The organism is Acinetobacter sp. WCHA55, from assembly GCF_002165305.2.
Lineage (GTDB): Bacteria > Pseudomonadota > Gammaproteobacteria > Pseudomonadales > Moraxellaceae > Acinetobacter.
The window spans coordinates 173014-227187 of sequence record NZ_CP032285.1; the positions used below are offsets into that span (position 1 = coordinate 173014).

Below are 54174 nucleotides of genomic sequence, written 5' to 3' on the forward strand. Positions count from 1 at the left end.
ATTCTTTAACGAGCTTTTTGCATGCTTTGATGGTTTGGACGTTCATGCGATTTTAGCTGCATGCCCATGTACTGACTTTGCTGTTTCTGGTGCAAGACATTTTACCGCCAAAGATGCTGATGGTCGCACGTTAAGCAGTATTGAGCTGGTGTACCAAACTTTAAGAACAATTGAATTTTTTAAACCGAATATTTGGGCAATTGAGAATCCAGTAGGGCGTATTGCGAGCTTAACCGGGTTGTCGCCGTGGCGTCTGTCGTTTGATCCGTTTCATTTTGGTGATACATACACAAAGAAAACATTATTGTGGGGCCGTTTCAATGCCGACCTACCAATTGCACCTGTTGAACCTGTTGAGGGCTCTAAAATGCACCGCCTATACGGTGGCAATAGTATTGCGACTAAGAATGCTAGAAGCGTAACGCCTGAAGGTTTTGCATACTCATTTTTCACGGCAAACAACGCACATAGCAATTCGTTAATGACGATTTGCAACAAGTATGATCGTTTAGATCCTGAGCTTTTGAGTCGCTGTTTAAATAGCGGTTTGAGTGACTACGACATCTCTAATTTGATCGATGACGATTATTACGACTGTGATGATTATTCAGCACATCAAACATTAGAAAGTGCCGTTGAAAGCATGGGGGTGGCTGTATGAATCTGAGCAAGGTTATTCATGCTTATAGGTATCTGTCTCCAGAAGATGTACCGCATGAATTAAGAGATCTAAGCCATAAAGGGGCATTTGTAAGAGGGAATTTCTATGTATAACTTGCTTCCACATGAATTAATCGTTGATAACTTTGCTGGCGGTGGCGGTACATCAACTGGTTTAGAACGTGCGTTCGGTAGACCGATTGATATTGCAATTAATCATGATCCGAAAGCCTTGGCCATGCATCGCATCAATCATCCAAAAACAAAGCACTACTGCGAGAGTGTTTGGGATGTTAACCCTGTAAAGATTACGGGCAATCAACCTGTTGGCTTGGTTTGGCTTAGTCCAGACTGTAAACATCATAGCCGTGCGAAAGGTGGCAAGCCGTTAAACAAGAAGATCCGCGGTTTAGCTTGGATTGCTTTAAGGTGGGCTGCAACAGTTCGACCACGAATCATCATGCTTGAAAACGTGGTTGAGTTTGTTGAATGGGGTGATTTGGATAAGAACGGTAAACCGATTTTAAAGCGGAAAGGGCGAACGTTTAACTGTTTCGTGAATGCGCTCAGGTACCAAGGGTACACGGTCGAATATCGTGAACTACGAGCATGCGACTATGGTGCACCGACATTGAGAAATAGATTTTTCTTAATTGCTCGGCGTGACAATTTACCGATCGTCTGGCCAGAACCCACACATGCTGAATTTGACTTTTTTGCACCTCAAAAAACGAAAAAACAACCATGGAAGACAGCTGCTCAATGTGTGGACCTTAATTATGAATGTTTAAGTTGTGTGCCCACCTGCGTAACCGCTGACGACTTGCTGAACTCCCTGAATCTGTAAAAATACGGCTTCAGTACACCAAAAGCATCCCCCACCGAAAAGTGCCTGTTGCATGGTTGATTCCTCATTCAATTAAATAACTCAATCGGGCTGATGGTTAAATTCCAGCTCATCAGTATGAAAGATAAAAAAGCCTGTCCATACAGGCTTTTTGTAGGGAAGTATTAACGCGGCTGAACAGCACTTTCCAGCTGGATCAAGAGATTTCCATGGCGATCCAGTAATTTTAAGGTTTTAGCAAATACCTGATAATGCGTCACTTTAGCTAAAGCTTCATTAAATTTCTGATCAAGCTGATCGTTGTTCATGCAAGCCATACGGGTAGTAGCCATTTGACTCAGGGTCAGCGTATCTTTTGCTGCTGTGTAGCTGCCCATAATCCGGTTACAGCTATCTGAACCTGAAACGCGCTGGGTACTGGCATCAAATTGCAGACTCGGAACATTGCGTGCGGTTGGCGCAGTCTTGATTTCAGTATTACCAATCTGGGTCGCAATCCAAGTACGATTTTGCAAAAGTTGTAAATGATTCGCGGTTTGTGTCGTGGCTGTATTGGGCACAGTTTCGCAGCCCATGACCGTTAGAACCGAGCCTAAAATCGCGATTGCAGTTAATTTTTTTAGCATGAGAGATACTCTGATCATTGACTAGCTATTTGTATATAAACAAAAAAATGATCAAGGTTCCAGTTGATTTTGTATCTTTATTGAAGTGGATTTGCTACACAGTTATCGCATGTCGGGTTTTGGTAGGCCCTGCCGGATCAGGCGTGAATAGTCCTGACTGGAGAGATTAGCGGTGCGTTCTACCCGTGGATTGACATGTGCCCGTTGATACCAAGTGTGCATATCCCAAGACTGTTCTAGTACTTTAAGATCATAGAGATAATTCGGTAAATAGCCGGAGGCCAGCAACCGGTAATCTGAGGGTAGCTGTTGTTGCGATATCGCCTGAACCATATCAAAGACTAGTGTGGTGCAATTACTGGTCAGGGTATTGTACCATTTTGGCTTTTGGGCCAGCTCATCGGCCTGACGCAGATATTCCTTGAATAGCGCTTTAGCCTGAGCTTGCGGCATTTTGACTGGGAAAAAATAGACCTGTTCACCACGGACATTGCTACGGGTATAGACAATATCCTTTTCATCCGATGCGACCAGACTCAGTTCATATTTTCGGAAAAAGCCACCAATCGCTGAAAACTCTTCATTCTTTTCCTTGCGGATTTCAATCGAGAAGGTGAGTGGCTTTTGATTGGCAAAATCGAAGCTGACCAGGGTATGGGCAATTTTAGGCCCCATCCAGTAGGAAGTAATGATGTTCACGCCAGTAATCTGATTCAGATCAAAACTGCGGCTTTCCCAGCGTTCGATATAGCGACCATCGGCCTGCCAGTCAAAGTTGCGGATATTGTGTAAGGTAACCTGATCGCCTTGCTGCTCATAATGCAGAAGCTGGGAAACCTCAGGATTCCACTCTCGATCCTGACGCGCTTCCAGACTGAAATATCCTAGCAAACAGAATAAAAAGGCCAGAAGATAAAGAACGCTATCCACTTGGCGGGAGATCAGATGCCGGGTGAAATAAATCCCGAGAACGACCAGCGCAAAGGTCAGCCAGAGTCCAATCAGTATCAAGCTGCCGATTTTGCCGATGGGAAGATGAACCCACAGCATGAGGCTGAGCCACAGGCTCGACAGAATGACGAATAAAGTAAACAGGCTGCCCAGCAGCCACAGACTCCAATGTCTGGAGATATATTCGCGTCCCTGCATCATCACTTTTTCATGAGAAATAGGTTTTATTTTCTGTAGGTTGCGAACTCAAAAGCAATGCCGGTTTTGTCATCAATATGTTGTTCTGACGCTATCTTCACAAAATCATTTGGAATTTTAGGATAAAAAATATCACCTTCAACATTTAAATCAACATGAGTAAGCTCTAGTCGATCCACAATATTGATGGTTTGCTTGAAAATCTCACCACCACCAATAATAAAAATTGTATTTGGTTTCTCTGATGCTTGAACGTCAGGAATAGATTTCTCTAAGGCTTCTTCGATTGAATGTGCAACTTTAACGCCGTCAAAATTCCAATTATGGTTTCGAGTAATTACCCAATTTACACGTTTAGGAAGCGGACGACCAATCGAATCAAAATTTTTACGACCAAGGATAATTACCCCACCTTGGGTAATTTCTTTAAAGTGTTTTAAATCAGCAGAAATATGCCAAGGCAGATCGTTATCCTTACCAATACAACGTTGGTTGTCCATAGCAACCACATGTACTACTTCAAAACTTTGGAAAGTCATAACTTAATTGTCCGGAACATATTGAATATCACATATAACAAAATCCCGCTTTATAAAAAGCAGGATTTGGTCATGGTAACTATAAAGGAAAATAAAGCTAATTTCAGCTTAATTTAAAAATCCATTAAAGCTAAAGAATTTTTAAGTAGGGTCTGTTGACATTTACTGTTCATAATTAACCCTATAAAGGTAGCCATAAAAATATACAGGCTAAAGCAACAGAACTTTGATAATTTCTTTTGAGCTTGTCATATCGAGTAGCTATTCCTCTAAATTGCTTTAATCTACAAAACATATTTTCAACTAAATGCCTGATTTTATATAAATACCAGTCCATATGGTCATTGTTCGATTGGCTATTTGTTTTCTTTGGTATATTCGCTTTAGTCCCTGTTTTCCTGATCTGTTCACGCAGTGGTTCTGAATCATAGCCTTTATCTGCACATACCACTTTTGTCTCTTTTAAATCTAATGTTGATATTAAATCAGGTGCAACTTTAACATCATGTGTGGTTCCATCGGTAATCATGAAATCAATAGGATTGCCATGTGCATCAACAATCAAATGTATTTTTGAGGAGTTTCCTCCTACACTTTTAGAAATAGATTGATTCGCTATACCGGCAGAATGTTGATGAGCACGTACATGAGAGCCATCAATAAAAATCCACTCCATATCGGGGCATGAGGCTAGTAATTTGAATAATCTAAGTAACTTACCGCTGCTTGACCAACGATTAAAACGTTTGAAAATAGAGTTGGAATGACCAAAACAAGAAGGAATATCTCGCCACGGACAGCCTGTTCTAATTCTATAGAGAATAGCTTCAATAAAATTGCGTAAATTTGAGTTGTGGTGAATGGATAAATTACGCAGAATAACTTTCAACTTTTGCCAGTGTTGATCTGTCAGCATGGTACGAGGCATAGCGAATAGTAAAATTGGGTTTGGCGATTTGATTTTACTACTTCGCTATTTTTTTAAACTAAAAGTGTCAACACACCCTAAGCATATTCAAGCGTAAAAAACCTTTAGCACCAGCTACATTAGAGCGAATTGTGAGGGGGATTTTAAAATATATCGTTCACAACCCAAAACCTTACATCGTGGACAATGTGGCGCCAATTCTTACTGAGTGTGCCAATGGTTCAAGTCGTAGATCCATGCCAATAAATGAGCCATTACGTACAATTACAGCAGAAACAAAAGGCGGTACACATGCGCTATACGTGTGTCACCTATCTAAAATGAAAAAGGGGTGCACTGGCCAAGAGCTATCAGAACCATTTCACACGTTAACGACCGTGAATCAGTTTGCGGAAGTACGTGCGCTACTTTTGAAATTTACCGGGCAATTCAACTTTAAGAATGACTTGTTTGAACGTTTCGGCTTAATCGAAATCAATAATGAACATTATTATATTGAAGACATTGGTTTTAGGATGATTCAACCATTTGAGTTGTATAAGGCTCAGGGCTTTCCAAGCAATTACATCTTTACTCATGGTGTAGATGAAAATAACCAAAAAATTAAGCTGACGAAAACTGAGCAATACAGAATGGTAGGTAACTCAGTACCTCCAGATCTATCCCATGCACTTGTCAAAGCAAACTTTAAACATGAAATGAAATATCAAATTGCATCGTAAAAAAAACCTAGCATTGATTGGTCAATGCTAGGTGGGTATAAGACTTTTCAGGGGCTCTTATATTGCAAATGCTAACTGTGCTACTGGTGGCTTTAACATGCCCATTGATGTTAATACATCAGTGTATGTACGTACAGACCAGGTATTCGTTGATATATCAAAATAGATACAACTAAAAATAGTTTTGTACTCAGCGTACAGGGTAATCAAGTCAAAGCTATCGATATTGGCATTTTCAACCCGTTCGCTATATGTTGTACTGTAAGAGACACGCGTTAGATCTTCAGGTGCAAAATAGACAATACGTGCTTTGTCGCCGTGTCGTTCGTGGTTGTATTTGATCGTATTACACTTTGATAATCTCTCAATGTAACGGTCAAAAGATGCAGAATTTTGAACCTCTTTGTAGAGTATTTCCGCTGCATGGTAAATAAAGCAGTTGCTTAACCCAATGCCGTGCGAACTAAGGACTTTTTCTCCATCTGTTTTAAACATCGTGTAGCGTAGATACATCTTGAATACTCCAGGTTTTAAGCAATGAGCTTGATGTATTCATTTTAAAGACTGTTTGGGCTTTAAAATTTTTTCAAAAAAAAACCTAGCTAGGCTAGGTCAAAAGGGTAGAAGTTAATTAAATAACCTGAAGATCCAAAGTCCTAATGCTAAAAATGCTTCTTCCAGCACTTCAATCTTGGTTGTGTATTCAAGTGAATATAGATGTCCAACTTCAGTAACACTCAGTTTCATACGATTAGATAGGTCCAAGTCACTCACATTTAATTTGATCAGTGCATTAAACAAATAAATTAACGAAAAAAAGTTTTTTGATAAAGTTTTTGTGGCTAATAGATTTAATATAATTATCTAATTGGTTAGGTTATAAAAGGTAAAAATTTTGTCTAAATCTGATAATGACAACCCGTGTAAAACCAAAGAGAAACCGTTTTGGAACCATGTCAATACAGATGACTACGAAGAAGAAAACGAATATAAACACCAAGCGCCATCGTTCTTTAAGTATTTATTCAATATGTGCAGAAGCTGGCTAATAGTCATTATCGAAGTGCATATTCTTATTGGTTTTATTCTACTGGTTTTGTACATGTGGAAAGGCGTTTTAGTTTTTAATTAATAACGCTGTTTTTGAACAAACCCAATTCATGAATCTGAAAGCAGTTTGCCGTAGATATTTAACATTCAACGCTATTAAATGCTCAATCTGTTTATGCGATGAATTCCCTCTAAACCATCTGCATATACAAGTGAGTCGGTTCCTGATCTCTGGCCATGGTCTGACCAGGCCTGGAAACCAAAATCACCGCGTCAAAATTTAGTACGCGCAACAGCCTTATATCACTTGAGTTTTTCTAAGATCTAAGTCAATTTTGAACTTCCAATACGACCAGTAGGCAAGTGGCATGCCTACTGGTTTTTATTTTTTGATTGATCATCAGACATGCAAGAAATAGAATTGGTATATATATTCTTTCACCGGTCTTGAGATGTCAGAAAAATCAGAAATACCGCTTAAAGCTGGTGATTTAGTTGAAATTGAAGCTCTTGCTCCTGGTGCACCTAAACGCATTCCAGTGGCGTTAGAGCTGCTGTCGGCTGGATTTGCATCACCAGCACAAGATTTTATTGAAAAGTCGGTCGATCTCAACGAAATGCTGATCACCAATGAGTACTCTACGTTTATTGGTAAAGTAGGCTCTCGTTCCATGCTAAATGCCGGTATAGATATTAACGATAAGCTCATAATCGATAGAAGCTTAGACGCCAAGCATCTAGATATTATTGTTGCTCAGCTAGAAACAGACTTTACCGTTAAGCGGTTGATGATCACCAAGCAAATGTCAGCTGGTGAAATTAATGAAATTTTTGGTCCAGATGCAAAATCTATCCCTCCAGTTTGGCTTAAAGCAGAAAACCAAGAGCACTCACATATTTTTCTAAAACCTGAACAGGAATTGATTGTGTGGGGCGTAGTGACTTACATCATTAAAGACGCACGAAAATGACAAACCGGGTATTTATTCATGTTGATATAAATTCGGCATATTGTTCGATGGAAGCATTTTGGAACCCTAAGTTAAAGGGTAAACCATGCGTTGTCTTAAGCTCTAATGATGGAACAATCATCGCGAGAAGCGCTGAAGCTAAACTCTTAAAAATCCCGATGGGTGCGCCACTCTTTAAGGTCCAAGACATCATCAATAAACATAACGTTCATGTGCTATCGAGCAATTTTGCGCTATATGGCGAAATGTCACGCCGTTTTCATGGAATATTATCTGGTTTTGTAGATCCAAGCTGTTACAGCATTTACAGCATTGATGAAGGCTTTATAGAATTTACTCAATTTACTAAAAACTTTGATGCTACTGAAATGGCACGGGAGATTCGGCATCAAGTATATAAGTTTATTGGCTTAACAACGTGCGTGGGTGTTGGTAGAACACTGACTGAAAGTAAAATGGCCAACAACCTTGCCAAAAAGAATCCAGAATTAAATGGAATCTGTAATTTAGTGACAATGAGCCTGGTAGATGTCGAAAGCTACTATCAAAGCATGCCAGTTGATGAAATATGGGGTGTAGGGCGAAAGTACGCTAAAAAGCTTAATGACATGGGGATTTTAAGTGTGCTGGATCTTGCAACATCCAACCCGAATCGAATGCGTGAACTCTTCAATGTGAATATGCAAAGTACGATTTTAGAATTGCTTGGCCAGCCATGCTTTGAATTTGAAAGTTCACCTAAGGCGAAACAACAGATTGTCTCGAGCAAATCTTTCGGCCAGAAAATTACTGAGCTCTCAATTCTTCAAGAAGCCATCAGCAAATATACCCATAATGCATTCAATCGGCTTGTTGCTGAACACCAGCTATGCGGATCTCTGATTGTTTTCTTGCAATCCAACCCATTTGACCAGTCAAAACCGTATTACAGCAAGTCGTTAACATACACGTTTACCCAACCTACAAACAATTTGATGCAACTGGTTAAAGCTGCCACATCACTGATTGATAAATTGTACAAAGAGGGGATAGAGTTTAAGAAATGTGGCGTGATGTTGTGTGAATTGATAAAAGAAGAACATCGCACGATCGGCCTACTAACTGACGTAGAGCAGCTTGAAAAAGAGCAAGCGTTAATGACGGCGTTTCAAAACATTCAAAGTAAGTTTGGCAAGGCTAAAATTGCTGCTGGATCATGTAATCTGAAAAATAGAGATTGGGAACCTAAGTCAGAACGTCAAAGCCGTAACTATTTTAGTGAGGCTGGTATGATTGTCTTCAATTGATTCATTTGAGGGAATTTGTTGGCAATGACGGGGATGGTCAGACTCGAACTGGCATTCAAGGAATCAAACCTTTGCCTTAAAGAGATTGATCAAATCTCAAAATCAATTGGCTACACCCTCGGAAATATAAGAAATTAAGATTGCTGATAGCTTCTTGGTGATTCAGCTGGTGTACCATCATCATATCGCCAAAATAAGAAGCTTCCACTCCATTCGACTTCACCTGAAGCATAGTCACGGATCTTATCGCTCCAGCGGATAGGTTTAATTTCATGGTCTAAGAATTCATCCCACACAATAAACGCCGTGCCATCTTTGTTTGGGATTTGGTTCTCTATGAAGAACCAGGGTGACTTCACATCAACAGAACAGCGTTTTGTCATTTTGTCTCTCTCACTCTTTTGAGTCGTATGCATATTCATATAAGCCTCAAATCAATTGAAAAGATCCTGGAAACTGTTTTGAACGTCAGATCGTGCGATCGGCGCTGTTTCTTGTTGCTGTGACTGACCATTAAAGTCTCAAAAATGACATTAATGTTCTAAACTTTAACAATATAGTTGTAAACTCAAAGAGGAAGTTTGAATGAATATTACGAAAAAATCAGATTCAATACTTGTGGTATTTTTTAAGTTGTTTCTTTGTAGCAGTGCATTTGTTGCATGTATTTTATTTGGATTTTGGTTGAGTCCAATGCAAGTACCATCCCCAATAGTCATTTTTATATCACTTGCAATCACCGTTTTATTTACTTATTGGATATTTGGAATAGGTAAACTCAAACATAAGTAAATTTACAACTATTATGTCATAAATGGATTGGTTATCTAAACTCAAAGTTCATTGAGTTTAGAACTATAATGTAAATTTACTGAATCATACCTAATGTAAGTTATTGATTTTATGATTCATCAGTTTAAGTCTTTAATGTGCAAAGACATCAGGCAACGACGGGCTGCTGCCGGCCATCAGCGGACGCAGGGAGGACTTTCCGCAACCGGCCGTTCGATGCGGCACCGATGGCCTTCGCGCAGGGGTAGTGAATCCGCCAGGATTGACTTGCGCTGCCCTACCTCTCACTAGTGAGGGGCGGCAGCGCATCAAGCGGTGAGCGCACTCCGGCACCGCCAACTTTCAGCACATGCGTGTAAATCATCGTCGTAGAGACGTCGGAATGGCCGAGCAGATCCTGCACGGTTCGAATGTCGTAACCGCTGCGGAGCAAGGCCGTCGCGAACGAGTGGCGGAGGGTGTGCGGTGTGGCGGGCTTCGTGATGCCTGCTTGTTCTACGGCACGTTTGAAGGCGCGCTGAAAGGTCTGGTCATACATGTGATGGCGACGCACGACACCGCTCCGTGGATCGGTCGAATGCGTGTGCTGCGCAAAAACCCAGAACCACGGCCAGGAATGCCCGGCGCGCGGATACTTCCGCTCAAGGGCGTCGGGAAGCGCAACGCCGCTGCGGCCCTCGGCCTGGTCCTTCAGCCACCATGCCCGTGCACGCGACAGCTGCTCGCGCAGGCTGGGTGCCAAGCTCTCGGGTAACATCAAGGCCCGATCCTTGGAGCCCTTGCCCTCCCGCACGATGATCGTGCCGTGATCGAAATCCAGATCCTTGACCCGCAGTTGCAAACCCTCACTGATCCGCATGCCCGTTCCATACAGAAGCTGGGCGAACAAACGATGCTCGCCTTCCAGAAAACCGAGGATGCGAACCACTTCATCCGGGGTCAGCACCACCGGCAAGCGCCGCGACGGCCGAGGTCTTCCGATCTCCTGAAGCCAGGGCAGATCCGTGCACAGCACCTTGCCGTAGAAGAACAGCAAGGCCGCCAATGCCTGACGATGCGTGGAGACCGAAACCTTGCGCTCGTTCGCCAGCCAGGACAGAAATGCCTCGACTTCGCTGCTGCCCAAGGTTGCCGGGTGACGCACACCGTGGAAACGGATGAAGGCACGAACCCAGTTGACATAAGCCTGTTCGGTTCGTAAACTGTAATGCAAGTAGCGTATGCGCTCACGCAACTGGTCCAGAACCTTGACCGAACGCAGCGGTGGTAACGGCGCAGTGGCGGTTTTCATGGCTTGTTATGACTGTTTTTTTGTACAGTCTATGCCTCGGGCATCCAAGCAGCAAGCGCGTTACGCCGTGGGTCGATGTTTGATGTTATGGAGCAGCAACGATGTTACGCAGCAGGGCAGTCGCCCTAAAACAAAGTTATGCAGCCAAATCCCAACAATTAAGGGTCTTAAAATGGTAAAAGATTGGATTCCCATCTCTCATGATAATTACAAGCAGGTGCAAGGACCGTTCTATCATGGAACCAAAGCCAATTTGGCGATTGGTGACTTGCTAACCACAGGGTTCATCTCTCATTTCGAGGACGGTCGTATTCTTAAGCACATCTACTTTTCAGCCTTGATGGAGCCAGCAGTTTGGGGAGCTGAACTTGCTATGTCACTGTCTGGCCTCGAGGGTCGCGGCTACATATACATAGTTGAGCCAACAGGACCGTTCGAAGACGATCCGAATCTTACGAACAAAAGATTTCCCGGTAATCCAACACAGTCCTATAGAACCTGCGAACCCTTGAGAATTGTTGGCGTTGTTGAAGACTGGGAGGGGCATCCTGTTGAATTAATAAGGGGAATGTTGGATTCGTTGGAGGACTTAAAGCGCCGTGGTTTACACGTCATTGAAGACTAGTCCTTTGCATAACAAAGCCATCAAACCGGACGCCAGAGATTCCGCGCCTGTTGCGCATGGCTTCGCCATTTTATGCGCAATAGGCGCGCCACCCTGTCGCCGTTTATGGCGGCGTTAGGCATCACAAAGTACAGCATCGTGACCAACAGCAACGATTCCGTCACACTGCGCCTCATGACTGAGCATGACCTTGCGATGCTCTATGAGTGGCTAAATCGATCTCATATCGTCGAGTGGTGGGGCGGAGAAGAAGCACGCCCGACACTTGCTGACGTACAGGAACAGTACTTGCCAAGCGTTTTAGCGCAAGAGTCCGTCACTCCATACATTGCAATGCTGAATGGAGAGCCGATTGGGTATGCCCAGTCGTACGTTGCTCTTGGAAGCGGGGACGGATGGTGGGAAGAAGAAACCGATCCAGGAGTACGCGGAATAGACCAGTCACTGGCGAATGCATCACAACTGGGCAAAGGCTTGGGAACCAAGCTGGTTCGAGCTCTGGTTGAGTTGCTGTTCAATGATCCCGAGGTCACCAAGATCCAAACGGACCCGTCGCCGAGCAACTTGCGAGCGATCCGATGCTACGAGAAAGCGGGGTTTGAGAGGCAAGGTACCGTAACCACCCCAGATGGTCCAGCCGTGTACATGGTTCAAACACGCCAGGCATTCGAGCGAACACGCAGTGATGCCTAACCCTTCCATCGAGGGGGACGTCCAAGGGCTGGCGCCCTTGGCCGCCCCTCATGTCAAACGTTAGATGCACTAAGCACATAATTGCTCACAGCCAAACTATCAGGTCAAGTCTGCTTTTATTATTTTTAAGCGTGCATAATAAGCCCTACACAAATTGGGAGATATATCATGAAAGGCTGGCTTTTTCTTGTTATCGCAATAGTTGGCGAAGTAATCGCAACATCCGCATTAAAATCTAGCGAGGGCTTTACTAAGCTTGCCCCTTCCGCCGTTGTCATAATCGGTTATGGCATCGCATTTTATTTTCTTTCTCTGGTTCTGAAATCCATCCCTGTCGGTGTTGCTTATGCAGTCTGGTCGGGACTCGGCGTCGTCATAATTACAGCCATTGCCTGGTTGCTTCATGGGCAAAAGCTTGATGCGTGGGGCTTTGTAGGTATGGGGCTCATAATTGCTGCCTTTTTGCTCGCCCGATCCCCATCGTGGAAGTCGCTGCGGAGGCCGACGCCATGGTGACGGTGTTCGGCATTCTGAATCTCACCGAGGACTCCTTCTTCGATGAGAGCCGGCGGCTAGACCCCGCCGGCGCTGTCACCGCGGCGATCGAAATGCTGCGAGTCGGATCAGACGTCGTGGATGTCGGACCGGCCGCCAGCCATCCGGACGCGAGGCCTGTATCGCCGGCCGATGAGATCAGACGTATTGCGCCGCTCTTAGACGCCCTGTCCGATCAGATGCACCGTGTTTCAATCGACAGCTTCCAACCGGAAACCCAGCGCTATGCGCTCAAGCGCGGCGTGGGCTACCTGAACGATATCCAAGGATTTCCTGACCCTGCGCTCTATCCCGATATTGCTGAGGCGGACTGCAGGCTGGTGGTTATGCACTCAGCGCAGCGGGATGGCATCGCCACCCGCACCGGTCACCTTCGACCCGAAGACGCGCTCGACGAGATTGTGCGGTTCTTCGAGGCGCGGGTTTCCGCCTTGCGACGGAGCGGGGTCGCTGCCGACCGGCTCATCCTCGATCCGGGGATGGGATTTTTCTTGAGCCCCGCACCGGAAACATCGCTGCACGTGCTGTCGAACCTTCAAAAGCTGAAGTCGGCGTTGGGGCTTCCGCTATTGGTCTCGGTGTCGCGGAAATCCTTCTTGGGCGCCACCGTTGGCCTTCCTGTAAAGGATCTGGGTCCAGCGAGCCTTGCGGCGGAACTTCACGCGATCGGCAATGGCGCTGACTACGTCCGCACCCACGCGCCTGGAGATCTGCGAAGCGCAATCACCTTCTCGGAAACCCTCGCGAAATTTCGCAGTCGCGACGCCAGAGACCGAGGGTTAAATCATGCCTAGCATTCACCTTCCGGCCGCCCGCTAAATATCTCCTTTTGGGTTGTTAATAAAACATCCAATAAGTTGACTGTGCGTGAAAAAGAAAGTTTTGTGTGATGGCGTTGAAGATCGCACCGTTAAGCTCTTATGTGGGATGGTGCAGAGCTCGACGACTACCGATAAAACGCAACCGCCGCAAACAGACAAGAAAAAGCCCCAACTGATAACAGTTGGGGCTTCAGTATTGTGATTGGTGGAGCAATAGCACCCTGAACCCAAAACCTTCTCGCTCAACCGGTAGTGGCTGATAACAACTCGTGAGGGCTATTGCGGGTTAAGCATTTAGCGATGTCTAGGGCCAGACTGGACGTCTGAACGCAAGCCGCTGATACTGTACATAACCACAGTATCAGCGGAGGATACCCATGTCGCTGGCAAGGAACGCCACGGCGAGTCAATCGCCCACTCAAACAAACGGTTACGAACGCCACCAACCCGACCAGACGCTGCTCTACCAGCTGGTTGAGCAGCACTACCCAGCCTTCAAAGCCTCACTCGAAGCCCAAGGTCAACACCTGCCTCGCTACATCCAACAAGAATTCAACGACCTCCTCCAATGTGGCCGTCTGGAGTATGGTTTCATGCGGGTTCGCTGCGAGGATTGTCATCACGAGCGTCTGGTCGCCTTCAGCTGTAAACGACGCGGCTTTTGCCCTAGCTGCGGTGCCCGCCGGATGGCCGAGAGTACGGCGCTGCTGATAGACGAAGTCTTCCCCAAGGAGCCCATTCGCCAGTGGGTGCTCAGCTTTCCTTTCCAGCTACGCTTTTTGCTGGCTCGCCATCCCCAGCTGATGGGCCAGGTCTTGAGTATCGTCTATCGTACACTCTCAACTCATCTGATCAAAAAAGCCGGTTACACCAAAGCCTCTGCACAAACTGGCTCAGTGACTCTTATCCAACGCTTTGGCTCCGCGCTAAATCTCAATGTCCACTACCACATGCTGTTTCTCGATGGTGTCTATGCCGAAGATGACTATGGCAAGCAACGCTTCCATCGTGTCAAGGCACCCACTTACGATGAGCTGAATACGCTCGCTCACACCCTCAGCCATCGCATCGCTCGCTGCATGGAAAAGCGTGGGATTTTGGAGCGTGATGCCGAGAATACGTGGTTGACACTGGAAGAGGGCGAAGACGATACGCTGACTCAATTACATGGTGCTTCGGTTACGTATCGCATTGCCGTCGGCCCCCAGCAAGGGCGCAAAGTCTTCACCCTGCAAACCTTGCCAGGGCGTGAGGATAAAGCCGACTCAAGCAGTCGAGTAGCCAACCATGCTGGTTTCTCGCTACACGCCGGTGTGATGGCCGAAGCGCATCAGCGGGATAAGCTTGAGCGCTTGTGTCGCTACATTAGTCGGCCAGCGGTTTCAGAAAAACGTCTGGCATTAACCGCCAATGGGCAGGTGCGTTACGAGCTCAAAACTCCGTACCGCAATGGCACCACCCATGTGATCTTCGAGCCGCTGGACTTCATCGCCAAACTCGCTGCGTTGGTACCTAAGCCGCGAGTCAACCTCACACGCTTCCACGGCGTCTTTGCACCGAACAGCAAACACCGAGTTCAAGTAACACCCGCCAAGCGGGGCAAGAAGCCCGACAAATCGGAAGGTCTCGATACTAACTGGCGTGACAAGAGTCCTGCAGAGCGCCACCGCGCCATGACCTGGATGCAACGCCTCAAGCGAGTCTTCAATATTGATATTGAAGTCTGCGAACACTGCGGCGGTCACGTCAAAGTGATTGCCAGCATCGAAGATCCGAAGGTCATTGAGCAGATTCTCAAGCATCTGAAACAGAAAACAGCCAAGGCGAATGCCGCCAAGCAGCGTGAGCTGCCACCAGAACGAGCGCCGCCACTGACTCCCAGCCTGTTCGATCCATCACAGAGTCGTCTCTTTGACTGACGACCCCAAATCCAACACTGCTCAACACTGCCAACTTTTAAACGGGGCGGTGGGGCAGTTTGTATCTCTCGAGCTATCAGGCTAGAGATTTTACCGCCAAATCGAACCTTATTAGAGCGGTTTAGGCTGGACCGGCAGTTAAAATTGGGGCTTGAGCGGTAAACGAGTGAGGGAATTTCAGGTAAGATACTTCGGATGAGGAGCAAAAAGGTGGTTTATACTTCCTATACCCTTTATACTTCCTATACCCTAAAAAGGCAGCTTTGGCTGCCTTTTGTATAATTCATATCGACTTATCAAAAGGACAATCCGATGAATGTCATTATAAAAGCTGTAGTTACTGCCTCGACGCTACTGATGGTATCTTTTAGTTCATTCGAAACCTCAGCGCAATCCCCACTGTTAAAAGAGCAAATTGAATCCATAGTCATTGGAAAAAAAGCCACTGTAGGCGTTGCAGTGTGGGGGCCTGACGATCTGGAACCTTTACTGATTAATCCTTTTGAAAAATTCCCAATGCAAAGTGTATTTAAATTGCATTTAGCTATGTTGGTACTGCATCAGGTTGATCAGGGAAAGTTGGATTTAAATCAGACCGTTATCGTAAACAGGGCTAAGGTTTTACAGAATACCTGGGCTCCGATAATGAAAGCGTATCAGGGAGACGAGTTTAGTGTTCCAGTGCAGCAACTGCTGCAATACTCGGTCTCGCACAGCGATAACGTGGCCTGTGATTTGTTATTTGAACTGGTTGGTGGACCAGCTGCTTTGCATGACTATATCCAGTCTATGGGTATAAAGGAGACCGCTGTGGTCGCAAATGAAGCGCAGATGCACGCCGATGATCAGGTGCAGTATCAAAACTGGACCTCGATGAAAGGTGCTGCAGAGATCCTGAAAAAGTTTGAGCAAAAAACACAGCTGTCTGAAACCTCGCAGGCTTTGTTATGGAAGTGGATGGTCGAAACCACCACAGGACCAGAGCGGTTAAAAGGTTTGTTACCAGCTGGTACTGTGGTCGCACATAAAACTGGTACTTCGGGTATCAAAGCCGGAAAAACTGCGGCCACTAATGATTTAGGTATCATTCTGTTGCCTGATGGACGGCCCTTGCTGGTTGCTGTTTTTGTGAAAGACTCAGCCGAGTCAAGCCGAACCAATGAAGCTATCATTGCGCAGGTTGCTCAGACTGCGTATCAATTTGAATTGAAAAAGCTTTCTGCCCTAAGCCCAAATTAACAGACTATCAGCACTATCTAAGCCGCTGACTCTGGTTGTACACTAAAGCTATGGTTTGAAATTGGAGTAGGTTATGCAGTTATTAGGTTCAGTGGCTTCCCCTTTTGTTCGTCGTTTACGTTTAGTACTGGCAGGGCAACCTTATCAGTTTGTAGCGCTTAATATTTTTGAGTCTGAAGGCCGTTCAGTGTTGGTACAACATAATCCGGCACGCAAAGTGCCTGTGTTAGTGGATGGAGAGCAGGTTATTTTTGATTCAGGCGTAATTTATCGTTATTTGGCTTCGAAACTGAAATTCAAACCATTGAGCTGGGATCAGGAAAACGGTCTGACGACCATCAATGCCTGCACAGACTCCTTGGTTGAATTACTGCTTTGTAAGCGCTCAGGTTTTGACGTGACTGAAGATAAATTGTTTTTTAATCTTCAGCATGAGCGAATTCAGGCGACGCTAGAGGCACTTGAGCAACAAATCAGGGCAGGGCATTTCGGTGACTGGGACTATCCTGGTATCAGTCTGTTCACTTTAATCGACTGGATATTGTTCCGCGATTTAGTCGACTTAAAACCCTTCCCTGTATTATTACAGTTCAGAAATGCGCATTTAAACCGGCCGATGGTCGCTGAAACCGACCCGCGTTTAAGCTAAAAACAACAGGTCAGAGCCAAGACTCTGACCTTTATTATTTATTCCACACCAATAAAGCCGCCGGTTTGATGCGCCCATAATTGAGCGTAAATACCGCCTTTGGCGATCAGTTCCTGATGACTGCCTTGTTCCACAATACGACCTTGATCCAGAACGATCAGCCTGTCCATAGCTGCTATGGTAGATAAACGGTGTGCAATGGCTATAACCGTTTTGCCTATCATCAACTGAGTCAGACTATGCTGAATAGCTGATTCTACTTCGGAGTCCAGCGCTGAGGTGGCTTCATCCAAAATCAGAATAGGGGCGTTTTTCAGTAAAACCCGAGCTATTGCAATACGTTGACGTTGACCACCAGAAAGCTTGACTCCACGTTCGCCCACCTGAGCGTCGTAGCCACTGTTGCCTTTAGGATCGGTAAGCTCCTGAATAAAAGCATCGGCTTCGGCTAAACGGGCTGCTTCAATCATTTCCGCTTCGGTAGCGCCAGGACGACCATATAAAATATTTTCCCTTACAGTACGGTGTAGCAGGGAGGTATCCTGGGTCACCATAGCTATATGAGCGCGAAGACTTTCCTGTGATACAGTTTTGATGTCCTGACCGTCTATCAAAATCTGGCCTGAATTGACATCATAAAAGCGCAGCAGTAAGTTCACCAGCGTGGATTTACCAGCACCAGAACGGCCGACTAAACCTACGTTTTCACGGGGTTTAATCGACAAGTCCAGACCATCAATCACAGGACCATGTTCACCTGCTGCTTTGCCGTAGTTAAAGTTCAGTTGCTTAAACTCAATCTGACCTTGTGGCACTTCAAGCGGCTTCGCATCAGCTTTGTCGATGATTTGCTGAGGCTGAGACAAAGTCGCAATACCATCTGCCACAGTACCTATGTTTTCAAACAGTGCACTGACTTCCCACATGATCCACTGCGACATACCATTTAAACGCAGCGCCAGACTGACTGCGATGGCAATAGAGCCCACAGTGACGGCATTGACAGACCAAAGCCATATCGCCAGCGTGGCAATAGAGAACACCAACAGATAGTTCAGACCCTGCACACAAATATTGAGCCAGGTAGCCAGTCGCATTTGTCTGTACACAGGCACCAGAAACAGCTGCATGCTATCGCGGGCGTATTCTGACTCACGAGCCGTGTGTGAAAACAGTTTAATAGTGCTGATATTGGTGTAGCTGTCGACAATACGGCCTGTCATTTCTGAACGGGCATCGGCTTGTTCTGTTGCAACTTGTTTCAGTCTCGGCACAAAATAAAACTGCAAGCCGGTGTATATGACTAACCAGGCAATCATCGGCAGTACCAAGCGCCAATCTGCATCGGCGATCAGATACAACATAGAGCCAAAATACACCACCACATACACCATCACATCCAGCAGCTTGGTGGCCGTTTCGCGCACTGCCAAAGCCGTTTGCATCACTTTAGTGGCGATGCGACCAGCGAATTCATTCTGGTAGAAACCCAAACTTTGTTTCAGTAAATAACGATGCGCCAGCCAGCGGATCGACATAGGGTAGTTACCCAATATAGTTTGGTGGATCAGGGCTGAGTGAAAAAATACCAAACCAGGCAACACCAGCAACATCACTATGGCCATAGTGATCAAGGTATCCTGCTCTTCCTGCCAGAAAGTAGCCGGATTCTTGGTTACCAACCAATCGACTAATTGCCCCATATAGCCAAATAAGGACACTTCTAATGCGGCCAGTAAGGCTGTCGCAATAGACATCAGGATCAGAGGCAACACCATGCCTTGACTGTAATGCAAACAAAATGCAAACAGGCCTTGAGGTGGCTGAGTTGGCTCTTTATCAGGGAAAGGGTTGGTTAAGCGTTCAAAAAAGCCCAGCATAAAATTCCTCTGCAGCAACGAAAAAGGCAGTTATGGTACGTCAAAGTTTAAAAAACAGATGTAACTATTTGATGAAAGCCCGGTTTAGAACGGCCATCTTATTTTATAACCGATAGCTTGTGACTCGCTTTTTTGCTGAACAGAACAGCAGATTGTTGAAAATAAATACAAAAAATCTGAAAAATCCAAAAGATGCTATATCACATGAACTCAGCAGCTTAGATTTATTGAAGGACCGTTAATAGGTAATAACTGGAAAATCTATAACTTAGCTTCTGTTTTGTCAGCTTGCAAAGGACTTTTTGCTTTCTACACTGAAAATACAGAGTACCCGAATCAGGGTGTTGTCTCGTCTTACAGGAGTGTTGAAATGGATGCCAAAGAATTATTGGTCTACATGAAGCAGGCAGAACTGCAAGCTGAGTTAGTCGTTGAGGCTGGTCAGCAACTGGACAGAGCCATCAAACAATTACATGACTGGTCTGAAGACTGGGATTGTCAGCGCCGGGCTTGTGAAGATATGTACGATGCCGTGCATTTAATTCTGATCCATAGCTATCAATTATCCCGGATTTTCTGGCCCGCCAAGTGTTGCGGAGAACTGGGGCTGGATTTGTGTCATAGAGCCATGGCGCTGCGAAGTGAAATCAACCTGCCTGATCTAAACCATCCACTGCGGAATGAGGCGTTATGGCGTCATGCAGATGAGCTGGATCATTCAGTGCGGGATAATACTGCTCTGCGTCGTTATCAAGCGCATCATTTAACCGGTTTTAATCAGGTGATCACCTGGATGGATAATGAAGCCATGTTTTGCTGGCTTGAACCTGCCAGTAAAACCTTTGTGTTTCATGCCGAGGAGTTTGCTTTAGCCCAATTACTGGATGCTGTGCATCAGGTTCAGCAAGATATTCAGAATTTTCTTAACAAGCAGCATCAGTCAAATCTAAAGGTGGCCAAAGCTGGCGTGCATCACTATGAGAAGCAGTGGGGGGCATTTAAAATAAGACAAGACAGATCTTGTCCACAGCTTTGTTGTTATGACTACTTATCTAATTTAATAAATCCGTAGGCAGAAATCTCGCTGAGCTTATGTTCTCTGATCTTTTTTGCGACTTCTGCTTGGTAGTCTTCAATGTACAGGTGCAAAAAATCTTTAAACTCTTCATCCAAAGCACGTCTATCCACAGAGTTACCGAACCGTTGCGCTTCGTATGCAAGCAGGCATAATCTATGCGCCCGGATCTCCATATCAGCGGCCACCTGCTTTTCGATAATGTTTAATGCATCTGACATTCCAATCAACTTCTTGTAGAAAAACAGACTTAACAGTAAAAAGCCAAACGTAATTGCAGACATAACAAAAGTCAGCATTCCTGAAGTTCCTTTCTGTGCTTGACGGCTCCTGATATGGACCATAAAAATATCGCTAAAATTGCTGCGATATTTATAGCTGGTATTCCATATTTGTATATACCACCCAATAGATCAGTGCCAAATATGACTCTGTCTGTGAATCTCGCTACCTGCAGAACAGAGTGCATCAAGATGCTTAAACAAATGAATTGAGTGATTTGTTCAACCGCCCATACGAATTTTCTATGAATAACCCAGATGATACCAAGCGTCAATGTTTGACATATCACCCAACTTGGGTACCAAAGTAAGCGAGCGAGCTCAGGAGATGTTTCAGATATCCCCATCAGCAAAGGAGCAATCCTGTCTTGAGCTAATCCCGATAAAGTGAGTATCAATATGGTTATTCGTGCAGATTTACTGGCCGACCAGACTAAGGACAGCAGTAGAGAACCTATGCACAACACCCATAAGTACTCAGCAAGAGTCGTAATAAATGTCCCCACAAACTACCTCTTATTTTGGTGGTTCATTACCCCAGCCACCACCTAATGTAGTCAGTGTTGGATTTATTGCTTTAGATTCTTGCTGCTCTGCAGCCAGCTTCGCCTTTGCTTCAGCAGATAAGGTGACAGTGTCTGCAGTAGAGGGTGCTGTTGTAGTGGTGGTTTTAGCCTGAGCAGCAGGAGCAACAGTTTGTATTGTTGATGTAGCCGCTGTGCCCGGAGTATTTAAGTTGATTTGCATAACTGTTCCTTACCATTGTCACTAAATCAGAAAACAAATGTACCGAGGGCTTTACTAAGCTTGCCCCTTCCGCCGTTGTCATAATCGGTTATGGCATCGCATTTTATTTTCTTTCTCTGGTTCTGAAATCCATCCCTGTCGGTGTTGCTTATGCAGTCTGGTCGGGACTCGGCGTCGTCATAATTACAGCCATTGCCTGGTTGCTTCATGGGCAAAAGCTTGATGCGTGGGGCTTTGTAGGTATGGGGCTCATAATTGCTGCCTTTTTGCTCGCCCGATCCCCATCGTGGAAGTCGCTGCGGAGGCCGACGCCATGGTGACGGTGTTCGGCATTCTGAATCTCACCGAGGACTCCTTCTTCGATGAGAGCCGGCGGCTAGACCCCGCCGGCGCTGTCACCGCGGCGATCGAAATGCTGCGAGTCGGATCAGACGTCGTGGATGTCGGACCGGCCGCCAGCCATCCGGACGCGAGGCCTGTATCGCCGGCCGATGAGATCAGACGTATTGCGCCGCTCTTAGACGCCCTGTCCGATCAGATGCACCGTGTTTCAATCGACAGCTTCCAACCGGAAACCCAGCGCTATGCGCTCAAGCGCGGCGTGGGCTACCTGAACGATATCCAAGGATTTCCTGACCCTGCGCTCTATCCCGATATTGCTGAGGCGGACTGCAGGCTGGTGGTTATGCACTCAGCGCAGCGGGATGGCATCGCCACCCGCACCGGTCACCTTCGACCCGAAGACGCGCTCGACGAGATTGTGCGGTTCTTCGAGGCGCGGGTTTCCGCCTTGCGACGGAGCGGGGTCGCTGCCGACCGGCTCATCCTCGATCCGGGGATGGGATTTTTCTTGAGCCCCGCACCGGAAACATCGCTGCACGTGCTGTCGAACCTTCAAAAGCTGAAGTCGGCGTTGGGGCTTCCGCTATTGGTCTCGGTGTCGCGGAAATCCTTCTTGGGCGCCACCGTTGGCCTTCCTGTAAAGGATCTGGGTCCAGCGAGCCTTGCGGCGGAACTTCACGCGATCGGCAATGGCGCTGACTACGTCCGCACCCACGCGCCTGGAGATCTGCGAAGCGCAATCACCTTCTCGGAAACCCTCGCGAAATTTCGCAGTCGCGACGCCAGAGACCGAGGGTTAGATCATGCCTAGCATTCACCTTCCGGCCGCCCGCTAGCGGACCCTGGTCAGGTTCCGCGAAGGTGGGCGCAGACATGCTGGGCTCGTCAGGATCAAACTGCACTATGAGGCGGCGGTTCATACCGCGCCAGGGGAGCGAATGGACAGCGAGGAGCCTCCGAACGTTCGGGTCGCCTGCTCGGGTGATATCGACGAGGTTGTGCGGCTGATGCACGACGCTGCGGCGTGGATGTCCGCCAAGGGAACGCCCGCCTGGGACGTCGCGCGGATCGACCGGACATTCGCGGAGACCTTCGTCCTGAGATCCGAGCTCCTAGTCGCGAGTTGCAGCGACGGCATCGTCGGCTGTTGCACCTTGTCGGCCGAGGATCCCGAGTTCTGGCCCGACGCCCTCAAGGGGGAGGCCGCATATCTGCACAAGCTCGCGGTGCGACGGACACATGCGGGCCGGGGTGTCAGCTCCGCGCTGATCGAGGCTTGCCGCCATGCCGCGCGAACGCAGGGGTGCGCCAAGCTGCGGCTCGACTGCCACCCGAACCTGCGTGGCCTATACGAGCGGCTCGGATTCACCCACGTCGACACTTTCAATCCCGGCTGGGATCCAACCTTCATCGCAGAACGCCTAGAACTCGAAATCTAACGTCCGTTCGGGCATCGAGGTCCATGTCGGGGTGGGACGGGCCCGTGGCTTCAAGATCACTTGCAGTCCGACCGCGATGTCTTGGTTGCGCGAGAGGTTGTCGACAGGCCATGCTGAGTGTGCGATGGTTGATCGCTTCCTCGCCGCTCTCCACGGCGACGATGGCCGCCGCCATCAGCAAGTGCGCCAGTTCCCCTATGGTGCCCTCGCTGCGTGTGAGCAGGTAGCGAGCCATGTCCAGCGTGGCAATTGGGGAAGGCCGGCGCAGCGGGAGCGAAGCGGCGAAGCTGGCCAGCAGTGAGCAGCAATCGTCGTTGGCCTCCCATACCGGCAGCATCATCGGCTCGAAGCGATTTTCCAACTGGTCATCGGAGCGGATGGCTAGGTAGGCGTCGCGCGTGCCTACCCCAACCAACGGGATGCGCAGTTCGTTGCCGAGGAAGCGCAGCAGGTTGAGGAATTCCCGGCGGTTGACGCTGTTGCCGGCCAGCACGTTGTGCAGCTCGTCGATCACCAGCATGCGCACGCCGACCTTGCGCAGCAGTGCCAGAGCCAGTTGCTCCATTTCCGGCAACCGTGGGCGTGGGCGCAGCGGCGCGCCCATCGCGGCGAGCAGCGCGACGTAGAAGCGGATCACGGACGGCTCGGACGGCATCTGCACGACCAACACCGGGATGTGCTCCTGGTCGGCGTCGGAGCTGGCCGGGTGGGTGCGGCGGAACTTCTCGACGATCATCGACTTGCCATTGTTGGTCGGGCCAACCAGCAGCAGGTTGGGCATGCGTTGCTTGTTTGGCCACGCATAAAGGGCTTCCAGCCGGTTCAGCGCCTCGACTGCGCGCGGATAGCCGATCCAGCGGTCGGCGCGAAGGCGCTGGATGCGCTCGTCCGCCGGAAGACGGGCCAAGCCCTGGGCCGCCGGCAGCAGGTGGGACAGGTCGATGATGGGATATTCGTCCACGGCTACCACTCCTCAATCTGGTCGAACGGTTTGGCGGGTGGCAAGTTGTCTGCCTGCGGGTCGGCAATATCCGTATCCGGCGGAACGGGCTTGTCCGGCCGAGCTGATGTCTTGAGGTGCTGGCGGCGATCCGCGTCACGCCGCGCCTTGCGTGTGGCCTTCTGCGCGCTGGTCACAATCTCACGCATCTGGCCGATCATGCGGAACAGCGCCGACTCATCCACCTGTTCGCGCCCTTGCTGCCGCAGTTTCGCCAGCGCCTGCCGTTGTTCCCAGAGGGTGACAGCCGGATGCGACAAGGTACGGTAGGGAATTTCCAGGTAATGCTGTCCCTCCGGTTCCAGGACCCAGATACGGCTGATGTCGCGCGGATCGCGCCGGATCAGAAAGGACGGCCAGCGTTCACGCCGCTGTGACTGACCATTAAAGTCTCAAAAATGACATTAATGTTCTAAACTTTAACAATATAGTTGTAAACTCAAAGAGGAAGTTTGAATGAATATTACGAAAAAATCAGATTCAATACTTGTGGTATTTTTTAAGTTGTTTCTTTGTAGCAGTGCATTTGTTGCATGTATTTTATTTGGATTTTGGTTGAGTCCAATGCAAGTACCATCCCCAATAGTCATTTTTATATCACTTGCAATCACCGTTTTATTTACTTATTGGATATTTGGAATAGGTAAACTCAAACATAAGTAAATTTACAACTATTATGTCATAAATGGATTGGTTATCTAAACTCAAAGTTCATTGAGTTTAGAACTATAATGTAAATTTACTGAATCATACCTAATGTAAGTTATTGATTTTATGATTCATCAGTTTAAGTCTTTAATGTGCAAAGACAGTTGCACAACTTCATCAATCAAATAAGCAACAGGACTTACAGATTGGCTTTTTGTGAAAGTCGGTGCACCAGCTTCAGCGATAAACTTCTCGCTAATCGGTTTTTTGATTTCTAAGCGATACACACGGCGCAGCTTGTTTAAGCAATCAGACATTGAGCCATCGCCAATACCGTGACGGGCTTTCTTGTTATCACGAGTCTTAAACGTGAAGTATGGAAAATGTTTGGCCATGACTGCAGTAATGTCTTTACCAACCAAGTAAATGTGGCTGTGTGTTTCGTAGAAGTGGGTAAATGACGTCTCTACGTGATAAGCAGCCAACAAGCTTTTTGCTTGAGGGTCAGTGATAACCGATTTAACTTGGTTAATCATTTTTTTGGCAATTGTTTTGTTATTCATGATGAACACCCTATAAATTTGATTAATTAGATTGAGTTAATGCAAGTTGCGTAAAAATACGTTTTAGGCACACTTTACATGTAACAAGGTGCGGTACCGTGTCCACGGTAACTTCACCTACTTTCATTTTGAATTCTTTCTTTGCTTCATCTGCAGGGAATAAGCCTCCAGCTGAGCACAAGTACTGGTTTTTCTCACGAACCAATTTAGATCCTGAGTAGTCTTCATCAAAAACCAAGTGAGTCACTGTATTTGATTTTTCACCATCGCCCCATGATCCAGCTGACAAGCCTGACATTACAATTTTTACACCAGTGAACCATTTGAACGGTAAAGCACTGAAGTTTTTCTTCTGATCGATAGCATCAAAGATCGGTTTAGCTTGTTGCAGCGCATTGAATAATTCAAACAATGCAGTAATTTTTTTCTTAGCATCCTGTTCAGCCTGGTTCCACTTGGTTTGCGCCTCATACTCAGCACGGGTATACCAGACCACTTGCCCATTTTTTGCATATAGCCAAAGTTTTTTACCAGTCATGAGATGGTTCACCATCGCATCGGGCATATCAAACATGAGGTTGTTAAATGACATAACTTTGTCATTCAGGTTGATAAAAGACTTTTTATCTTCAGGTAGTAGCACCGGCACTAACGTAGAGCGTACTAATGCTTCGTAGTTGTCAGTAGACATGCTAGAACGTGGGAAACTATGACCTGTAAACACTGGCTTAAGATAAGGGTTGTATGGCAACTCAGTTGCTAAAACCTTGGTGGACCATTCTTCCCACAAATTGAACTTTTTAGCTTGTTCAACCATATGGTGCAGATCTGCAGTAGAAATTCTAACTGATGGCATTGAAGGGTTATTTATTGATTCTGGCGCACGAGTTACACGAACAAGTTCTATAACTTCATGCGCTTCAATTGGACCATATTTGCGATCAAGGTTTTTGCTAAGTAATTCATTAATAGTAACCATTTCAACTCCAAGTTTTAAGCTTTCTGCTTCAATATGTTTATTTTAAGATAGAACCTAAACCAAAAACTTTTTTAAAATTATTTATTTTTATTATTGTTTTACTGGTCCTTGCTGCGACTTTTAACAGATAGCAGCTAAAAATAGTAATGAGGATGCTATTAAAATGATGGAAGCAATTAAGGTACCATACAAATAAGCATTGATCCTGGTGCGCCAGATCTAGCGCTGGCCACAACCAAATTTCTAAACCTTTTTTTAATCAATTAAAAAACATCGAATGCGGTTTTCAACTGCCAACCAGTGAAGCAATAGACATGCTTCACTGGTTGTTGTTATTAAGCTTCAGTCAATTCATTAATATCTAGGATATGAACGCCGTTTGATGTCAGTAGCCAACATGAGAGGGTATGTGCTTCAGTGACTTGAAGTATGAGGCTGTTAAGAGTGTCACTAGATTTTTTGCAGTAAAGGCAATCAGGTTCAGGATTGCTACCATCATCATCAATCAATGGCGTGTCAGCAATTAAGCGGTATGAAGCATACTTAATGATGTCAATATCATCGGCATTGATTGGCTCTTTTGAGCTTAGGCGTACTTGCTCTAAACTGAATGCTTCAGGTTCAATCCATTTAACCTTACTGGTGTTTTCAATCTGGTAACTTAACTGAGTGCCATCAGCAAAAAACACGACAAATTGACCATCTTCAATGTGCTGTACTTTAAAATTGCATGGAATGGTGAATGTGTTGTAGTAATTCATGGGGTTTCTCCAAGTTGTAGGCGTTGAGCCTAAGTTGATTAATCGTTTAAAACAGATTCGATAAAAGAGAGTATTTCAGCTTTAAGAGATGCTGAAATGGTTGCAGTATTTAACTGGCTTAAATACATATCAGCTTTGTCTTTTATTTCTTTTGACGTTGCGGTTTTACGAATTAAAACTAATGTATTCCACATATTAAAAGCCCTTTAGGATAGTGATTAAATCTATATTCATTATACAAAGCGCAATAGCTGTTTAATTTTTCTTAAAATTTAAAAATTCAAAACCTTTTTAATCAATTAAAAAAACATCGAATGCATTTTAAAAAATACCCAAAAGAAAAGGGATAAGGTTTTACGCTTATCCCTGTTTGGGTTTTAGATATGGCAATCAACAATCGTGATTATATAGTCGCTTGGAAAGCTCTTGAGCAAGGCTTGGTTTTTGTTTTCCCAATCTTCTTCCTTGCGAATATCCAGTCCAAACATGCCACACTCTGAACCTGTCCAGTCGCCTATTTCATCACCACTGGTCGCATCTAAGAAACAGTATGTACCGAATGGGTTTGCTGATTTTTTAGCTAGGAATTCTTCACGGCTCACCAAAAATTCATCAAATTCATGTCCGAATATGCCAAACAGGTTATCCGTATCACTGGCTTTCATTAATAAGATTGCATCTTGGTTATGATAGAAATTACGCTTATCGTTCACTGATTCGATTGATTCATCAGACCAAACATCAGCCCATGACCGCCAAGTACGTGAAGCATCACCGATACACTTCTCAAAATAGTCATAAACACGGTTAGCTTCGGTTTTTAAGCGGTTGATTTCGGTTTCAAAATCTAGCTCACCAATCGGGCAGCTATCCACTTTTCGTCCATCAAGACGCAACAGCATGTTTTTCCAACGTCCTCCGATTTCATACCAATCGTATTTCGGATTCGGGTTGGTGGTGGTGAAGTAATCGACCACTTTACCGTCAGCATCAAGCTCTATCCATTCTGTCCAACTTTCATCAGGTTTTTCACCTGTCAAAACAGTCGGCGTAACTTTTTCGTTATACCAGTTAATGAACTGTTGAAGCTCAAACACTTCAGTACATGGCACATCTTTTTGATGCCATTGAATGAACATGCCTAAATCACGAATGCGACTTGAGTACGTACCATCATCGTTTTTGACCTGTACCACTGATAAATGCTTACCGCCGTTCGGGAAGTCAGCAAAAATATCACCTTTGTTGTTTTTGATGGCATAAAGCTCTAAGTCTGTTGCATCACGCACGAAACGAGAGTCGTCAAGAAACGCATAGCGTTCTTCACCATCATCTAAGATAGGCTTTGAGTTTTTCATCAAAGTGATTTCTGTCGATTCGTATTGGTCTTTAATTTCGTCCAATGATGATTCTGAAATGCAATATTTGTTTTTAATGCCTGAGCATTCAAATTCGTAAAATGGTTCTAGGGCATCTACAACATCACCATCAGGGGTGGTAACTACTGCAACTGTGAAATGTGACATTTTAAAATCTCCAAGTTTTGAGCCGTGTGCTCTACATCTGAGATTCCATAATAGTTATTAAGTGGCGTTTATAATTTTTTCCTTAAAATATTAATGAAGCTGAATTTAACAACGGTAGTGGTTCAGTAATTAAAATATTTTAATCAATTAAAATCACCGTATACGTTGAATAAAACTAATATCAATTATTTATATTTAATTAAATAAAATAAGGCTCACATATTAAAATAACCTGATTACATAGATCTATATCAAAAAAAGATGGCAATAATTAATAGTTGCCATGGCAGAGTAAAACTTGAAGTGCGACATAAACCACCTAATTAATTTAAAGGGTTTATGGAGTATATAAAATTGTCATACCATCATCTTAACTTTGAAGATCGTACTGCATTAATGCTTGAGTCAAGAAAAGAAGGCTTTTCAGCCAGAAAATTTGCTGAACTTATTAAAAGACATCCTAGTACGATCTATCGTGAGCTTAAAAGAAATAGCATCAATGACGTTTATCAAGCTCAATATGCTTCTGATAACACTTTTGCTAGACGTAGACGTGGTCACAGAAAACTCAAAATCGATTCAATCCTCTGGAAATTTATTGTTGAAGCGATCCGTTGTTTATGGTCTCCTCAGCAAATAGCAAAGCGTTTAAAGACATTTCCTGATTTGGATCAAACAATGAATGTAAGCCATACAACGATTTATTCAACGATACGAGCATTACCCAAGGGTGAGTTGAAAAAAGACTTATTATCCTGTCTACGTCATGAAAATAAAAAGCGAAAAGCTAACGGTGAACCTAAAAAAGATTCTATATTACAGGATATTAAAACTATTCATGAGCGCCCAGCCGAAGTTCAAGAAAGAAAAATACCGGGTCATTGGGAAGCTGATTTAATTAAAGGTAAAGACAATAAAAGTTCGATAGCAACACTTATTGAACGAAATACACGGCTCTGTATCTTGGCAACATTACCTGATGCAAAGGCAGAATCAGTGCGCAAGGCTTTAACTGAAGCTCTGAAATATTTACCTGCAGAACTGCGTAAAACGTTGACCTATGACCGTGGACGTGAGATGTCAGAACATAAAATACTCGAAGAAGATTTAGGCATAGATGTATATTTCTGTGACCCACATTCACCCTGGCAAAAAGGCACATGCGAAAATATGAATGGTTTAATTAGGCAATATTTACCTAAAGGGATTGATTTAAATCAGGCAGATCAGCATTATTTAAATCAAGTTGCCATGTCACTGAATACTCGTCCTAGAAAGGCGTTAGATTGGCTTACACCATTAGAGAAATTTGCTCAGCTTGTTGATTATCATATGGCTTTTGAAACTGTCGCACCTCATGTTTGAATTCGCCCCATATTTTTGCTACAGTGAACCAAATTAAGATCATCTATTTACTAGGCCTCGCATTTGCGGGGTTTTTAATGCTGAATAAAAGGAAAACTTGATGGAATTGCCCAATATTATTCAACAATTTATCGGAAACAGCGTTTTAGAGCCAAATAAAATTGGTCAGTCGCCATCGGATGTTTATTCTTTTAATCGAAATAATGAAACTTTTTTTCTTAAGCGATCTAGCACTTTATATACAGAGACCACATACAGTGTCTCTCGTGAAGCGAAAATGTTGAGTTGGCTCTCTGAGAAATTAAAGGTGCCTGAACTCATCATGACTTTTCAGGATGAGCAGTTTGAATTCATGATCACTAAAGCGATCAATGCAAAACCAATTTCAGCGCTTTTTTTAACAGACCAAGAATTGCTTGCTATCTATAAGGAGGCACTCAATCTGTTAAATTCAATTGCTATTATTGATTGTCCATTTATTTCAAACATTGATCATCGGTTAAAAGAGTCAAAATTTTTTATTGATAACCAACTCCTTGACGATATAGATCAAGATGATTTTGACACTGAATTATGGGGAGACCATAAAACTTACCTAAGTCTATGGAATGAGTTAACCGAGACTCGTGTTGAAGAAAGATTGGTTTTTTCTCATGGCGATATCACGGATAGTAATATTTTTATAGATAAATTCAATGAAATTTATTTTTTAGATCTTGGTCGTGCTGGGTTAGCAGATGAATTTGTAGATATATCCTTTGTTGAACGTTGCCTAAGAGAGGATGCATCGGAGGAAACTGCGAAAATATTTTTAAAGCATTTAAAAAATGATAGACCTGACAAAAGGAATTATTTTTTAAAACTTGATGAATTGAATTGATTCCAAGCATTATCTAAAAATACTTGGCAGAGTAAAACTTGAAGTGCGACATAAACCACCTAATTAATTTAAAGGGTTTATGGAGTATATAAAATTGTCATACCATCATCTTAACTTTGAAGATCGTACTGCATTAATGCTTGAGTCAAGAAAAGAAGGCTTTTCAGCCAGAAAATTTGCTGAACTTATTAAAAGACATCCTAGTACGATCTATCGTGAGCTTAAAAGAAATAGCATCAATGACGTTTATCAAGCTCAATATGCTTCTGATAACACTTTTGCTAGACGTAGACGTGGTCACAGAAAACTCAAAATCGATTCAATCCTCTGGAAATTTATTGTTGAAGCGATCCGTTGTTTATGGTCTCCTCAGCAAATAGCAAAGCGTTTAAAGACATTTCCTGATTTGGATCAAACAATGAATGTAAGCCATACAACGATTTATTCAACGATACGAGCATTACCCAAGGGTGAGTTGAAAAAAGACTTATTATCCTGTCTACGTCATGAAAATAAAAAGCGAAAAGCTAACGGTGAACCTAAAAAAGATTCTATATTACAGGATATTAAAACTATTCATGAGCGCCCAGCCGAAGTTCAAGAAAGAAAAATACCGGGTCATTGGGAAGCTGATTTAATTAAAGGTAAAGACAATAAAAGTTCGATAGCAACACTTATTGAACGAAATACACGGCTCTGTATCTTGGCAACATTACCTGATGCAAAGGCAGAATCAGTGCGCAAGGCTTTAACTGAAGCTCTGAAATATTTACCTGCAGAACTGCGTAAAACGTTGACCTATGACCGTGGACGTGAGATGTCAGAACATAAAATACTCGAAGAAGATTTAGGCATAGATGTATATTTCTGTGACCCACATTCACCCTGGCAAAAAGGCACATGCGAAAATATGAATGGTTTAATTAGGCAATATTTACCTAAAGGGATTGATTTAAATCAGGCAGATCAGCATTATTTAAATCAAGTTGCCATGTCACTGAATACTCGTCCTAGAAAGGCGTTAGATTGGCTTACACCATTAGAGAAATTTGCTCAGCTTGTTGATTATCATATGGCTTTTGAAACTGTCGCACCTCATGTTTGAATTCGCCCATCTTTTTGAGTTCTAGTTAATGATTAAATATATTCTTCAACCGTACTGGTCATACGTTTTTTCATTTTGTAAGGCTTGTAATGAGGAACATAACAAGGCTTGCAAACTGCTTCATAGGTTTTGGTATCAGAATGATAATAAAAGCGATCCAGTGGTTCATAGCCATTGCAATGATGGCAATAACGCTCAAAACCCAATGAAGTGAAGATCATCTTCTGCACAAATGCTTGTTTTTTATGTTTTGCTTTAAGTGTAGGTGAGTTTTTGACTTCACAAGAACAGATATAATCTTGGTAGTTATCGAACTCTGGTGCTTCTTGGTGTATGTGAACAAACCGATTTATAACTTTTGGATCAAAAATATTCCATTGTTGGTCATGTTCTGAAAATAGGAAATATCCATCTGCACCTGATGGCATTTCTTTACTGTATTTCGAGTAATGGATAACATGTTTTTCCGTTGGCTCAAAGTCATTCAGGAACATTCTCAAGGTATTGAGGTTCGGGAATTGGACTTTCATTAACTGTGCTTGAGTCACCAGATTGGATCTTGATTCGTAGTTCACCAGAACCATAATTTTACGGCTTTTGTCGATTCTGCCGATGATGTAATTATAGATATGATCAGACATTGTATTTTCTCCTATTCTATAGAGATCCATGTTAAGAACATGGATCATTCCCAAAAAATGCAATGAGATCGTTGCTCTGGTAGCTAAACTGCAATTCGGTGTAGTCCATTTTCAGTGTGCTATCTAAGTACGGTGTAATGTCGAGTTGCACGAATGAATCAATAAATTCACTTTCTGCGCCATACGCATCTATTGAGCCTTTGAACAGCTCCAGTACATTGCATGTTACATAGTCGCCAATTTCTGATTTATGTGTCTTACATGATGGTAGTAGTGCCAAGTCATTCAGGATCACTTGAACATGAGTGCCATCATATGAGCCTTGATATAGGCTGTAATATTTTTCAGGATTCAAGATACATTCAAGAACTAAATCAAAGTTGTTGCTGTAAGAGTTACGCGTAGCGACATATACACTTTCTGCTACTGGCTTTTCGACTTTGGTGAGTGTGATTGAGTCTGAATGCTCATGAGCGAACAAAATAGGGTCGTCTACGTCTTGTTCTTCATCTGGCTCAATGTCCATTAACGCCAAGCGTCTATCTTTGGTTTCTTGGTCGAGAATTTCCCAACCATCGATAGATAAAGTACCGCCGTCAGCAAGTTGAATGAGAACAGGGGTTTCTTTGTCCTGATCTGTATTGTCCAGAATGGTGAAGATCCCTAGTAATCGAACCCATGAAGTGATTAACTGGCAAATGGGTAGGTTTTCATTAATTTCATGGCGATTCTTGCAAGACTCGCTAAACATCGCCAGATTTTCAGGGTGATTAATATCAATATAGACATTGTGCAAAACAGCATCAGCACTGGTGTTGTTTGGTGCTTCGTAGCTCAATTCAATCAATAAGTATTTTTTAGACATGATCAATATTCCTTAGTACAAAACTTCAGTGCCAACAACGCAATCCAAAAACTTACCTTGCAGATCAAATACTAAAAATTGTTGCAGTTCTTTTTGTGTCGAGTGGATGTTAAAAACAGGCACAATCAAGCTGTCTTTTTCAAATAGGTTATGGTTGTTAATGACGAAATCATGAGCTGAATAGCAATGACCTTGCAGATATACACCGCAACGCATCAGCTTATCTAAATCAAAAGATTGAGAGATGTAGTGAACATCTTCTGGTGCATATTCACTGGCAATATCTCGGCTATATGCAAGATTGACTTGCTTGACCAAGCTTTGTTGAAAAAAGTCGCTGTCATGCACTTCTGAACGTGCGATGTCAGTAACAACTAAAATGGGTTGTGTTTCCCAAAAAATGCTGAGTAATTGATTAAAATCAAGATGCTCAGGGAATTGAACTTTTGAAGTAATAACGCTCCAATCATCAAGGGTTAAAGATAGAAAGTTTCCGTAATGATCAAGCGGAATAACCGTTAATACATTAAGGTCTTGATGCAATTCTTCGTTATACGAAAAATCAGCAAGGGAATGACCTGTATTTAATTCAGGATTCACAATAATGTTTAATGTTTTAGAACGGTTTGTAAAAAAATCAAGTACGCTTTTCATATCTTCAACTCCAAGTTTTAAGCAATTGCTTAGGTATGAATTAATTATATTTGTGAAATATCCCTTAAAAACTTTTCTCAAATTACTTATGGAACTGGCAATGAAAAATTTCAATATTTTTTAATCAATTAAAAAACATCGTATACGTCATTAAATCTAATGGCATAAAAAAAAGAGGGTAGACCTTTATTGGATCTCCCTCTATTTGTTTAATGGTTTCTTATGACAGGTTGTTTTTAAAGTACTCAATCAGTCTTAAATAAACAGTGTTCGCCATAAAATGTGAGCTATGCAGCGCATTAAAATCTGCGACATCTTCAAAACATTCTGTCAGTAATGCACTGGCGAAACCTTTATTCCATGTATTGAACTTTTCCAGTTCTGCATCTGACAGCAAATCATATTGAATCATGTCATTAATGGCTTGGCGTTGTAAATTTATCGCCACATCCATGACTTCGCCCTCAATCAATGCATGAGAATCATCAGGACTGAATCTAAATGATTCGTGAGCGTCTGCGATGGCTTGAACCTGTAACGGTGCATTGACTTCAATGCAGTAGGCTTGTGACTTGTGTTGGTGAAATAAAATGACATCCAGTTCAATGTTAAAAATAAACTGCGGATCTGCTTTGGTTGCTACGCCAATCACATTGATGACGCAACTTGGTAAACCGTCATACGCTTGGGTGAAGCTTTGTAGCAAGTGGCGCACATTAGCAGTACCAGTATTAAATTTTTGTAGTTGCATTGTCGTATCTCCAAGTTTTAAGCAATGAGCTTTGATGTATTCATTATATCGGTGCATGTGGCCTGTATAACTTTTCAGTAAAAGTATTACGGCTGATAGGCTCATGGTTTCAAGTTATTTTTAATCAATTAAAAACACCGTTTACGGCCATCATCTTATGAAAGGAATAAGCTATGGGTGCTTATTCCTGGTGGGTGTGATTAGTGCGGTTCTACGTCATACGTGTTTTCATTTTCTTTAAGTCTGGCTTTTTCACGCTTCAGTCTTAAACGCTCCTGATGTTCCCTGTATAGGTTGGTGAGTTGACCGACTGGCAAATGTAGAAACTTTAGATCAATGTTTCTTACCCAACTATCAACAGCAAGCTTTTTGCTTTTTTTAACGTCTGGCACTTCGTAATGATCACGCTTGATTGCGCCTTTTACGGCATTTAACACGAGATCCGCGGTAGCTTCATTCCAGCACTTGAATAATTTAATGCCTTTAAACGCCTTATATTTTGCTGGTACTTTTTCACTGTACTTAAACAGCTCTCCAGTAGATGTCACGGCGATAAACCAGTCACAACGGACAAGCTTCATCGTTTCTATACGTTTTAATTCGTTTTTTTCTCTTTGTTGTTCTATTTCTTGCATATTTGCAAAGCCGAATAAGTCAGGGTTGTCAATTTTCATAGTCGCCATTTGAATTTTTTATACCTCTCAATGAACGTTCGGATCTCAAAAAAACCTAGCATTGTTTGGTCAATGCTAGGTGTTGTGTTTATTGGTCTTCAGGCATCATAAAAGTAATGATAGGCTCACCATTCACACCAGGCCCAACCGTAGCAATATTGGTGATTAAGGTGTCAGAAAAGGTATGCGGTGTATCTTGTAGAGCATATTTAAACTTAACGCTTTGGTCATTAAGTGCAACTGAACCACGAACGCTCATGTTCAACATATCAAAGATGGTATATCCCATTAAATCATTGATTTTTTCAGCATCAGCTTCCGTACCATTCGGAAAAATTGCTTTTGCAGCTGTCAGGTGCTTGTTATACAAGTTGCTTGTAATATAAACAGGGAACTTATAGAACTGTTTGCAATCTTTGGCATGTTCTTCTTTATCGCTAAGGCAAAGAATCACGCCCTCTTCTAAAGCGTCTTGTAAAGAAAAAACAGTGATGACTTCAGCACCAGCGAAAAAATTATTCATAATAGCTACTCCATGTTTTAAGCAATTGCTTTTGATGTTTTAATTATAATAAATCCATAAACCTTAAAACTATTTTTTAAAAAAAAGATAGTATTTATTTAGGTTTAACAAATATAATTAATATAGCTTTTAATATATATTTGGGGTTTTAGGTGGTACTAACAGGAACAATTAAAAAATATAATAATGAGCGTGGTTTTGGTTTTATATCTACGAGTAATTTTGGTGATGTATTTTTCCATATTAAGGATTTTCAGAAAGGCGAACAGCCAATAGTAGGTCGAGAGGTCTATTTCGAGGTAGTTAAAAAAGAAAATAAAAATAGGGCAATCCATGTTTACTATTCCGACCATGAACAAACGCATGACAAGCAAAAATCATTGCCACTATATCTATGGATAATTTTTATTAGCATAGCTATTGGGGTGGCATATCTAGGTAGCATTCAATTAAAGAAATATCTATATAAAGATAATCAAACTACAAATGCTATATATCAAAAGCCAGTAGCCTATAAGTGCGATGGTCGTAAGCATTGCTCTCAAATGCGATCTAAAGAAGAAGCTGATTGGTTTGTGAAAAACTGCCCAGATACCATGATGGATGGTGACGGCGATGGCGATGCTTGTGAAAATGATTCAAGGTGGTAGTTGTATAGTTTCAGACAATAAAAAATGAGCTATTAATACTTAATTAATAACTCATTCCTTAGGTTGATTTTAGATTTCTGCCAGTGTTTTACCGTCTTGTAATTCATTAATCTGCGCCAGTGTGACAGCTTGAGCGTCATATTCTTCTGTCACATACGATACAATTTCTTCTATTGAACATTCACCAACTACACCCCAAAGCACAAAATTGGTATGGGTTTTTTCATTCCAGATCTGCTCAACTTGTTCTAGATCCAGATGCCCAATACTCACAAAAAGGTCATAAGCCAATGCCCAATTTTCGTAACGGCTGACAGATTCATCAATGATAGGATCATCAGACATTAAATAGGTCATCATTGCCTTAGCTTTACAGAACTTTTGCATTGTTTCGTTTAAAGTTGTCATAAACATCATCTCATATTGATTGGTTTAAAATCATTTTATGCTGACAGGTGGTGTCAAAAACTTATTCAAAAACAAAATTATTCCAAACCATTTTTAATCAATTAAAAAACATCGCTTGCGGTTTTCATCCTAAAAAGGTGCCAAATGGCACCCTAATTTACAGCGATCCACAACCCTCCTTGTTGAATGCGCCTGGTGGAACCGTCCAGTTATCCGTGAACACTGGTAGGTAATAACTTTCAATTTTGGACTGTACCAGTGCTTCCATATCCTGAATGTCGAATGGCTCAATGCCATTGCTCAGACTGACGACATCGATCTTTGAGCGACTGATCGTACAATCAAACTTTTGTTCATAACCAGCGATCAGCTGAGCGCGTTCAGGGTAGTAGGTGCTGATGGTTGACCAGATTTTAGGACTGTTGAAGATACAGGTCATGCATGAGCTACGGCCCCAACCTAAGCGATATGGCACTGGTGGAGTAACCTTGTACTTCTCCAGTAACTCCCATACTTGCTCTTCAGTGAAGTGAAGCACGTTCTTCCACCAGTCAACGCGTCTTGCTTTCTTACCGCTTCTACGGTCGCATGGGTGCGGTTCTAGCTGGTTGTACTTACTGCGGTTTGGTGACTCTTCACGGCGTTCACCAGTGATAAAACAAATGTTCTTGCCGTCAAAGCGTTCTTGGTTGTTCAATGCTCTGCGTCCGACATCGATCTTTAACGCTGAAGAACACCAGCGCGTCATGAGGCTGGCTGCTTGTTGTGGGAACTTCAAGCGTGTGCCTGTTTTACTGCGGTTGTTGTCGCGTTCAAGCTTAATTAAGCCCTCTGGTGTTTCTACGAAGTGGGGTTTTGAGTAGCTGTTTTCTTTGAGCATTTCGCCAAGGAAACCGCCCTCGAGCCAACTGAAGTACAATGGTGTGTCGAATGCCTGAGCGAATGCTTTGGTATAGTTTTCCATGAACACCCAATCCATGAACGGCTGGTTTTCTTCATCAATTTTGTGGTGCCAAAGCTCAATTTTGCTTTTATCTACTCCAGCCTCCAGTAAGCGCAAATACGCTGCAATCGAATCCTTACCGCCACTTAAGCAGACAATAAAAATGTCATAGATACTTAGATCGATGTCTGGTGCTTCATGAAAAACATGCTCAGCCAGTTCTTTGTTTAGATCGGTACCAGACAGCAACTCCAGTTGCCCGGCTATTGTTGGGATGATGACTTGATCATCGTACTTATGCGCTGTATTCACTCGACTTACTCCAGATTTAAGGCTTTGTGCCTTGCTTGCTATGGATTAAGTATAGAGGGGTGTACCAGGGGAAAAACTTTTCTCAAAATTTAAAAATATTGAAAATATTTTAACCAATTAAAATCATCGTAAGCGGTTATAACGTCTAGCAAAACGGCATTGCGCCGTTTCGGTGGTTACTTATATTTTTGGATGATGCGTTCAATAAATCGAATCATTGTGTCCTTATCAATTTTGGCCTGGTCGTAATTGTCATAGCTAAACATCACCAAAGCATCTTCCTGAGTGATGCCAAAAAACTCACGTACTGCTTTCCACTGGTAAACGACTGGTACAGTGACAACAGGCGCATCTTTTAGCTCTTCATTGCTGAGTATTTTTTCATACATGAAGATTGGCCCAACAGAACCATGAAAATTGAAACCTAGATTTTGGAAATACTCGACAGACGTAGCCCAACCAATCAGGCATCCTACAATATTTTTATCTAACAATTCTTCTGTGGTGAAACCTGAAAAGAAATCGGTGTGTTGTTCTGTATGGCTTGCGTCATAATCACGCCAAATGTCGAAATCAAAGCTTTCATCAGGAATGACCTCGATCACTAGCTCAATCAGCTTTTCTAAACGCTCAACGGTCGTTGCTTTGTTCATATCTGCTCCAAGTTTTAGGCGGTGTGCCAAAAGGGGTAGCGGTACATATTGGCGCACGTACCGCTGTTGGAATTACAAATCCAGTTGAATTAAGAACAGTGGTAAAGGTGCATCACTGTCTTGTGTAATGAGCATAGGCAAGAAGAAACTAAATCCCTCAAAAAACACGCCCATGTCGTAATCATCTTGAAAAGAAAAGGGCTGTGAAGTGATACTGACATTCTCAATAGCACTAATTAGTGCCTCGATGTTGGTATGTTTTGCTGTATCGATCACATACACACGAAAACCGGCTTCTGTGGTGTTCGGTATCTGTTGTACTTGCTGTGGCAAGTAAAAGCCAAGTTCGTTGATGGCACTGACGAGTTGCGGATTTTCAATTGTCATGGGTAGGTTTCCTTATTGAACTACTTTTGCGCTATTTAAATTTTGCAATGCGATATGCGTTAAACGTTGATTAATGATTTCGTCATACGGCGAAATGAAATCCTCTTGCCAGTTATGCATGAGATGTTCGATCGGGTATGTTTCCAGATATTCTTCTAATGCTTCATTCGGCTTAGGAACGAAAGCTAATGGCTCTTTAATGTTGTAATTGCTGGCGATGTATTCCAGTGGATCACAATCACCTGGTACGTTGACCGTAGCAACAAACTCAAGATAAGCACCATCGGGGAAAAACTTATTGAAGCAATCAACCACAACAGATATTTCACGGACTTCATCATCATTTAAAGTGAACTCACGGACTTCTTTATCCAGTGCAACAATTGAGCTAGATAACAAGTGGTCAAGGTCTTGTGGACGGATGTTCACGCAATTAATAACTTGGTTGATATGATGAATAATCTCGTCTTTGATTCGGTCTTCAAAAGCGTAGTTGCTGTCAAAAATAATATGATCGACATCTTCATAATTGAGTCCAAAAAACTCACGTACTGCTTCAGAACCGCGATAAACAACATTTGTTTTGAGTTCTTCATAAGTGAATGGCTCACCAGTATTCGCACGGAATGGTGCATAAAGGGGAACGCCGTCTAACATCATGAAGTTAAGTCTTTTAAATGTTTCATCAGCTGTCGCCCAACCTATGACGCAACAATTAGCATCACTATTTATAAGTTGAGCAAAAGTCATATTGTCGGTACCAGGGATCGTGCGCCATAAATCCAGATCAAAACGCTCATGTGGTACTTGCTTGATGATATTTTTTAAATGATTTAGCTTATCAAGTTGATTCATTACAGGACTCCAAGTTTTAAGCAATTGCTTTCGATAGAACCATTTTATTTAAAAAATACTAATGAATAACTTTATTGGAATTAATTAACCGACCTAAAACACGTAATGGATATTTGAAATATTTTTAATCAATTAAAATCATCGTATACGTTTTAAGCCATGCTTAGACGGCGTATATACCGGTCTATTTTTCTAATGCAAAAAAAAAGAGTACTTAAGTTCGGACTTAAATACTCTTAATGAGTTGGGGCATTATTTCCGATTGGCTAAGTTGAAAAATAGTGAATACATTGCATTCTTAAATAACCAAAAGGTGAGGGGATTATCCGCTTCATCTTTAGACTGGTGGCGAATGATATTCCAGTTGAAATACTTTTCTGAATAGCCCATGTGAGTGACATAAGCAAAATTACGAACGTCATTTTCTGAAACGTATTGGAATGCTTGTTTAAGCTCATTTTGGGCGTTTTGTTCGCCGTCATGGTCAAAAGCATCAGCTTCTAAGATAAGTTCGCGCATGCCGACCATAGCAAGGTATATGACTGCTTCAAAGTCATAGTTCATCATGCGTAGGAAGTGTTTTTTCAAAAAGGCTTCGTCAATGTGTTCAACTTCTTTGTAATTTTTAAGTGCGCTTAGACCATGCTCACCAAAGATATATTTAAGTACACGAAATTGAGCGCATAACGGCAAGTTTTCACCCTCCACATGTGAGCAAAGGGCGGTGTAGCGGTTCATGTCGATGACTGAGCTTAGAGATTGTTTTAAAGCGCCTAATAGCATTGTTATATCCTTTTTCGGGTTTTGTTTATTGTATGGTGTACGGTTAAGCAAGAAATGTGTTAACTAAATGAGTTGTGTCATGGTGTTGAGATAACTTTTCGGCATCCATGTCGTTATGTTCTTCATAGATAGTTTTTAAGGTTTTAATGGTTTCATGCATCAAGGTTTCATGATGCTCAGTATTGAATTTGAACTTGTGGCACTCTTTAGCAAGGGATACACGAACTTTGAATTTTTCTAAAAATTCGATGGTTTTATTGGTGGTGTCACTTTCACATCCAAAGTAACAAACATTATCAATATGCAATGCGGTTGTTTTCAGCATTAATGGATTTTTATCAAACACAAAATAAGCAAAAATGCAGCTTTCTCGACTGTTGTAAGTAATGTAAGACTTCTCAACATTAATTGCGTCCACTGATTTAAACCAAACAACGCCATCGTCATAGGTTTCAGCATGGCTTGAGAAAAGCATATAAATTAAGGTGTCGATAATTTCTGCGGTGCTGTTGCCGATAATTAAATGATTCAGACTTGAATCACTTCCGTTTGTAAATTGGTATTGAGCGACCACTTTATTTGCAAATTGATGTGCTGCGTTATTCATTATTCATCTCCAAGTTTCGGACAATATTTTCCTAAGGTTTTATTTTAATCTGAGTCACTTCATTAGAAATTTTTCTCAAAAAAAAAAGATTCTTTTTTCAAGAATCTTTTAATCAATTAAAAGCCATCGTATACGGATTAATCTAATTATCCGTAACTCGGTGAATCATCATCATTTGATTTATCCTGGTCATTTTCCTGTTCTTGCTCTTGTTCTTCCGTATTTTCAAGCTTCAGGACTAGATCGTATGGTTCAATGATACTGTCCATGACTTTTAAAAGGTAAGAGAGGTCTTGTTCCATCGGTTCTAGGTTTTCATAGTTTTCACCGACATAAAGCTCTTGATCTGTCAGTGAACGTTTAAACGCATAGTTCCAATCTGATACGGCGACCTTGCTATATACCATGGTGTAACCAGCATCATTCGCCAGCTGGTTCATCATCAGTTTTGCAGCGCGACCGTTACCCTCTTCAAAAGGGTGAGCTTCATTTAACTTGGCATAAAGCTGAGTGAACTCTTGCACAAACTGGTCTTTGTCCAAACCTTTCAGGTGGTCTTTTTCTTTAACCGCCTGTGAGAACTTATTCAGTTCATCAGGGATCAGGTTTTTATCTAGGAAATGACCGATTTCATAATTACCGTTCGGGTCGATCGCACGTTTAGAAATGTCGTCCAGACGCACTTCTCCAGCCCAATCGTAAATATGCTCAAAGATTTTTTCATGGATTTTAGAGAGGTGGTCGAGATCATAATTGCCACGTAAAGGCGAAATTTCCATTTTCGCTATTCGATGTTCCGTGATTTCTTTTTCCAGTGCCTTTTTATAGTCGCCTTGCGCTTGGCAACTGGTAGGTTGAGATAAGATGTCTTTTGCATCTAAATAAAACTCAAGTTTATCGTCCATATTGTTCTACTTATGAGTGATTGGGTTTGGTAATCCGCTGTAAGCTAGATTAGGTTGTATTCGCGATGATTAGGCTTTGTTTTTAAGTGCATTCCATTTTTTCATCAATGCAGCTTCTTCCTCGTCAAATGTTGTTTGACCAGTTGCTAAGCGCTCCATACGTGCGTTTGATGATGCTTCACATGCTTTAACAATGTGAGGGGAGAACTCTTGAGCTACATTGCCTTGAGCAGAACGGTATGCAGCACGTACACGGTCTTCGTATTTCACTTCTTCAGACATATCGGTTTCCTGTATCAACAATCTGTAAATTACAATAATTGTAACCCCAAACAAGGGGGCGATTCTTGCTAAATTGCGTATAAACAATCTTATTGGTATATACCGATTAACAAAATCAAATAAGATTAAAATTCCAAAAAAATCAAATATCGTATATTAAGTATATAATTTAAGTATATACAGGAAAGTCGTTAAACATGAACGTATTCAAAACACTAAAACTATCTGCAGTTGCAATAATCTCAGTGTCTATGTCGTGCGCTGTTTTAGCTAATAGTTCTTTAAATAACCTGAATACAAACAGCTTAAAATCTGCTGTTGCGCTTTCTCCTACTGCTGAAAACAAACGTAAAGTTGAGCGTTTGCTTAACACTAAAACACCGTACCAGATTGAAACTGGTGCGGTACTTAAAAAAGTGAAGTATTCAAAACACTTTAATATGAACGTTCAGATGTCTAGCAAAACTGCAGATAAATACTCTTCTGATGAAACTGACTCTTTAAACCGCTTTGTGAATGAAAAGATTCATCCGTTTTATTGCTCTGTATTCGCCAATGCTCCAGTTAAACCAGATCTGTATGTAGACATCGTGGACAATCAGGGTGAATCATTCTTTGGAAGTGCTGAGCGCTATTCAGATACTTGCCAATAGTTTTAAGGGCTAAATATTACATAGATCTGTTAACGCCGTTTTAGGCAAAAAAATAGACCGCTTAATTGCGGTCTATTTGTTTTTATACTGGCACCTAAAACCTTATGGAAAGGTCTTAGGTAGCACCGCTGTATAGCCTACGATCTTGCGTATTTTGATCTGCATATCAAGATGCAACGGCTGTACTGTCAAACGATTGAAGTAAGACTTAATCTCGCGCATCCACGCATGGAAACGATCATCACAATGACGCATAAGCTTCTTAAGGTGATTGCGGTCAGCTTCTTGTAAGAAACTGAGTTCTCTGTCGATTGACCAAAGATCAATATCCTGATCATTTATACATAACAAGTACTGCGTATCAACGACCAATGAAGATACCAACTTGCCTTGGTCTTGCTTGTAGATCAGCTCAAAATCAACTAGTGCATCTAAAGCGCCGTTGATGTTTTCGATTTGAATGTCACGGCGTAAACGTACTGGTAGCTCCAGCAGTACAGTATTCTTATTTGACTGGTAATAATCAGCACGGACTTGGCTATCCCATGCAATATTTTCAAACATAAAATTTTGAAAAGAGGTGAGAGAATCTTCTTGTAGACCGACAACTTTTGTTTTAGATAAGATTTCAAAGTTCATATAATTTCTCCAAATGGTGAGCATTGAGCTCATACATTCATTATATTTCACTGTACCTTTTCAAAACTTTTTTCAAAAAATATAGATTGTTTTAATGCTGTCCACGTTTACATTACATAGACAATGGCAAGAAATCTAATTAAACTGACCTTGAATAAGAAATGCGTTCAAGTGATTTGTGTTTTTTTTATTCACCTTTCAATTTTAAAGAGCCAGGCGTTTTGCGTCTGGTTCTTTGCTTTCTGGTATATACCAAGCACATTTTTTTAATGTGCACTGACCAATCTCAATAATAAAGTTTCAGTTTTAAACCTTATTTATCGCTACGATTAAGCTAGTTGCTAGATGGGCTTTAAGATATGAATGCATCAAGTACAATAGCTTTAATGGCGGTATCTATTGGTTTTCCAGTGGTATTAAACTTTGACTTTGCTTTTACTTATTTAATTGTTTTTGCCTTATTCCTCTGCACGATCGCTTTAATGTTTATGATAGTTTTTATTGTTCATAACGGTACTGTGACGGAAAAGATTAGCGCAATAATTAAAAGGATGTTCTTTTTTGCTGGTTATTGCGCTTGTGTATTAGGTGCGGTTTTGTTTACAAGATGCCTAGTCTAGTACGTTAATATTTAATGCATATTTGCTAAATAAGTAATACCCAAACATACAGATCGCTAAAGTAACTACCGTCACTTTACGCGTTGAGTTCACAACTTCAGCACTGTCTTTCTTGCTATTAAAAATACCAACTTTGACTAACTTAAACACTGAGTCAAAAAGGGTGATGGCAAACCACGTTCCTAAAAAGTAAATCGCCATGGTCAAATATTCCTGTTTGTGCAACACATACTTATATAAATAGACCAGTGTAGTGACCACAATTAATGAAAATGAAGCGCCATAGTGCAAGGTTTTGACGGCATTGCGATGTTGTTTTTCATTGTTGATGTTAATCGCTGCGTTGATAAAACAAAAAATTGCCAATTGTCCAATGATGACGACAATCCCCATTGCAAATAATTGGATGTTAAGACCATAAGCCTCTTCCACTAAAATTACGGCGCTTGCAAACGCAAGGAACATTAAATATATGAGATATGGCATGATTCTCTTGGTATGAAGCGATGATATTGGATGATTCTAGGCTAAGGTTCAAAAAAAAAGAAGTATGCTGGTCGCAACATACTTCCGATCTGATCAGGCTTCTACGTTCTGATTGATATAGTTTTTGTAGGCTAACTTCACTTAAAAGGGCTTCTTTCAAAACACCTTTGTCTTTTATCGTTGGATTGTGCAAACCAAGTGACGCACGGCGCTGTTTAGTGGTGTTTTTATTGGCATCTGTTACCCAAACTGAGTCGATATAATCATCAACTAAAGCATGCAATTCGTTTGGTTTTACTGCATTGTCTAAATTGGAAAGTATAGCCTTATTGTTTACGATCGCTAAACTTTCATCATATTCTCGATAGCTTGTACGTAAAGAATTCTTAAAATGAAGCAATTGATCTTCAATTTTTAATTTACCGCCATCAAGCTCGATGTCGATTACAAATGTCGTGATTTTAGATGATAGACCTAAAACACCAACTGATTTAACGCGAACAATAGTATCCATAACAACTCCAAGGTTTTGAGCAATGAGCTCAGGTAAAACGGTTAAACTTTTGTGAGATCTGCTTCAATATCTATCAGCAATTCTTTTACTGCTTTCATGTGTGGCAATAAAGTATAGGTGTTCATTTCGCTATTAAATGCACCAGCTTCAAGTTGTACACCAGCAATAAACGGCTCATTGATTAAGTTGTTGCCAATGAGATGACTTAAGCAAGCCTGTACCAGTTTGTTATTTTCTTCAGACTTAACCAGTAGGGGATACAAAACCACGAGTATTGGTAAATCACAAAACTCCATGTTGTTTGCATCAAGTAGCTGTTTAAGTGCATCCTTAATATCTTCATTGAGAACCAACAGTTCTAAACCTTTTTTCATGTCTTTATAGGCGTTATCAATGGCTACTTCGGAAAAGTAAAACCAATCGCGCTGGTCATCGAGCATGAAGCTATCTAATGCAGCGATTTTCTGTAAGATCTGCAATTGTTCAGGGTTGAACGTGCGAATCGCTGTTCCATTGATTTTATGCTGTAACAACAGCTTTAACGCCTTTTGCGCTTGATCGTTTAACTGCTGTACTTCTTGATTGAAGAAATTGCATAACTGATTCGACAGATCTACAAAGATAGAATTGTCATAGCAATCAGGTACCACGTTTTGAGTGGATAGCAACATAAAGCCATTTTCTGACAGCTCAGGATTCATATAGATACAAAGATTATGATCTTCGGTCAGCTCTGCAAAACCTTTTAAAGTGGTATATGCAATTTCATGATCAGGCAATTCAATGCCAGCATGGATATTAATGTGGAAGCTTGGGCTTTGGTCGCCGTGGTCTTGATCTGCAGTACTGATCATAGATAACAGGGTTTCCAAAAGCGCCGTATTCTTACGAATAGGCGACATAGCTTCATTAATTAAGATAAAGCTACTATTCATTAAAGTGCCTCCAAGAATAGTGAGCCCACAATATCAGTATTGAGTGGGTTAATTTCAATGAATTCGACTAGCTCCAGCGCTTTATCAACTGTGAGTTCCTTAGCGCGGAAATCAAAAAGTGTATCCACGCCAACGCCATCAATCACACCATATGAAGACATCAACTCTTCCAATTCAGGGATATTTTGATAATTTTCTTCAGCCAAGTTTTCCAAGGTCAAAAGGGCATTATCCACATGTGATTTGAACATGTGGGCAAGGAAGAAAGCTAAACGGTGCTCATGAGGTGCTCGAATGAAGAAATACTCACTATGCTCGTCATCGTTAGAATCCTGGCGTGACGCTTTAACCAAAAACAAAGGTAAATTGTCAGTACTGCCGTAAACTTCGTTAAAATCGATCGGGCAAAAATTACGGTTTAAATTCATGAGCTTTCTCCAAGTTTTAAGCTATTTGCTTGATTAGGTTTCATTATATTAAGAATATGAACGGATAAAGTTTTTTTAAAAAATACTTATTTAAGCATCCAGAAAGAATTAATAATGACGAGCGCCATTGCAGCGCTAAAAATTCAAAACCTTTTTTAATCAATTAAAAAAACATCGTTTACGTTTTTAAGCGCAACTTTAAGAGATTTCTCTCTTAAAGGCTTGGTTTATTCAAAAGTGTTGGTGTATAAGTCGGTCTTAATAAGATTAAACACATACTCGCATTCAACAACGAGACTTGCATATTCATCATCAAAACATTGTTCATCTTCAAGCATAATTTCAAGATTTAAAGGCTCAATCACTGAATAAGGGTTTTTGACGCCAGTTTCTTTGTAATTTGAAATAATGACCTGAATAGCTCCAGATGCGAAGTCACCCTCAAGCGTATGGCTAAAGTAGGAACGATTTCTTGTATCGCTGTGAGTGCTGTCGATAGGTTCTAAAGCTGTACCAAACTTGTAGGTAGTCAGCAACTCTATAACGTCTTGAGCAAATGTCGAGTTTAAAGGGGCATCACTTTTTAGGTTGAATGCAATGTCTTTAAACTGCTTCAAGATTTCTTGCTCTTTAGACTCGTTAAAGTTTTTGAAATATTCGTCAAAATTATGCTCACCATGATTCGACAAAAGTTTATGGTGGTAGTTGTATTCGTCTACCACGGTCAACAGGTCAAGTTTTTGCAATAATTCAAACTCGTCTTTTGTAATTTCTTTAAAACCCAAAACGTAAAAAGAATCACCGCTGATTTCCCAAGAGTCATAGCGAGTTTTAAAATCATGTTCTTCTAATAAGGTTTTAATGTCTTCAAGTTCTTCACTCTCATAGCTTGAATACTTAAACAGGGTGTAATTAACCAATGCCATTAAAGCTGGCACTTCTGAAATTTTCTTAGAGGCATATAAGCCGATATTAAAATCACAAATACGGATACCAATTGGTAGTGCTGATGTTTCGTTAATCGCAAGATTCATCATGAGATACTTGTGCATATTAATTTACCTAACAGGTTGAATGTATTTTTAGATTAATGGATTTAAAGTGGGAATAACTTATGCTTAAAAATTAGAATAGCCATGGAATAAGTTGAATATTTTAATCAATTAAAACTACCGTATGCGGTTGTAAACAAAACGCACTGGTGTATATTTGATATATCCAAATTTTCGAGATTAGTTATGGAAGTTGAAAACCTAAGTAAAGACCAGTTAGAAGACCTAATTAAAAAGGCACAAAACCAAATTGTTGTAGTAGAGAATAAGAAACTTGATGACGGTTATCTCAAAATGTTTGAGATCGCAAAAGAATTAGGCTTAACTATTCTTGAATTAAATGAGCACGGCGAAAATCGTAAATTAAATAAAAAGCCAGTGGTTAAAGCAGATCCTAAATATCGCAACCCGAATAACCACAAAGAAGTGTGGGCCGGTCGTGGTAAACGTCCATCCTGGTTAAATCGTGAGATTGAATCTGGAAAAACATTAGAAAGTTTTCTTATCGTATAAATATTAAAAGGGCTTAAATGATTTAAGCCCTTTTTTTAAATGCAATTGTCAGTGTTGTTTAGAGCACGTGCGCGACTACTTAACAAAGTTCAGCTTTGATGTGTTCTAACACATCATCTTCAACACCCTCATTAGAAAATGCTTCAATGAATTCATTCAGGTTTTCATTGCTTAATGGCAAACTTCCGTATTGATCTACTGCAATCATTTGTGAGTTATGCACCAGATATTCAATACTGCAGTCAACAGAACAAAAGGTTTCTTGAATTACATCATTCACCTGATGGCCAGACTTTTTATCGTTAGTATCAATATCACTATTACAGTGAGGGCAACTAAATAATCCCATTACGCAACTCCTTTCTCAATTAAGCTAATTACACCGTGTTCTAATTGATCATCAAACCAGTGCCAGATAATGAAGCGGTCTGTACCTTTGCCCCATAGATGAAAGTCTTCTTCGATTTCATCATCATTGTTTATCGGGGTGTTGCCAAACTCTTCCCATAATGTTGTATAGGTTTTGCCTTGCAAGCTTAATACGCCATTTTCAGAATTTGCTTCAAACCAATCTAGGATCTGATAGCGATATGCACCTTTATTCCAGATATGGAATTCGCATGGTAGGGAATTAGATTCATCAAATTGAATCTGCTGTAATTCACCCCATAACTGGTCTATTGATTTGGCCATGCTTTATAACTCCTTGCTTAATAATTTAATTTTAATAAATAAAAGCGCTCAAAAACTTTTCTTAAAAAATATATAAAATCTGCTAATAATTTCTTTTGGAAAAATACTATCTAAGCAAAACTATTGTTATTATCGAGTGAGCTTATTAAGAGGTTTAAGCATGAATCTAGATAAATACGTTAAAACAGATATAGACGATGGCAATGGTCACATTTGGCTTAAATTTACGAATGATTCAGGTAATGATACTTTTGCTTGTAGTCAATGTGGCTATTTGAGACGGGTAGATAGTAATAATCGCCCACTAAACAAAAAGTGTGTTGGTAAAGTGAAAATCACGCTGCGTTAAAATTGAGATTTACAAAAACAAAATAAGAGCCAACATAGGGCTCTTTCTTATTTCATGTGGCTTTTACTGGCTTTACGGAATCAGTGTTGGAATCCAATACTTTTGCATTTCTACTTGACATATATGCTTATATTTACCAGTGGTAAGAAATTTAAATTTCTATAACTTATTCCTTAGAGCCCTTTATCTTTAGGCACACCGCCAACAATCTGAAATGGTATCCAATGGTTAACCCATTTTTCTTTGGTACCACGTTTGCCCAACCAGTAAAAGTTCCAGTGAGGAATCCGTGGATGTGGTTTTTTGGTACCTTTGTAGTTGCCAGACTTTAGATCTTCATCGCGCTTTAGGATCGCTTCATTGATCTTTTTATTTGTTTCGGTACCAACAATAGTCGGCTTGTACTTATTGGCCTCAAATAAACGCAATTCACGCTTAATCAGCTCTAATTTAGGCCTGGCTTGTGTTGTTTCTGGTGTTAATGGTCTGAGATCTGGTTCTTTTTGGCTGAACCATAGAATCAAATTGATTAGCTTCTTCTGCAGTTCCATGAACGTGTTAATTTCTTGTTCATCAGGCAAGTTCTTTTCATCAAAAAACGTATCAATGAAATCGGTCATGCAGTCCTCAACAGTTGATTCAAAATCATCATCATCAGGGAAGTGCATGGTAATGGTTTTTGCTAAGCCAGTATCGGTATATACCGTGGTAAATAGCACCTTGCGATCGTTCAACGTGTTTTTCGCAAAAATAACACCGACCACTTGTTCATTTTGCACGTAGAGATTGGCATTGTCGGTTTGAACGTAGATCGCAATATCAGGTAGGTTTAATAGGAAACCGGGGATACTGCGGTTGTATTCGGTCTTTACAAGCATTTGAATGACTTGATCTTCAAACCGATAAATATTTTTGGTTAGGCTCCATGAGCCAAGGGTAATGATTTCACCAATGTTGCAAGGTAGCTGATTGATAAATGAGAGTGGGATTTCTTGGCCAGTGGCTTGAACACCCATAATGGTACTGGTGCGTTTCATTCGTTCACGCCAGATAGGATCTCGACAATCTAGTGCAGCATATGTCCATTCATCACCACTGATTAGGCATTCGTGCGGATCTTTACTGTTTTGTCGTGCGATCGCATAAGCTTCTACACGTTTCATTAAGCCATTGAGGTTAAACTTCACATGTTCTAATCGCGCTGTGATGACTTTAAGTGGTATTCCTATCTTTGGATCTAAATCTTTATTTCTCATGTTGAGCAACCAGGATCTACATCAGATCAATATCTGAAAAATTTCGTTTAAAAAAGGACTTTAAAAGTCCTTTCGATTAGGCGTGAGCACTATTATTACAAGGCGGTGTAAACAAAGTACCATCTAAGCGGATCATTCCAAAGCCGTAGGTTTTATCACGACCAATACCATTGAGCCATGCTGTTTTAAATATCTCTAAATCACCAACAGTCGCACTAAATGAAATATCTATGGTCTGGACTGGAATATTCAAAATGCTGAGCTGTGGTCCACATTGTTGCTCAATTATAGTGACATCCAATAGACCTTTGCTACTAAGAGCGTTTTTGGTGAATTCGGCTGCTTCATCTCCAGTTAGATTTTTACGCTTCTTACCTGAATTGCCTTTGGGTTTTTCGCCGTGGACCGAAATGTATTCTTCAATTTCTTGGCGGTTAAAGCTACATTCACGGTTAAGAGGAACCATGATTTTTCCAGTGATTTGCTGACCGTGCGAAATTTCAATGTATTCTTTGGCCATTGGGATTTTGACGTCCGATACGCACGTTCTTAAATAGATGTGCTTGCCATCTGTAAAAAATATGACTTTTGCGGAACAGAATGTCTCGACCTTATTTCGTTTAAACATTTCTCTAAAAATGTACTTGAACAAGTTCTTTTCATTTTCAGGATGTGTAAGGGCAAAACAATTGGCTGTTAGTTTTATGTTATTCAGACTCATTTCGATATCCAGTTTTCTATAAACAGCATTATTAAGAACCATTGCCTTTAAATAGCGCCTTATTGACAATAAGGGTATTATTCAGCATTTATAAACGCTAAAAGTAACTTCTATGTGCATTTAACAAAAGTGGCTTATAATATACTTAAAACCCTCAAAATTGATATAGGAACACCAGTTTTGTGTGGAAGTAAAGCGTAACACTCATATTATGAAAACCAACCACAATTTATTAAACCTACACTTTAATGATACTTATTTTTTGTGTTGTAATTTTTTATTAAAAAAATATATGCTTTGCTGATTATTTTAAACTATTGACTGTATTTTAAGCTGTGCGTAAACTTTAAACGTTGTTTTGTACAATCCACACCTAGTTTGATCCTGTTTGGACGACTGAAAAATGAACATAAAGAATAGAACTACGTTGCAGTTTTATGAAGAACTGCAGTTGGTGTATGACCGTTTCAATGAAAGGCTATTCAAAAATGAATTACCAGATTGTTTGATTACGCTTCAACGTATCAACAAAAATACCGGTTATTGGTCTGAGAATAGATTTGCTTCGACAGAAGATGATACGGCGTATACGCACGAACTGGCCCTTAACCCTGATTACTTTGGCACCCAACCATTGCTTAACATTTTTAAATGCTATGCACATGAGATGTGTCATATGAAACAAAGCATTTTTGGTGAGCCATCTAAACGCTCATATCACAATGCTGAGTTTGCGACATTTATGCTTGAGATCGGTTTGATTATGACTGATGACGGCACAAAAGAAGGTCGCACGACAGGCGAGAAGATGACCGAAATCGTTGTACCTGATGGCTTGTTTATTCAAGTGTGCAATGAGCTTGTCGATGAAGGGCGTATCATCAAATGGTATGACAAGTACGCACCCAAAACGATTTCCAGTCTTGAAATGATTCAAGAGCAAGTGCAGTTGTTGGAGTCCATTCCGACTGCTTCTCCAAAGCTATTTCATATTGCCTTACTTGGCAATGAAATCAATTCAGCTTTGAAATCACCTAAAAAAGAGAAGCCAGTTGCCGAACCGTCAAAAGCACCAGATACCCTCACTGGATATGCCACCCCAACAAGTGATGAAGAAGAGGAAACGACTCCCACTACAATGAATCCCTTTGATGTAGCGATCGGACTAATCGACATATCAAATACCGCTGCAAACCTTGGCGGTTATTATCCAACGGCTTTTGATGAAGATCCGCTAGATGATGACGACCAACCAATACCAGAACCTAAGGTTGTTAAACTTTATAAGGGTGAACAACCAAACGGCGATGATAACGAGTTTTTTGTACTCAAAGAAACTATGATCGGTGAAACACTCTATCAAGAGCTTGGTTCAGCCAATTTTGAAGAGCCTGAGCCTAAGAAACAGACTAGGGCATCTTTTGCGTGTCCTGAGTGTGGCCGTGGTGCAACGTGTAGTCCTACTTTTAGATTGTCGTGTACTGAATGTGAAGTTGAACTGGTACCGTCAAAATCCATTGATAAAAGCCAGGTGAAGAAAAACAAAAAGGCTGCTAAAGCTGACCAAGGGGATGCAGAATGAAAACGATTGAAGAGCTTGGAATTCTGTTTTCTTCACACAAATACCGTTTTTATAACGAAAAAGACTTACAACTCGCGATTGAGCAAATGTTTATTGCCAATGAGATTCCGTATGAACGTGAGGTTCGTCTATCAAATAAAGACATCATTGATTTTACTGTTGAGCTAGATGTCGGCAAGGTGGGTGTTGAATTAAAAATAGATGGTGCACGTAACGCATTATTGCGTCAGATCAATCGTTATTTAAGCCATGACAGCATAAAAGCGCTCTATGTGGTTGGTACACCGTATTGGGTGAATAACATTCCAATCCAACTGAACAATAAATTTATTTACCGCCATCGTATTTTAGTGGGGGTCTTCTAATGTATAAATCTTACGGCACCATTTCTCGTCAAGAAAAAAACTGGCACATTGAATGTGAACCACATGTTAAAACACGACTTAAGCGTGTATTCCCAAAAGTCAGCCAACATGCATCAAAATTTATTGAGTTAAGCGATACGCCGTCTAATTGTCACGACCTACTTTGGTTTATTGAACGTTATCCAATGCGTGTTGATGATCTTAAATACATGAAAGCGCAATCTAAGGCTTATGTGTCGCTAAAAGAAGATATTTTGGATGTGATGGACTATAAACGTCCGATCAAAACATTTGATCTTGCTGTGCCTCCATATGAGTATCAAAGAGCAGCTGCAGATCTACTACTTAATGTTAAAGGTTTGCTCTTGGGGGATGATTTGGGCCTTGGCAAAACAGCGAGTGGAATATGTCCGATGATTCTACCTGAATCGCTCCCGGCGCTTTTTGTGACAATGACACATCTTCCAATGCAAATTAAGAATGAAATTGAACGCTTTGCTCCGCACCTAAAATGTCACATCC

68 protein-coding genes and 3 pseudogenes (2 of these 71 cut by a window edge) are annotated in these 54174 nt (G+C 41.8%); 28 read left to right on the top strand and 43 right to left on the bottom strand.

The features are described 5' to 3' along the window. Together CDG62_RS01730 and CDG62_RS01735 are read left to right on the top strand one after the other, a co-directional pair. Positions 1 to 661 carry the 3' portion of a DNA cytosine methyltransferase gene (locus CDG62_RS01730; protein WP_052146695.1) on the top strand. The gene continues 227 nt to the left of window position 1, outside the view, so 661 of the gene's 888 nt are visible here — the last part of the coding sequence; its start codon lies beyond the left edge, outside the window; its stop codon occupies positions 659 to 661. A 105-nt stretch (positions 662 to 766) separates the two neighbouring features. Beyond that, positions 767 to 1453: pseudogene (locus tag CDG62_RS01735) on the top strand (DNA cytosine methyltransferase); the annotation flags it as partial. Here the strand turns inward: CDG62_RS01735 and CDG62_RS01740 are convergent. The 5 genes and pseudogenes from CDG62_RS01740 to CDG62_RS01760 form a co-directional block, all read right to left on the bottom strand. Continuing rightward, positions 1451 to 1561: pseudogene (locus CDG62_RS01740) on the bottom strand (peptide-methionine (S)-S-oxide reductase); the annotation flags it as partial. The pseudogenes CDG62_RS01735 and CDG62_RS01740 overlap by 3 nt on opposite strands. A 110-nt stretch (positions 1562 to 1671) precedes the next feature. After that, entirely contained in the window at positions 1672 to 2133 is a 462-nt protein-coding gene (locus CDG62_RS01745; RefSeq protein WP_033917524.1) for an META domain-containing protein, read from the bottom strand. A gap of 102 nt (positions 2134 to 2235) precedes the next feature. After that, on the bottom strand, positions 2236 to 3285 hold the full coding sequence (locus CDG62_RS01750) for a DUF4105 domain-containing protein (protein ID WP_077170331.1): 1050 nt from the start codon (positions 3283 to 3285) through the stop codon (positions 2236 to 2238). 23 nt (positions 3286 to 3308) lie between these two features. Continuing rightward, positions 3309 to 3821, bottom strand: a complete 513-nt coding sequence (gene dfrA41, locus CDG62_RS01755) for a trimethoprim-resistant dihydrofolate reductase DfrA41 (protein WP_004729503.1) — start codon at positions 3819 to 3821, stop codon at positions 3309 to 3311. A gap of 181 nt (positions 3822 to 4002) precedes the next feature. Next, on the bottom strand, positions 4003 to 4749 hold the full coding sequence (locus tag CDG62_RS01760) for an IS5-like element ISAba31 family transposase (protein ID WP_005262957.1): 747 nt from the start codon (positions 4747 to 4749) through the stop codon (positions 4003 to 4005). A 188-nt stretch (positions 4750 to 4937) separates the two neighbouring features. Between CDG62_RS01760 and CDG62_RS01765 the strand changes: the two genes are divergently transcribed. Next, complete coding sequence (locus CDG62_RS01765) at positions 4938 to 5471, top strand: DNA cytosine methyltransferase (RefSeq protein WP_227520117.1); 534 nt, start codon at positions 4938 to 4940, stop codon at positions 5469 to 5471. A gap of 57 nt (positions 5472 to 5528) precedes the next feature. On the opposite strand, the gene CDG62_RS01770 is transcribed toward CDG62_RS01765, so the two are convergent. Further along, positions 5529 to 5984, bottom strand: a complete 456-nt coding sequence (locus CDG62_RS01770) for a hypothetical protein (protein ID WP_033917523.1) — start codon at positions 5982 to 5984, stop codon at positions 5529 to 5531. A gap of 382 nt (positions 5985 to 6366) precedes the next feature. Here CDG62_RS01770 and CDG62_RS01775 point away from each other — a divergent pair, with 382 nt between their 5' ends. The 3 genes from CDG62_RS01775 to CDG62_RS01785 all read left to right on the top strand — a co-directional run bounded on the left by CDG62_RS01775 (position 6367) and on the right by CDG62_RS01785 (position 8778). Next, the gene (locus tag CDG62_RS01775; protein WP_038350011.1) at positions 6367 to 6603 is read left to right on the top strand and encodes a hypothetical protein; all 237 of its coding nucleotides are present in this window, start codon (positions 6367 to 6369) and stop codon (positions 6601 to 6603) included. 370 nt (positions 6604 to 6973) lie between these two features. Further along, positions 6974 to 7492, top strand: a complete 519-nt coding sequence (umuD, locus tag CDG62_RS01780; RefSeq protein ID WP_033917549.1) for a translesion error-prone DNA polymerase V autoproteolytic subunit — start codon at positions 6974 to 6976, stop codon at positions 7490 to 7492. Continuing rightward, positions 7489 to 8778, top strand: a complete 1290-nt coding sequence (locus CDG62_RS01785; protein WP_043041780.1) for a Y-family DNA polymerase — start codon at positions 7489 to 7491, stop codon at positions 8776 to 8778. The genes umuD and CDG62_RS01785 overlap by 4 nt, the downstream gene beginning before the upstream one ends. A 134-nt stretch (positions 8779 to 8912) precedes the next feature. Here CDG62_RS01785 and CDG62_RS01790 read toward each other — a convergent pair whose 3' ends face one another. Further along, positions 8913 to 9161: a hypothetical protein gene (locus CDG62_RS01790; protein WP_042893682.1), complete on the bottom strand. Its 249-nt coding sequence runs from the start codon at positions 9159 to 9161 to the stop codon at positions 8913 to 8915. Between the two features lie 686 nt (positions 9162 to 9847). Next, positions 9848 to 10861, bottom strand: a complete 1014-nt coding sequence (gene intI1, locus CDG62_RS01805; protein WP_000845054.1) for a class 1 integron integrase IntI1 — start codon at positions 10859 to 10861, stop codon at positions 9848 to 9850. Positions 10862 to 11033: 172 nt separating this feature from the next. On the opposite strand from intI1, the gene CDG62_RS01810 reads away from it, so the two are divergent. From CDG62_RS01810 to CDG62_RS01840, 7 genes are all read left to right on the top strand, one after another. Then, positions 11034 to 11486 carry an NAD(+)--rifampin ADP-ribosyltransferase Arr-3 gene (locus CDG62_RS01810; protein WP_001749986.1) on the top strand — a complete coding sequence of 151 codons (453 nt, stop codon included), beginning with the start codon at positions 11034 to 11036 and terminating at the stop codon, positions 11484 to 11486. Positions 11487 to 11591: 105 nt separating this feature from the next. Further along, complete coding sequence (aac(6')-Ib, locus tag CDG62_RS01815) at positions 11592 to 12179, top strand: AAC(6')-Ib family aminoglycoside 6'-N-acetyltransferase (RefSeq protein ID WP_033917551.1); 588 nt, start codon at positions 11592 to 11594, stop codon at positions 12177 to 12179. Positions 12180 to 12347: 168 nt separating this feature from the next. Beyond that, positions 12348 to 12695 (top strand): quaternary ammonium compound efflux SMR transporter QacE delta 1, encoded by a 348-nt coding sequence (locus tag CDG62_RS01820; protein ID WP_000679427.1) that lies wholly within the window; start codon positions 12348 to 12350, stop codon positions 12693 to 12695. Beyond that, the gene (gene sul1 / locus CDG62_RS01825; protein WP_087528857.1) at positions 12689 to 13528 is read left to right on the top strand and encodes a sulfonamide-resistant dihydropteroate synthase Sul1; all 840 of its coding nucleotides are present in this window, start codon (positions 12689 to 12691) and stop codon (positions 13526 to 13528) included. Before CDG62_RS01820 ends, sul1 (CDG62_RS01825) begins: the two co-directional genes overlap by 7 nt. A gap of 404 nt (positions 13529 to 13932) precedes the next feature. Next, on the top strand, positions 13933 to 15474 hold the full coding sequence (locus CDG62_RS01830) for an IS91-like element ISCR1 family transposase (RefSeq protein WP_087528856.1): 1542 nt from the start codon (positions 13933 to 13935) through the stop codon (positions 15472 to 15474). A gap of 312 nt (positions 15475 to 15786) precedes the next feature. Next, a complete protein-coding gene (locus tag CDG62_RS01835; RefSeq protein WP_001100753.1) occupies positions 15787 to 16713 on the top strand; it encodes an inhibitor-resistant extended-spectrum class A beta-lactamase PER-1 in 927 nt (308 codons plus the stop codon). Between the two features lie 73 nt (positions 16714 to 16786). Beyond that, the gene (locus CDG62_RS01840; protein WP_001176353.1) at positions 16787 to 17362 is read left to right on the top strand and encodes a glutathione S-transferase family protein; all 576 of its coding nucleotides are present in this window, start codon (positions 16787 to 16789) and stop codon (positions 17360 to 17362) included. Positions 17363 to 17400: 38 nt separating this feature from the next. Here the strand turns inward: CDG62_RS01840 and CDG62_RS01845 are convergent, their stop codons facing one another. Then, a complete protein-coding gene (locus CDG62_RS01845) occupies positions 17401 to 19242 on the bottom strand; it encodes an ABC transporter ATP-binding protein (protein WP_087528855.1) in 1842 nt (613 codons plus the stop codon). A 370-nt stretch (positions 19243 to 19612) separates the two neighbouring features. On the opposite strand from CDG62_RS01845, the gene CDG62_RS01850 reads away from it, so the two are divergent. Continuing rightward, entirely contained in the window at positions 19613 to 20314 is a 702-nt protein-coding gene (locus CDG62_RS01850) for a hypothetical protein (protein WP_032495674.1), read from the top strand. Here CDG62_RS01850 and CDG62_RS01855 read toward each other — a convergent pair. Next, complete coding sequence (locus tag CDG62_RS01855) at positions 20287 to 20616, bottom strand: hypothetical protein (RefSeq protein ID WP_033917513.1); 330 nt, start codon at positions 20614 to 20616, stop codon at positions 20287 to 20289. The genes CDG62_RS01850 and CDG62_RS01855 overlap by 28 nt on opposite strands. A 498-nt stretch (positions 20617 to 21114) precedes the next feature. Next, positions 21115 to 21345, bottom strand: a complete 231-nt coding sequence (locus CDG62_RS01865; RefSeq protein WP_032495677.1) for a hypothetical protein — start codon at positions 21343 to 21345, stop codon at positions 21115 to 21117. 2 nt (positions 21346 to 21347) lie between these two features. Here CDG62_RS01865 and CDG62_RS01870 point away from each other — a divergent pair, with 2 nt between their 5' ends. The 3 genes from CDG62_RS01870 to CDG62_RS01885 all read left to right on the top strand — a co-directional run bounded on the left by CDG62_RS01870 (position 21348) and on the right by CDG62_RS01885 (position 23126). Beyond that, on the top strand, positions 21348 to 21665 hold the full coding sequence (locus tag CDG62_RS01870; RefSeq protein ID WP_071211019.1) for a DMT family transporter: 318 nt from the start codon (positions 21348 to 21350) through the stop codon (positions 21663 to 21665). Next, complete coding sequence (gene sul1 / locus CDG62_RS01875) at positions 21659 to 22498, top strand: sulfonamide-resistant dihydropteroate synthase Sul1 (protein WP_000259031.1); 840 nt, start codon at positions 21659 to 21661, stop codon at positions 22496 to 22498. The genes CDG62_RS01870 and sul1 (CDG62_RS01875) overlap by 7 nt, the downstream gene beginning before the upstream one ends. 127 nt (positions 22499 to 22625) lie before the next feature. Beyond that, on the top strand, positions 22626 to 23126 hold the full coding sequence (locus CDG62_RS01885; protein ID WP_000376623.1) for a GNAT family N-acetyltransferase: 501 nt from the start codon (positions 22626 to 22628) through the stop codon (positions 23124 to 23126). Here the strand turns inward: CDG62_RS01885 and CDG62_RS01890 are convergent. From CDG62_RS01890 to CDG62_RS01925, 7 genes and pseudogenes are all read right to left on the bottom strand, one after another. Continuing rightward, positions 23095 to 24087, bottom strand: a complete 993-nt coding sequence (locus tag CDG62_RS01890; protein WP_001381192.1) for a TniB family NTP-binding protein — start codon at positions 24085 to 24087, stop codon at positions 23095 to 23097. The genes CDG62_RS01885 and CDG62_RS01890 overlap by 32 nt on opposite strands. 2 nt (positions 24088 to 24089) lie before the next feature. Beyond that, positions 24090 to 24497: pseudogene (locus tag CDG62_RS01895) on the bottom strand (Mu transposase C-terminal domain-containing protein); the annotation flags it as partial. A gap of 411 nt (positions 24498 to 24908) precedes the next feature. Then, entirely contained in the window at positions 24909 to 25337 is a 429-nt protein-coding gene (locus CDG62_RS01905; protein ID WP_033917495.1) for a hypothetical protein, read from the bottom strand. 22 nt (positions 25338 to 25359) lie between these two features. Next, entirely contained in the window at positions 25360 to 26316 is a 957-nt protein-coding gene (locus CDG62_RS19525; protein ID WP_227504909.1) for a hypothetical protein, read from the bottom strand. A 335-nt stretch (positions 26317 to 26651) separates the two neighbouring features. After that, entirely contained in the window at positions 26652 to 27077 is a 426-nt protein-coding gene (locus tag CDG62_RS01915; protein ID WP_033917496.1) for a hypothetical protein, read from the bottom strand. 38 nt (positions 27078 to 27115) lie between these two features. Then, on the bottom strand, positions 27116 to 27271 hold the full coding sequence (locus CDG62_RS01920; RefSeq protein ID WP_005006030.1) for a hypothetical protein: 156 nt from the start codon (positions 27269 to 27271) through the stop codon (positions 27116 to 27118). Between the two features lie 183 nt (positions 27272 to 27454). Further along, positions 27455 to 28603: a hypothetical protein gene (locus tag CDG62_RS01925; protein WP_047471716.1), complete on the bottom strand. Its 1149-nt coding sequence runs from the start codon at positions 28601 to 28603 to the stop codon at positions 27455 to 27457. Between the two features lie 396 nt (positions 28604 to 28999). Here CDG62_RS01925 and CDG62_RS01930 point away from each other — a divergent pair, with 396 nt between their 5' ends. The 3 genes from CDG62_RS01930 (at position 29000) to CDG62_RS01940 (ending at position 31953) form a co-directional block, all read left to right on the top strand. Continuing rightward, complete coding sequence (locus CDG62_RS01930) at positions 29000 to 29968, top strand: IS30 family transposase (RefSeq protein WP_012308653.1); 969 nt, start codon at positions 29000 to 29002, stop codon at positions 29966 to 29968. Between the two features lie 100 nt (positions 29969 to 30068). Beyond that, complete coding sequence (locus tag CDG62_RS01935; RefSeq protein WP_000422636.1) at positions 30069 to 30848, top strand: aminoglycoside O-phosphotransferase APH(3')-VIa; 780 nt, start codon at positions 30069 to 30071, stop codon at positions 30846 to 30848. A gap of 136 nt (positions 30849 to 30984) precedes the next feature. Beyond that, a complete protein-coding gene (locus CDG62_RS01940) occupies positions 30985 to 31953 on the top strand; it encodes an IS30 family transposase (protein WP_012308653.1) in 969 nt (322 codons plus the stop codon). Between the two features lie 32 nt (positions 31954 to 31985). Here CDG62_RS01940 and CDG62_RS01945 read toward each other — a convergent pair whose 3' ends face one another. From CDG62_RS01945 to CDG62_RS01970, 6 genes are all read right to left on the bottom strand, one after another. After that, entirely contained in the window at positions 31986 to 32594 is a 609-nt protein-coding gene (locus tag CDG62_RS01945; protein ID WP_024160765.1) for a hypothetical protein, read from the bottom strand. Between the two features lie 31 nt (positions 32595 to 32625). Further along, on the bottom strand, positions 32626 to 33459 hold the full coding sequence (locus tag CDG62_RS01950) for a hypothetical protein (RefSeq protein WP_024160764.1): 834 nt from the start codon (positions 33457 to 33459) through the stop codon (positions 32626 to 32628). A 12-nt stretch (positions 33460 to 33471) separates the two neighbouring features. Next, positions 33472 to 34113, bottom strand: a complete 642-nt coding sequence (locus CDG62_RS01955; RefSeq protein ID WP_024160763.1) for a hypothetical protein — start codon at positions 34111 to 34113, stop codon at positions 33472 to 33474. A 220-nt stretch (positions 34114 to 34333) separates the two neighbouring features. Beyond that, on the bottom strand, positions 34334 to 34864 hold the full coding sequence (locus CDG62_RS01960) for a hypothetical protein (RefSeq protein ID WP_024160762.1): 531 nt from the start codon (positions 34862 to 34864) through the stop codon (positions 34334 to 34336). A gap of 200 nt (positions 34865 to 35064) precedes the next feature. Next, positions 35065 to 35547: a hypothetical protein gene (locus tag CDG62_RS01965; RefSeq protein WP_024160761.1), complete on the bottom strand. Its 483-nt coding sequence runs from the start codon at positions 35545 to 35547 to the stop codon at positions 35065 to 35067. Between the two features lie 79 nt (positions 35548 to 35626). Beyond that, a complete protein-coding gene (locus CDG62_RS01970) occupies positions 35627 to 36061 on the bottom strand; it encodes a DUF6573 family protein (RefSeq protein ID WP_005006045.1) in 435 nt (144 codons plus the stop codon). A gap of 152 nt (positions 36062 to 36213) precedes the next feature. Here CDG62_RS01970 and CDG62_RS01975 point away from each other — a divergent pair, with 152 nt between their 5' ends. Then, a complete protein-coding gene (locus CDG62_RS01975; protein ID WP_024160760.1) occupies positions 36214 to 36711 on the top strand; it encodes a cold shock domain-containing protein in 498 nt (165 codons plus the stop codon). Between the two features lie 69 nt (positions 36712 to 36780). On the opposite strand, the gene CDG62_RS01980 is transcribed toward CDG62_RS01975, so the two are convergent. From CDG62_RS01980 to CDG62_RS02020, 9 genes are all read right to left on the bottom strand, one after another. After that, positions 36781 to 37119 (bottom strand): hypothetical protein, encoded by a 339-nt coding sequence (locus CDG62_RS01980; RefSeq protein WP_024160759.1) that lies wholly within the window; start codon positions 37117 to 37119, stop codon positions 36781 to 36783. A gap of 157 nt (positions 37120 to 37276) precedes the next feature. Next, positions 37277 to 38374 (bottom strand): hypothetical protein, encoded by a 1098-nt coding sequence (locus tag CDG62_RS01985; protein WP_024160758.1) that lies wholly within the window; start codon positions 38372 to 38374, stop codon positions 37277 to 37279. Between the two features lie 176 nt (positions 38375 to 38550). Further along, complete coding sequence (locus CDG62_RS01990) at positions 38551 to 39027, bottom strand: hypothetical protein (RefSeq protein WP_005006052.1); 477 nt, start codon at positions 39025 to 39027, stop codon at positions 38551 to 38553. Between the two features lie 72 nt (positions 39028 to 39099). Further along, the gene (locus CDG62_RS01995; protein WP_024160757.1) at positions 39100 to 39414 is read right to left on the bottom strand and encodes a hypothetical protein; all 315 of its coding nucleotides are present in this window, start codon (positions 39412 to 39414) and stop codon (positions 39100 to 39102) included. Between the two features lie 12 nt (positions 39415 to 39426). Continuing rightward, positions 39427 to 40269, bottom strand: a complete 843-nt coding sequence (locus tag CDG62_RS02000) for a hypothetical protein (RefSeq protein ID WP_024160756.1) — start codon at positions 40267 to 40269, stop codon at positions 39427 to 39429. A 252-nt stretch (positions 40270 to 40521) separates the two neighbouring features. Further along, positions 40522 to 41052, bottom strand: coding sequence for a hypothetical protein (locus CDG62_RS02005; RefSeq protein ID WP_024160755.1), 531 nt, complete (start codon positions 41050 to 41052; stop codon positions 40522 to 40524). Positions 41053 to 41095: 43 nt separating this feature from the next. After that, positions 41096 to 41659: a hypothetical protein gene (locus tag CDG62_RS02010; RefSeq protein WP_057694171.1), complete on the bottom strand. Its 564-nt coding sequence runs from the start codon at positions 41657 to 41659 to the stop codon at positions 41096 to 41098. A gap of 146 nt (positions 41660 to 41805) precedes the next feature. Further along, positions 41806 to 42564: a Fic/DOC family protein gene (locus tag CDG62_RS02015; protein ID WP_024160753.1), complete on the bottom strand. Its 759-nt coding sequence runs from the start codon at positions 42562 to 42564 to the stop codon at positions 41806 to 41808. Positions 42565 to 42633: 69 nt separating this feature from the next. Then, complete coding sequence (locus tag CDG62_RS02020) at positions 42634 to 42846, bottom strand: hypothetical protein (protein WP_005006071.1); 213 nt, start codon at positions 42844 to 42846, stop codon at positions 42634 to 42636. A gap of 197 nt (positions 42847 to 43043) precedes the next feature. Here CDG62_RS02020 and CDG62_RS02025 point away from each other — a divergent pair, with 197 nt between their 5' ends. Further along, positions 43044 to 43499, top strand: a complete 456-nt coding sequence (locus CDG62_RS02025) for a hypothetical protein (RefSeq protein ID WP_024160752.1) — start codon at positions 43044 to 43046, stop codon at positions 43497 to 43499. Between the two features lie 102 nt (positions 43500 to 43601). Here the strand turns inward: CDG62_RS02025 and CDG62_RS02030 are convergent, their stop codons facing one another. Then, complete coding sequence (locus CDG62_RS02030; RefSeq protein ID WP_024160751.1) at positions 43602 to 44138, bottom strand: hypothetical protein; 537 nt, start codon at positions 44136 to 44138, stop codon at positions 43602 to 43604. A gap of 359 nt (positions 44139 to 44497) precedes the next feature. Here CDG62_RS02030 and CDG62_RS02035 point away from each other — a divergent pair, with 359 nt between their 5' ends. After that, positions 44498 to 44758 carry a hypothetical protein gene (locus tag CDG62_RS02035; protein ID WP_024160750.1) on the top strand — a complete coding sequence of 87 codons (261 nt, stop codon included), beginning with the start codon at positions 44498 to 44500 and terminating at the stop codon, positions 44756 to 44758. Here the strand turns inward: CDG62_RS02035 and CDG62_RS02040 are convergent. The 5 genes from CDG62_RS02040 to CDG62_RS02060 form a co-directional block, all read right to left on the bottom strand. Next, on the bottom strand, positions 44750 to 45190 hold the full coding sequence (locus CDG62_RS02040; protein ID WP_228254374.1) for a hypothetical protein: 441 nt from the start codon (positions 45188 to 45190) through the stop codon (positions 44750 to 44752). The two genes, CDG62_RS02035 and CDG62_RS02040, sit on opposite strands and share 9 nt — an antisense overlap. Continuing rightward, a complete protein-coding gene (locus CDG62_RS02045; RefSeq protein ID WP_228254375.1) occupies positions 45168 to 45758 on the bottom strand; it encodes a hypothetical protein in 591 nt (196 codons plus the stop codon). Before CDG62_RS02045 ends, CDG62_RS02040 begins: the two co-directional genes overlap by 23 nt. 41 nt (positions 45759 to 45799) lie before the next feature. Beyond that, positions 45800 to 46693, bottom strand: a complete 894-nt coding sequence (locus CDG62_RS02050; protein WP_024160915.1) for a hypothetical protein — start codon at positions 46691 to 46693, stop codon at positions 45800 to 45802. Beyond that, positions 46693 to 47121 carry a hypothetical protein gene (locus tag CDG62_RS02055; RefSeq protein ID WP_024160914.1) on the bottom strand — a complete coding sequence of 143 codons (429 nt, stop codon included), beginning with the start codon at positions 47119 to 47121 and terminating at the stop codon, positions 46693 to 46695. Before CDG62_RS02055 ends, CDG62_RS02050 begins: the two co-directional genes overlap by 1 nt. 227 nt (positions 47122 to 47348) lie before the next feature. Continuing rightward, entirely contained in the window at positions 47349 to 48173 is an 825-nt protein-coding gene (locus tag CDG62_RS02060; RefSeq protein ID WP_024160745.1) for a hypothetical protein, read from the bottom strand. 186 nt (positions 48174 to 48359) lie between these two features. On the opposite strand from CDG62_RS02060, the gene CDG62_RS02065 reads away from it, so the two are divergent. Beyond that, entirely contained in the window at positions 48360 to 48686 is a 327-nt protein-coding gene (locus CDG62_RS02065) for an H-NS family nucleoid-associated regulatory protein (RefSeq protein ID WP_024160744.1), read from the top strand. A gap of 79 nt (positions 48687 to 48765) precedes the next feature. On the opposite strand, the gene CDG62_RS02070 is transcribed toward CDG62_RS02065, so the two are convergent. Further along, positions 48766 to 49035: a hypothetical protein gene (locus CDG62_RS02070; RefSeq protein WP_024160743.1), complete on the bottom strand. Its 270-nt coding sequence runs from the start codon at positions 49033 to 49035 to the stop codon at positions 48766 to 48768. After that, positions 49035 to 49379, bottom strand: coding sequence for a hypothetical protein (locus tag CDG62_RS02075; protein WP_024160742.1), 345 nt, complete (start codon positions 49377 to 49379; stop codon positions 49035 to 49037). The genes CDG62_RS02070 and CDG62_RS02075 overlap by 1 nt, the downstream gene beginning before the upstream one ends. Before the next feature lie 160 nt (positions 49380 to 49539). Between CDG62_RS02075 and CDG62_RS02080 the strand changes: the two genes are divergently transcribed. Continuing rightward, complete coding sequence (locus CDG62_RS02080; RefSeq protein WP_024160741.1) at positions 49540 to 49728, top strand: hypothetical protein; 189 nt, start codon at positions 49540 to 49542, stop codon at positions 49726 to 49728. A 173-nt stretch (positions 49729 to 49901) separates the two neighbouring features. Here CDG62_RS02080 and CDG62_RS02085 read toward each other — a convergent pair whose 3' ends face one another. Further along, positions 49902 to 50984, bottom strand: coding sequence for a hypothetical protein (locus CDG62_RS02085; RefSeq protein WP_024160740.1), 1083 nt, complete (start codon positions 50982 to 50984; stop codon positions 49902 to 49904). A gap of 76 nt (positions 50985 to 51060) precedes the next feature. Continuing rightward, a complete protein-coding gene (locus CDG62_RS02090; RefSeq protein ID WP_207778890.1) occupies positions 51061 to 51705 on the bottom strand; it encodes a type I-E CRISPR-associated protein Cas6/Cse3/CasE in 645 nt (214 codons plus the stop codon). Positions 51706 to 52108: 403 nt separating this feature from the next. Here CDG62_RS02090 and CDG62_RS02095 point away from each other — a divergent pair, with 403 nt between their 5' ends. The 3 genes in view from CDG62_RS02095 to CDG62_RS02105 are tightly spaced (each overlapping or abutting the next) and all read left to right on the top strand, a layout consistent with a single transcriptional unit that may run on beyond the window. After that, positions 52109 to 53287 carry a SprT-like domain-containing protein gene (locus CDG62_RS02095; protein ID WP_087528570.1) on the top strand — a complete coding sequence of 393 codons (1179 nt, stop codon included), beginning with the start codon at positions 52109 to 52111 and terminating at the stop codon, positions 53285 to 53287. Further along, positions 53284 to 53652, top strand: coding sequence for a hypothetical protein (locus tag CDG62_RS02100; protein ID WP_005006108.1), 369 nt, complete (start codon positions 53284 to 53286; stop codon positions 53650 to 53652). The genes CDG62_RS02095 and CDG62_RS02100 overlap by 4 nt, the downstream gene beginning before the upstream one ends. Next, a protein-coding gene (locus tag CDG62_RS02105; RefSeq protein ID WP_005006110.1) for a DEAD/DEAH box helicase crosses the window boundary here: on the top strand, positions 53652 to 54174 show its 5' end (the start). Its footprint extends 1145 nt past the window's final position; 523 of the gene's 1668 nt are visible here — the first part of the coding sequence; its start codon is at positions 53652 to 53654; the stop codon falls past the right edge of the window. Before CDG62_RS02100 ends, CDG62_RS02105 begins: the two co-directional genes overlap by 1 nt.

Coding starts and splice junctions, on each gene's coding strand:
- CDG62_RS02015 (WP_024160753.1), bottom strand. CDS start 42,564: ATGGACGATAAACTTGAGTTTTATTTAGATGCAAAAGACATCTTATCT.
- CDG62_RS02020 (WP_005006071.1), bottom strand. CDS start 42,846: ATGTCTGAAGAAGTGAAATACGAAGACCGTGTACGTGCTGCATACCGT.
- CDG62_RS01770 (WP_033917523.1), bottom strand. CDS start 5,984: ATGTATCTACGCTACACGATGTTTAAAACAGATGGAGAAAAAGTCCTT.
- CDG62_RS01990 (WP_005006052.1), bottom strand. CDS start 39,027: ATGAACAAAGCAACGACCGTTGAGCGTTTAGAAAAGCTGATTGAGCTA.
- CDG62_RS01745 (WP_033917524.1), bottom strand. CDS start 2,133: ATGCTAAAAAAATTAACTGCAATCGCGATTTTAGGCTCGGTTCTAACG.
- CDG62_RS01930 (WP_012308653.1), top strand. CDS start 29,000: ATGCTTGAGTCAAGAAAAGAAGGCTTTTCAGCCAGAAAATTTGCTGAA.
- CDG62_RS01845 (WP_087528855.1), bottom strand. CDS start 19,242: ATGCTGGGCTTTTTTGAACGCTTAACCAACCCTTTCCCTGATAAAGAG.
- CDG62_RS01965 (WP_024160761.1), bottom strand. CDS start 35,547: ATGGCGACTATGAAAATTGACAACCCTGACTTATTCGGCTTTGCAAAT.
- CDG62_RS02095 (WP_087528570.1), top strand. CDS start 52,109: ATGAACATAAAGAATAGAACTACGTTGCAGTTTTATGAAGAACTGCAG.
- CDG62_RS02070 (WP_024160743.1), bottom strand. CDS start 49,035: ATGGGATTATTTAGTTGCCCTCACTGTAATAGTGATATTGATACTAAC.
- CDG62_RS01970 (WP_005006045.1), bottom strand. CDS start 36,061: ATGAATAATTTTTTCGCTGGTGCTGAAGTCATCACTGTTTTTTCTTTA.
- CDG62_RS01955 (WP_024160763.1), bottom strand. CDS start 34,113: ATGAAAAGCGTACTTGATTTTTTTACAAACCGTTCTAAAACATTAAAC.
- CDG62_RS01950 (WP_024160764.1), bottom strand. CDS start 33,459: ATGTCTAAAAAATACTTATTGATTGAATTGAGCTACGAAGCACCAAAC.
- CDG62_RS01810 (WP_001749986.1), top strand. CDS start 11,034: ATGGTAAAAGATTGGATTCCCATCTCTCATGATAATTACAAGCAGGTG.
- CDG62_RS01835 (WP_001100753.1), top strand. CDS start 15,787: ATGAATGTCATTATAAAAGCTGTAGTTACTGCCTCGACGCTACTGATG.
- CDG62_RS01925 (WP_047471716.1), bottom strand. CDS start 28,603: ATGTCACATTTCACAGTTGCAGTAGTTACCACCCCTGATGGTGATGTT.
- CDG62_RS19525 (WP_227504909.1), bottom strand. CDS start 26,316: ATGGTTACTATTAATGAATTACTTAGCAAAAACCTTGATCGCAAATAT.
- CDG62_RS01935 (WP_000422636.1), top strand. CDS start 30,069: ATGGAATTGCCCAATATTATTCAACAATTTATCGGAAACAGCGTTTTA.
- sul1 (WP_087528857.1), top strand. CDS start 12,689: ATGGTGACGGTGTTCGGCATTCTGAATCTCACCGAGGACTCCTTCTTC.
- umuD (WP_033917549.1), top strand. CDS start 6,974: ATGTCAGAAAAATCAGAAATACCGCTTAAAGCTGGTGATTTAGTTGAA.
- CDG62_RS02030 (WP_024160751.1), bottom strand. CDS start 44,138: ATGAACTTTGAAATCTTATCTAAAACAAAAGTTGTCGGTCTACAAGAA.
- CDG62_RS02090 (WP_207778890.1), bottom strand. CDS start 51,705: ATGAGTCTGAATAACATAAAACTAACAGCCAATTGTTTTGCCCTTACA.
- CDG62_RS02025 (WP_024160752.1), top strand. CDS start 43,044: ATGAACGTATTCAAAACACTAAAACTATCTGCAGTTGCAATAATCTCA.
- CDG62_RS01830 (WP_087528856.1), top strand. CDS start 13,933: ATGTCGCTGGCAAGGAACGCCACGGCGAGTCAATCGCCCACTCAAACA.
- CDG62_RS02065 (WP_024160744.1), top strand. CDS start 48,360: ATGGAAGTTGAAAACCTAAGTAAAGACCAGTTAGAAGACCTAATTAAA.
- CDG62_RS01980 (WP_024160759.1), bottom strand. CDS start 37,119: ATGACAACTTTAAACGAAACAATGCAAAAGTTCTGTAAAGCTAAGGCA.
- CDG62_RS01940 (WP_012308653.1), top strand. CDS start 30,985: ATGCTTGAGTCAAGAAAAGAAGGCTTTTCAGCCAGAAAATTTGCTGAA.
- CDG62_RS02060 (WP_024160745.1), bottom strand. CDS start 48,173: ATGCACAAGTATCTCATGATGAATCTTGCGATTAACGAAACATCAGCA.
- CDG62_RS01760 (WP_005262957.1), bottom strand. CDS start 4,749: ATGCCTCGTACCATGCTGACAGATCAACACTGGCAAAAGTTGAAAGTT.
- CDG62_RS01885 (WP_000376623.1), top strand. CDS start 22,626: ATGGACAGCGAGGAGCCTCCGAACGTTCGGGTCGCCTGCTCGGGTGAT.
- CDG62_RS02010 (WP_057694171.1), bottom strand. CDS start 41,659: ATGAATAACGCAGCACATCAATTTGCAAATAAAGTGGTCGCTCAATAC.
- CDG62_RS02050 (WP_024160915.1), bottom strand. CDS start 46,693: ATGAATAGTAGCTTTATCTTAATTAATGAAGCTATGTCGCCTATTCGT.
- CDG62_RS01785 (WP_043041780.1), top strand. CDS start 7,489: ATGACAAACCGGGTATTTATTCATGTTGATATAAATTCGGCATATTGT.
- CDG62_RS02055 (WP_024160914.1), bottom strand. CDS start 47,121: ATGAATTTAAACCGTAATTTTTGCCCGATCGATTTTAACGAAGTTTAC.
- CDG62_RS01750 (WP_077170331.1), bottom strand. CDS start 3,285: ATGATGCAGGGACGCGAATATATCTCCAGACATTGGAGTCTGTGGCTG.
- sul1 (WP_000259031.1), top strand. CDS start 21,659: ATGGTGACGGTGTTCGGCATTCTGAATCTCACCGAGGACTCCTTCTTC.
- dfrA41 (WP_004729503.1), bottom strand. CDS start 3,821: ATGACTTTCCAAAGTTTTGAAGTAGTACATGTGGTTGCTATGGACAAC.
- CDG62_RS02035 (WP_024160750.1), top strand. CDS start 44,498: ATGAATGCATCAAGTACAATAGCTTTAATGGCGGTATCTATTGGTTTT.
- CDG62_RS01820 (WP_000679427.1), top strand. CDS start 12,348: ATGAAAGGCTGGCTTTTTCTTGTTATCGCAATAGTTGGCGAAGTAATC.
- CDG62_RS01915 (WP_033917496.1), bottom strand. CDS start 27,077: ATGAATTACTACAACACATTCACCATTCCATGCAATTTTAAAGTACAG.
- CDG62_RS02005 (WP_024160755.1), bottom strand. CDS start 41,052: ATGCTATTAGGCGCTTTAAAACAATCTCTAAGCTCAGTCATCGACATG.
- CDG62_RS01945 (WP_024160765.1), bottom strand. CDS start 32,594: ATGTCTGATCATATCTATAATTACATCATCGGCAGAATCGACAAAAGC.
- CDG62_RS02085 (WP_024160740.1), bottom strand. CDS start 50,984: ATGAGAAATAAAGATTTAGATCCAAAGATAGGAATACCACTTAAAGTC.
- CDG62_RS01960 (WP_024160762.1), bottom strand. CDS start 34,864: ATGCAACTACAAAAATTTAATACTGGTACTGCTAATGTGCGCCACTTG.
- CDG62_RS02075 (WP_024160742.1), bottom strand. CDS start 49,379: ATGGCCAAATCAATAGACCAGTTATGGGGTGAATTACAGCAGATTCAA.
- CDG62_RS02100 (WP_005006108.1), top strand. CDS start 53,284: ATGAAAACGATTGAAGAGCTTGGAATTCTGTTTTCTTCACACAAATAC.
- CDG62_RS02000 (WP_024160756.1), bottom strand. CDS start 40,269: ATGAATCAACTTGATAAGCTAAATCATTTAAAAAATATCATCAAGCAA.
- CDG62_RS01995 (WP_024160757.1), bottom strand. CDS start 39,414: ATGACAATTGAAAATCCGCAACTCGTCAGTGCCATCAACGAACTTGGC.
- CDG62_RS01855 (WP_033917513.1), bottom strand. CDS start 20,616: ATGCTGACTTTTGTTATGTCTGCAATTACGTTTGGCTTTTTACTGTTA.
- CDG62_RS01905 (WP_033917495.1), bottom strand. CDS start 25,337: ATGAATAACAAAACAATTGCCAAAAAAATGATTAACCAAGTTAAATCG.
- CDG62_RS01865 (WP_032495677.1), bottom strand. CDS start 21,345: ATGCAAATCAACTTAAATACTCCGGGCACAGCGGCTACATCAACAATA.
- CDG62_RS01850 (WP_032495674.1), top strand. CDS start 19,613: ATGGATGCCAAAGAATTATTGGTCTACATGAAGCAGGCAGAACTGCAA.
- CDG62_RS01920 (WP_005006030.1), bottom strand. CDS start 27,271: ATGTGGAATACATTAGTTTTAATTCGTAAAACCGCAACGTCAAAAGAA.
- CDG62_RS01840 (WP_001176353.1), top strand. CDS start 16,787: ATGCAGTTATTAGGTTCAGTGGCTTCCCCTTTTGTTCGTCGTTTACGT.
- intI1 (WP_000845054.1), bottom strand. CDS start 10,861: ATGAAAACCGCCACTGCGCCGTTACCACCGCTGCGTTCGGTCAAGGTT.
- CDG62_RS02080 (WP_024160741.1), top strand. CDS start 49,540: ATGAATCTAGATAAATACGTTAAAACAGATATAGACGATGGCAATGGT.
- CDG62_RS02045 (WP_228254375.1), bottom strand. CDS start 45,758: ATGGATACTATTGTTCGCGTTAAATCAGTTGGTGTTTTAGGTCTATCA.
- CDG62_RS01790 (WP_042893682.1), bottom strand. CDS start 9,161: ATGACAAAACGCTGTTCTGTTGATGTGAAGTCACCCTGGTTCTTCATA.